Origin of the sequence: Pseudomonas sp. FEMGT703P, assembly GCF_002786345.1 — a bacterium.
GTDB lineage: Bacteria > Pseudomonadota > Gammaproteobacteria > Pseudomonadales > Pseudomonadaceae > Aquipseudomonas > Aquipseudomonas peli.
Genome location: NZ_PGCM01000010.1, coordinates 679650 through 737320, shown reverse-complemented (window position 1 = coordinate 737320; position 57671 = coordinate 679650). Strand labels below are relative to the sequence as shown.

Sequence of the window (57671 nt, the reverse complement as noted above, 5' to 3'; positions counted from 1 at the left end):
CAAGTAGGTCAGGTTGTATTTGGCCTGTAGTGAACGCAGTAATTCGACCACCTGGCGCTGCACGGTGCGGTCGAGGGCTGAGGTCGGCTCATCCAGCAGGATCAGCGCGGGTTTCAGCACCAGGGCGCGGGCGATGGCGATGCGTTGGCGCTGGCCACCGGAGAACTCGTGGGGATAGCGGTGACGGGTTTCAGGGTCCAGCCCCACTTCCACCAGTGCGTCGATAATGGCCTGTTCCTGTTCGGCTTCGCTGCCCATGCGGTGGATCTGCAGGCCTTCGCCAATAATCTGGCCAACTGACATACGCGGACTGAGGCTGCCGAAGGGGTCCTGAAACACCACCTGCATTTGCCGGCGCAGAGGGCGTACATCCTCTTGCGACAGGCTATCGATCGCCTGGCCCTGGAAGCGGATACCACCTTGACTGCCGAGCAGACGCAGAATCGCCAAACCCAGGGTGGATTTACCCGAGCCGCTTTCGCCGACGATACCCAAGGTATGACCCTGCGGCAGGCTGAAGTTGATGCCGTCCACGGCTTTGACATGGTCGACCGTGCGGCGCAGCAGGCCCTTCTTGATCGGGAACCAGACACGCAGGTTGTCGATTTCCAGCATGGTTTGGCCAGGCGGCTGATCGACTGGGCCGCCAGTTGGCTCGGCGCCTAGCAGCTCTCGGGTATAGGGGTGCTGTGGATCTTTAAATAGCGTTTCGCAGGCCGCTTGTTCGACGATATGTCCGCGCTGCATGACGCAGACGCGATGGGCTATGCGCCGCACCAGGTTGAGATCGTGGCTGATCAGCAGAATCGCCATGCCTAGGCGCGCCTGCAGGTCCTTGAGCAGCTCAAGGATCTTCAGTTGCACGGTGACGTCCAGCGCGGTGGTTGGCTCGTCGGCGATCAGCAGTTCCGGCTCGTTGGCCAGGGCCATGGCGATCACCACACGCTGTCGTTGGCCGCCTGATAGCTCGTGTGGATAGGCCTTGAGGCGCTTATGCGGTTCGGGAATGCCGACCAGTTCGAGCAGTTCCAGAGTGCGAGCCGTGGCGGCCTTGCCGCGCAGGCCTTTATGCAGGGTTAGCACTTCGTTGATCTGCTTTTCGATGCTGTGCAGCGGGTTCAGCGAGGTCATGGGCTCTTGAAAGACCATGGCGATGCGGTTGCCGCGGATGCCGCGCAGCTTGTTCTCGTTCAGTTTGAGCAGGTCTTGTCCGGCGTAGTGAATGCTGCCGCTGGGGTGCTGCGCCAGCGGGTAGGGCAGCAGACGCAGGATTGAGTGCGCGGTGACTGATTTTCCCGAGCCGCTTTCGCCCACCAAAGCCAGGGTTTCGCCGCGCTTGATGTCGAAGCTGACGCCTTCGAGCACGCGCTGTTTCAGGCTGCCGGTGACGAATTCGACCGCGAGGTCGCGGACTTCGATGAGGGTGTTGGAGTCGATCATGTCATTTCCTCGGATCGAAGGCATCGCGTGCCGCTTCGCCGATAAACACCAGCAGGCTGAGCATCAGAGCGAGCACGGCAAAGGCGCTGATACCGAGCCAGGGCGCCTGCAGGTTGGATTTGCCCTGGGCCACCAGCTCACCCAATGACGGCGCGCCCGGCGGCAGGCCGAAGCCGAGGAAATCCAGCGCAGTGAGGGTGCCGATCGCGCCGGTGAGGATGAACGGCATAAAGGTCATGGTGGAAATCATCGCGTTGGGCAGGATGTGACGGAACATGATTGAGCCGTTCTGCATGCCCAACGCACGGGCTGCGCGCACATATTCCAGGTTGCGCCCACGCAGGAACTCGGCGCGCACCACGTCCACCAGGCTCATCCAGGAGAACAGCAACATGATGCCCAGCAGCCACCAGAAGTTCGGCTGCACGAAGCTGGCGAGGATGATCAGCAGATAGAGCACTGGCAGCCCGGACCAGATTTCCAGAAAGCGTTGCCCGGCCAAGTCGACCCAGCCGCCATAGAAGCCCTGCAGGGCGCCGGCAAATACTCCGATTACCGAACTGGCCAAGGTCAGAATCAGGGCAAACAGCACGGAAATGCGGAAGCCATAAATCACCCGTGCCAGAACATCGCGGCCCTGGTCATCAGTGCCCAGCAGGTTTTCCGCTGACGGTGGCGCTGGGGCGGGCACTTGCAGGTCGTAATTGATGCTGGAGTAGCTGTAGCGGATCGGCGGCCAGATCATCCAGCCGTCCTTTTCCTTGATCAGCTCTTGGATGTAAGGGCTTTTGTAGTTGGCCTGCAGCGGGAATTCACCGCCGAAGGTGGTTTCCGGGTAGCGCTTGAATACCGGGAAATACAGTTCGCTGTCGTAGCTCACCACCAACGGCTTATCGTTGGCGATCAGCTCGGCGCCGAGGGTGACGAAGAACAGTGCGAGGAACACCCACAGCGACCACCAGCCGCGTTTGTGCGCCTTGAACAGCTGGAAGCGGCGTTGATTGATTGGGGACAGTTTCATCTCAACCCTCCCGGCTTTCGAAGTCGATACGCGGATCGACCAGGGTGTAGGTAATGTCGCCGATCAATTTCACCACCAGGCCCAGCAACGTGAAGATAAACAGGGTGCCGAACACCACCGGGTAATCGCGGTTGATTGCGGCCTCGAAACTCATCAGGCCGAGGCCATCGAGGGAGAAGATCACCTCGATCAGCAATGAGCCGGTAAAGAAGATGCCGATAAAGGCCGCCGGGAAGCCGGCGATGATGATCAGCATGGCGTTACGGAACACATGGCCATAGAGCACGCGGATGTTGCTCAGGCCCTTGGCGCGAGCGGTGACCACGTACTGTTTGTTGATCTCATCGAGAAAGCTGTTTTTGGTCAGCAGCGTCAGGGTGGCGAAGTTGCCGATCACCAGTGCGGTGACGGGCAGCGCCAGGTGCCAGAAATAGTCGAGCAGCTTGCCGGTAAAGCTCAGCTCGTCGAAATTGTTAGACGTCAGCCCGCGCAGCGGGAACCAGTCCCAGTAGCTGCCGCCAGCAAACAGCACGATCAGCAGAATGGCGAAGAGGAAGGCAGGGATGGCGTAACCGACGATGATCGCCGAGCTGGTCCAGACGTCGAAGGCGCTGCCGTGGCGAGTGGCCTTGGCAATGCCCAGCGGGATCGACACTAGGTACATGATCAGCGTGCTCCACAGCCCAAGGGAGATCGACACTGGCATCTTCTCGATGATCAGGTCGATGACCTCAGCATCGCGGAAGAAGCTCGAGCCGAAGTCCAGCTGCGCATAGCTTTTGAGCATCAGCCAGAAGCGTTCCGGGGCGGATTTATCGAAGCCGTACATGCGCTCAATTTCTGCCACCAGCTCGGGGTCCAGGCCCTGGGCGCCGCGGTAGTTGGAACCGGCCACCGAAACTTCGGCACCGCCGCCGGCAATCCGGCTGGTAGCGCCGTCAAAGCCTTCCAGCTTGGCGATCATCTGCTCGACCGGGCCACCGGGGGCGGCCTGGATGATGATGAAGTTGATCAACAGAATGCCGAACAGCGTGGGGATGATCAGCAGCAGCCGACGAAAGATATACGCCAGCATCTTATTGCTCCACGTCTACGGCGGGGTGAGCGGCAGCTTCGTCGGCTACGGCTTCAGGTGATTTCTCGCGGGCCCACCAGGTGTGCAGGCCTATGTCGTATTTCGGGCTTATTTCCGGGTGCTCAAAGCGGTTCCAGTAGGCCACGCGCCAGGTCTTGATATGCCAGTTGGGCACCACGTAATGGCCCCACAGCAGCACACGGTCGAGGGCACGGGTGTGGGTGATCAGGCTCTGGCGCGAGTCGGCGTTAATCAGACCCTCTACCAGACTGTCCACGGCCGGGTCTTTCAGGCCAATAAAGTTTCGGCTGCCGGGGTTGTCGGCGCTGCTGGAGTGCCAGTATTCGCGCTGTTCGTTGCCAGGGGAGTTGGACTGACCAAAGCCACCGACGATCAGATCAAAGTCACGTGAACGCAGGCGGTTGATGTACTGGGACACGTCAACGCGGCGGATAACCAGTTCGATGCCCAGGTCAGCCAGGTTACGTTTGAACGGCAGCAGGACGCGTTCGAATTCGGTTTGCGCCAGCAGGAACTCGAAGCTCACCGGTTTGCCTGTGCTGTCGAGCATCTGATCGCCATCCACGCGCCAGCCGGCTTCCTGCAGCAACTGATAAGCGCGGCGTTGTTGCTCACGAATGATGCCGCTGCCATCGGTGACAGGGGGGTGGTACTCGTCGGTAAATACCTGGGGCGGAATCTGCACGCGCAGCGGCTCAAGTAGCTTCAACTCATCTGCGGACGGTAGGCCGACTGAGGCCAGTTCGGAGTTGTCGAAGTAGCTGCGCGTGCGCGTGTAGGCGCCGTTGAACAGCTGGCGGTTGGCCCACTCGTAATCGAACAGCAGGCCCAGGGCTTCACGTACGCGGCGGTCCGTGAACAACGGGCGGCGGGTGTTGAAGATAAAGCCCTGCATGCCCGTGGGGTTGTGGTTGGCGATTTCTTCCTTGATCAGCTGGCCATTGGCAACTGCGGGGGTGTTATAGGCGGTAGCCCAGTTCTTTGCGCTGGTTTCCAGCCAATAGTCGAATTGCCCAGCCTTGAGTGCTTCAAGAGCGACGGTGTTGTCGCGGTAATAGTCGATTTCCAGTGTGTCGAAATTGTAGAACCCGCGATTGACCGGCAAGTCCTTGCCCCACCAGTCCTTGACCCGCTCATAGCGAATCGAGCGGCCGGCCTGCACGTCCGCCACCTTGTAAGGCCCACTGCCCAGCGGCACATCGAGGTTGCCTTTACTGAAGTCACGCTCGGCCCACCAGTGCTTTGGCAATACCGGCAATTGGCCGACGATCAGCGGCAGCTCACGGTTCCCAGCCTGTTTGAAGACAAAACGGACACGCTGGGGGCTTTCGACCTCGACCTTTTCGACATCGGCGTAGTAGCCGCGGTACATCGGTGCGCCTTTGCTCATCAGCGTATCGAAGCTGAACTTGACATCTTCGGCGGTCACCGGCTGACCGTCGTGGAAGCGTGCCTCGGGGCGCAGGTAGAAGCGTACCCAGGCGTTGTCCGGGGCTTTCTCGATCTTTTCTGCGAGCAGACCGTATTCGGTAAAGGGTTCATCCAGACCATGGCGTGTCAGGGTGTCGTAGATCATGCCGATATCGTCGGCCGGCACGCCCTTGTTAATGAAGGGGTTGAGGCTATCGAAGCCGCCAAAACCGGCCTGACGCAGGGTGCCGCCTTTGGGCGCATCCGGATTTACATAGTCGAAGTGCTTGAAGTTAGCCGGGTACTTGGGTGGCTCGTCGTACAAGGTTTGTGCGTGCTTGGGGCCGGCCAGGGCCAGGCTGGCGACACCAAGCAGGGCAATGCTGCTGATGTGGATAAACAGGGCGCGCAATGCATGGGTCATTCAGCGTTCTCCATGGATTTCAGCCACCAGGTACGCAGGCCTAGGGTGTAGGGCGGCGTGGTGACGAAGGCAAATCGGTTGCGGTAAGCCAGGCGGTGGTAATCGATATACCAGTTTGGAATGCTGTAGTGCTGCCACAACAGTACTCGGTCAAGGGCTCGAGTGGCGGCGATCTGCTCGTCGCGGCTCTGCGCCGACAGCAGTTTTTCGATCATGGCGTCGACCACCGGGTGGGTAACCCCCGCATAGTTTCTGCCGCCTTTGACCTTGGCCTGAGACGAGTGGAAATACAGCGACTGTTCAAGGCCAGGGCTGAGGGTTTGCGGCAGGGTCAGCAGAATCATGTCGAAGTCGTATTGGTCTAGGCGCTGCTTGTATTGGGCGCGGTCGACGGTGCGCAGGTTGGCTTGTATACCAATGCTGGCGAGATTTTCAGTAAAGGGCTGCAAAATGCGTTCAAGGTTCGGGTTGACCAGCAATATTTCAAAGCGCAGCGGCTGCCCCTCACTGTTGAGCAGGCGTTGGCCGGAAGGCTTCCAACCGGCTTCGGCCAATAGACCGAGGGCGCGGCGCAAGGTTTCCCGCGGTATGCCCCGGCCATCGGTCTGCGGCATGCTGAATGGTTCGCTGAACAGGCGCGCCTGCAACTGTTTGCGGTAGGGCGAGAGCAACAGCCACTCGGCGCCTTCTGGTTTGCCGCTGGCTGAGAACTCGCTGTTGGGGTAATAACTTTTGGCGCGGGTGTAGGAGCTGTTGAACAGTGCGCGGTTGGCCCACTCGAAGTCGAACATCAGGCCTAGGGCTTCGCGTACCTGGCGGTCAGCAAACACCTCGCGGCGGGTGTTCATAAACAGCGCTTGGGTCTGGGTCGGGATCTGGTGCGGAATCTCGGCGCGGATCACTTCGCCACGGCTTAATGCCGGGAAGCGATAGCCATTGGCCCAGTTCTTCGCCTGCTGTTCGATATAAATGTCGAATTCACCGGCCTTGAACGCCTCAAACGCCACATGGCTGTCGCGGTAGAACTCCACGTCGACTTGGTCAAAATTGTACTTGCCGCGGTTGACCGGCAATTTGGCGCCCCACCAGTCCTTAACTCGTTCAAAGCGCAGGCTGCGCCCAGGGCTGACTTGGGTAATTCGGTAAGGGCCGCTGCCCAGCGGCGGCTCATAAGTGGTGGCCTTGAAGTCGCGGCCTTTCCAGTAGTGCTGCGGCAGCACCGGTAATTCACCGAGGCGCAGGATCAGCAGGGAGTTGCCGGCACGCTTGAGAACAAAACGGATGCTGTGGCGATTGAGGATATCGACCCGTTTTACTTCCTGCAGGTTGGTGCGGTACTGCGGGTGACCGTCTTTGAGCAGCAGGCGGTAGGAGAAGGCCACATCATAGGCGGTAATCGGCTTGCCGTCGTGAAAGCGCGCCTCGGGACGCAGGTTGAACACCACCCAGCTGCGATCATCGCTGTACTCCACCGACTCGGAGATCAGGCCGTAGCTGGAAGCTGGCTCGTCACCGGAAGGGTCATAGGCGCCGGTGCCGACCATCAGTGGCGCGTTCAGCTCGTTGACCCCGTACTGCAGGAAATTGGCCGTGCTGATCGGGCTGCTGCCCTTGAAAGTGTAAGGGTTGAGCGTGTCGAACGTGCCGTTGGCCATCATCCGCAGCGTGCCACCTTTAGGGGCTTCCGGGTTGACCCAGGCGAAATGGGTGAAGCTGGCGGGATACTTCAGCTCGCCAAACTGGGCGTAACCGTGGCTTTTATACAGAGTGGCCCAGGCAGATGAACTGATGGCCATGCAGAGAAGTAACGAGAGGAGGGGACGTATCAAGTGAAATATCCGATCCGTGGCGTCTTGTGGGCTGCTGGTCAGGCACATTAACAGCTTGTATCGGCTGGAAAAAGGGTAGGTTCGACAGCCGTTGATGGCGGCACTTTGACTACACTCAAGTGATCCACTGCGAGGGCATCATTTTGCTAACAGCCTGCCATGGTTTGCAGTCATGGATCGATCGCTTCAACCAAGCCGAATTACCCGCCCTGGCTACGGTGGTGCAGGATCTGCATCGTTTGACCCTGGGTGACAAATCGTCCGTGCAGCAACTGGCAGACGTTCTGCTACGCGACGCGGCCTTGACCACCAAGGTGCTGCGTATCGGCAATAGTGTCTACTACAACCCCTCGCAGGAGCCTATTCGCACTATTTCCCGAGCAATCGTGCTGATTGGCTTCGACAACGTACGGCAGATCGGCCTGTCGGTCAGCCTGATCGACGGCCTGCTGGCACGCAGCTCCCGCGATCAGCTTGCTGAACTGTTGGCGCGCTCGTTTCACGCCGCCGTGCAAGCGCGCAATATCGCCGGCTACGTGCTGACTAAAAATGATGAGGAAGTGTTTATCGCCGCCTTGTTACATAACGTCGGTGAGCTGGCGTTCTGGGGCTGCGCCGGTGATGCGGCGGATGATCTGGCCAGTGCTCTGGCGCAACCTGGAATCGATGTGGACGAGCTGGTGATGCAACAACTGGGCACCAGTTTCCGTCAGCTCAGTTTGGCGCTGGTGAAAAGCTGGAACCTGGGTGACACCGTCAGCCTGGCGCATCAGTCCACCAGCCAGAATGACCCGGCCGTCAAAGCCGTGACCCTAGGGGCAAAGATCAGTCAGGCCGCGCTGGATGGCTGGGATACTCCAGTAATGGAGGCGCTGGTAGGGCAGTTGGCCAGTTTCATCGGGGTGACCCCTCAAGAAGCCATGCAGCAGGTGCTGGCCAGCGCTGAGGAAACCGTGAAGATGGCGGCGACCTTTGGCGCCAGTCAGCTATGCAAGCTGATCCCCAATACCGACCCGGAGCAGATTCGTCTGCAACAGGAGCAACGCAAGGCACGCCTGCTGCAGCCCAACTTGCTGGTTTTGCAGCAAGCGCTCCAGGACCTTGGCTTAATGGTTTCGCGCCGTGGTGATCTGGGTATGGTGCTCGATACCTTGTTCAAGGGGCTTCATCTGGGCGCGGGGCTTGAGCGCATCATGCTGGTGGTGCTGTCAGATGGGCAGAGTTGTTTCCGCTGCAAGCGTGTGATGGGCGAGGGAACGGCCGGTTGGGCCCATGATTTTATTTTGCCGGTTGAACAAACCGAACAGCCGCATATTTTCAGTTATGCCCTGCGCAACAAAGAGGCCCTCTGGATGGGGGTGCCGGCCAGTTACAACCTGAATGAGTTGGTCACTCAACCGATTCGCCAACGCCTAGGGCAGGGGATGTTCTTTATTGCCCCGTTGTTGGCCGGCACCCGCGAAATTGGCTTGCTGTATGCCGACAGTCGGGTATCGGGGCGGGCCTTGAAGCACGAGCAGTTTGTCGCCTTTCAGCGTTTTACCCAGTTGACCGGGCGTTGCCTGGAGGCGATGAGCAAGAAGGCGTAATCAGTTTAGGCTGTACAGGGTCAAGGTCTGCCCTGGCTTGAGCGCCCTGCCAGCTTTGGGATTCCAGCTCTGCAGGCTCTTCATCGGCACCTTGAAGCGCTTAGCGATCAGGTACAGCGAGTCACCCTGGCGCACCTTGTAGTAGGTTGCGCCCTGACGCCGTGGGGCGCTGCCACTGCTGCCGCTTGCACCACTGAGTTGGCTGCCGGCGTGTAGGGTGAGCACTTGACCGACACGCAGGCTGTTGCCGGAAAGCTTATTCCAGCGCTGCACATCCTTCACGGCGACCTGGTGGTTTTTGGCGATCTGCCAGAGGTTGTCACCGTTTTTCACCCGATAGGTACGGCTGGGGGCACTGTGGGCCACGCTGCGTTGGAATACCGGTTCGCGCGCGGGTACACCCGGTTGCGCGGGGATACTCAGCACCTGGCCAATGCGCAGGTTATTGCTTGAAAGCTTATTGATGTCTTTGAGGGTGTTCACCGTGAGCTGGTGCCGGTTGGCGATGGTGTGCAGGCTGTCACCGGAGCGTACGCGGTATTGCTGCCAGTCCACCTGCTCCTGAGGCTTCATCAAGGACAGGTTGGCGGTCAGCAACTCGGCTTTATCAGTGGGTATCAGCAGGTGCTTAGGGCCGTCGAGGGTAATGCCTTTTTTGAACGCGGGGTTGAGCAGGTACAGCTCGTCTTCATCCAGATCTGCCATGGCGGCGACACGTGCAAGGTCCATGCGCTGAGTGAAGGCAACCTTCTCGAAGTAGGGTTCATTGGCAATCGGCGCGAGGCTGACGCCATAGGCTTGCGGCGTCATCACCACTTGCGAGAGGGCCAGTAGCTTGGGCACGTAATTCTGGGTTTCCACTGGCAGCGAGAGGTTCCAGTAGTCGGTCGGCAGACCGAGCTTCTGGTTGCGCTCAATCGCTCGGCTCACTCGGCCTTCGCCAGCGTTATAGGCTGCCAGGGCTAACAGCCAGTCGCCGTTGAACATTTCTTTTAGGCGCGTCAGATAGCTGATTGCCGCATCGGTCGAGGCCATTACATCGCGGCGGCCGTCGTACCAGTTGGTTTGGCGCAGGTTGAAGTTGCGCCCGGTGGACGGGATGAACTGCCACAGCCCAACCGCATGAGCATGGGAGTAGGCCAGCGGGTTGTAGGAGCTTTCGATCATCGGCAGCAGTGCCAGCTCCATCGGCATATTGCGCTGCTCCAGGCGCTCAACGATGAAGTGGATATAGGGGCTGCTGCGCTCGCCGGCTTTCTCGATAAACGTAGGGTTACTGACGAACCACAGACGCTGTTGCTCGATACGCGGGTTGAGGGTGATGGTGTCCTGCAGTTGATAGCCGTTGCGCACCCGTTCCCAGATGTCTTTTGGCTCGTCGGGCGTCGGCGCGACGCCGCTGTTGAGCCACTCCGGCTCTTGCTCAAGGCCAACCGCACGGTCAGTGTCGCGGCCACTGTCAGGGCGGTATTGGTTACTGGTCTGACAGCCGGCCAGGGTTACGCACATGATCACCACAAGCGTCTGAGCGCTTTGTGCCAATGCCTTTAAAATCAAGGTCTTGCGTGGTGATAAGGGCATTGGCGGCGGTGTGCTTCCCGGCGAAAAGGTCGAGCGATTCTAGGAACCAGTCTGCTCCTGGTCAAGTTTTAACCAGCCTTTTGTGTGGTTGTCGAGGTTTAGAAATGGTCCTTCCAGGCGCGCAATGCCGCGAATACCTGAGCGGGGGTTCGATTTTCAGGCCCATCACGTTCAGTGATGCGGGCGCTGACCGACGGTTGTGCGCTACGCAGAAAAGGGTTGGTAGCGCGCTCTAGGCCAATCGATGAAGGAAGGCTCATGTGCCCAGCTTCGCGCCATTGGCTGACCTGGGCCAGGCGTTGATTGATGTCTGGATTAGCGGGCTCAACGGCCGCGGCAAAGCGCAGGTTGCCCAAGGTGTATTCGTGGGTGCAGAACACTTGCGTTTGTTCGGGGAGGGCAGCCAAGCGACTGAGCGAGTGATGCATTTGCTCGGGGCTGCCTTCAAACAAGCGACCACAGCCGCCAGCAAAAAGCGTGTCGCCACAGAACAGCCAGTGCTGTTCAGGCTGGATAAAAGCGATATGCCCGAGTGTGTGCCCCGGTACTTCGTATATGTCGAATCGTTGGCCCAGCACTTCAGCCTGGTCGCCGTCTCGCAGCGCCAGGTCGCGCCCTGGAATTTTTTCGTTGGCCGGCCCCATTACACGCGCACCGGTGGCCGCCTTCAGTCGTTCAATGCCGCCGACGTGATCGAAATGATGGTGGGTGATCAGAATATCGCTCAACTGCCAGCCTGGGTTGGCCGTCAGCCAGGCCTCGACCGGCGCGGCGTCACCCGGGTCAACAACCGCGCAGCGACGCTGCTTCAGGTCTTGCAGCAGCCATATATAGTTGTCGGAGAATGCGGGCAGGGCGTCGATTTTTATCATCAGTCGGTCGCTAAGCAGGGCACAAAGGTGCATCTTAGGGTGCAATGGCGATGCTGGCTATGCAGCACGATCTGCTGCGCGTCAGCCCTGCTGCGTTAAAAACAGGCTCGGAATGCTCATGTACAAAAGTACACTCCGCTTCCTCGCCTGTTCTTGCCTTGCAGGACTCTAGCTCGCGAGGTCGTGAGTAGACTCTAAGCTCGAGCTCGGTCGCGAATAATACGGGAGTAGCCCCTTATGTCCGATCACCCTTTTGCCCATGCAGACAGTGAATGGCTTGACCTTGTTGCCTCAGCGCGCGCTTGGCTGAGTGGCCCACTCGGGCAGTTGCTGCTGGAGCAGGAGCGGCAATTGCTGGAGGAAGAGCTGGCGCGCTTCTTTGGCGGTTACCTGGTGCATTACGGCCCAGCCGCCGAAACGCCGCCGGATGCTCAGCAGATTCAGCGCAGTGTGCGCCTGGGCGCGCCGTTCAAGGGCGTGGAAATTGTTTGTGAGGAGCAATCCTGGCCGCTCACCGAGCATGCGGCCGATGTGGTGGTGGTTCAGCACGGCCTGGATTTCAGCCTGTCACCCCACGGTTTGCTCCGTGAGGCGGCGCGCAGCGTACGCCCAGGCGGTCATCTGCTGATCGTGGGTATCAACCCGATGAGCACCTGGGGTATGCGTCATTTCATAACACGCGATGCCTTGCGTCAGGCGCGCTGTATCGCGCCCAGTCGGGTCAGTGACTGGTTGCACCTGCTGGGTTTCGCGCTGGAGAAACGCCGCTTCGGGTGCTATCGTCCGCCGCTTTCTTCGCCGGCCTGGCAGGCGCGGTTGGCGGGGCTGGAACGTTTAGGCGCGGCATGGCAGCCACCCGGTGGCGGTTTTTACGTGCTGGTGGCCCGTAAGCTGGTTGTGGGGCTACGGCCATTGCGCCAACCCAACCGGCAGCCGGTAGGTAAATTGCTGCCGATGCCCGTGGCCAAAGTCAGCCGCCGCGAAACACCTCAGAAATAGCACCGGCCGGACTAATTGAGCGAGAGATTGCAGATACATGAGTGAACAGGTCGAGATCTACACCGACGGCGCCTGCAAAGGTAATCCTGGCGTGGGTGGCTGGGGAGCGTTACTGATTTGCAAGGGTGTAGAGAAGGAGCTATGGGGCGGTGAACCCAACACCACCAATAACCGCATGGAACTGATGGCGGCGATTTGTGCCTTGATCGCGCTGACGCGTCCCTGTTCGGTGCGCCTGGTGACTGACTCGCAGTATGTGATGAAAGGCATCCAGGAGTGGATGCCGAACTGGAAGAAACGTGGCTGGAAGACCGCCGCCAAGGAGCCAGTGAAAAACGCCGACCTTTGGCAGGCGCTGGACGAACAGGTCAATCGGCATAACGTTACCTGGCAGTGGGTGCGCGGTCATACCGGCCATCCGGGTAACGAGAAGGCCGATCAACTGGCCAACCGCGGTGTGGATGAAGTGAGGGCAAAGAAGCATGCGTAGCGTCGTACTCGATACCGAAACCACCGGTATGCCGGTGGCCGATGGTCACCGGATCATCGAAATCGGCTGTGTTGAACTGATCGGCCGGCGTCTGACCGGTCGGCATTTCCATGTTTATCTGCAGCCTGATCGCGAAATCGACGAAGGCGCGATTGCGGTGCACGGCATCACCAACGACTTTGTCAAAGACAAGCCGCGCTTCAAGGAAGTCGCCGATGAGTTCTTCGAATTCATCAAGGGCGCGCAGCTGATCATTCACAACGCGGCGTTCGACGTTGGCTTTATCAACAACGAATTTGCCCTGATCAAGCAGGACGACCGCGCCGATATCAGCGAGCACTGCTCGATCCTCGACACCCTGATGATGGCCCGCGAGCGCCATCCAGGACAGCGCAACAACCTCGATGCCTTGTGCAAACGCTATGGCGTTGATAACTCTGGTCGTGATCTGCACGGCGCTTTGCTCGACGCCGAGATTCTGGCTGACGTCTACCTGACCATGACTGGTGGGCAGACCAATCTGTCCCTGGCTGGCGATGGCTCGGAAGGCGACAGCAATGGCCGTCAGCAGCCCAGTGCGATCCGCCGCCTACCTGCTGAGCGCGCGCGTACACGGGTGATCCTGGCCAGCGCTACAGAGCTCGCCGAGCACGCGGCGCGCCTTGCGATCATCGAAAAATCTGCAGGTGCGCCGCCGCTCTGGGTGCAAATGGAGCAGCCCAAGGCTGAGGTGTAGGAACGTCGCGAGTTATCCACTCGCGACCTTTTCGTACAGCGTCACGCAGAGGGGGTTCCGCCTGGCGGAGCCAGCCTCTACCCTGAGGCGATAGGCAGGCTCAGCCTGTCACACTCAGGGACGCCACAATGTATAAAGACCTCAAGTTCCCCGTCCTGATCGTGCACCGTGACATCAAGGCCGATACCGTGGCCGGTGACCGGGTGCGCGCCATCGCCCAAGAACTGGAGCAGGACGGCTTCAGCATTCTGTCTACCGCCAGCTCCGCCGAGGGGCGCATCGTCGCTTCCACACACCACGGCCTGGCCTGCATCCTGGTCGCGGCCGAAGGTGCGGGTGAAAACAAGAACCTGCTGCAGGACATGGTTGAGCTGATCCGCATCGCCCGCCGTCGTGCGCCACAGTTGCCGATTTTTGCCCTCGGTGAGCAGGTGACCATCGAGAATGCGCCGGCTGAGGCCATGGTGGATCTCAACCAGTTGCGCGGCATCCTCTATCTGTTCGAAGACACCGTGCCGTTCCTGGCCCGCCAGGTGGCCCGCGCGGCGCGCAATTATCTGGATTGCCTGTTGCCGCCATTCTTCAAGGCGCTGGTGCAGCACACGGCGCAATCCAACTATTCCTGGCACACGCCCGGCCATGGCGGCGGCGTGGCCTATCGCAAGAGCCCGGTGGGGCAGGCGTTTCACCAGTTCTTCGGGGAAAACACCCTGCGTTCTGATCTATCGGTATCGGTGCCTGAGTTGGGTTCGTTGCTCGATCACACCGGCCCGCTCGCCGAGGCTGAAGCCCGCGCGGCGCGTAACTTTGGCGCCGATCACACCTATTTCGTGATCAACGGCACCTCGACTGCCAACAAAATCGTCTGGCACAGCATGGTCGGCCGGGATGACCTAGTGCTGGTGGATCGCAACTGCCATAAGTCGATCCTGCATTCGATCATCATGACCGGTGCGATCCCGTTGTACCTGTGCCCAGAGCGCAACGAGCTGGGCATCATCGGGCCGATTCCACTGAGCGAATTCAGCCGTGAATCGATCCAGGCCAAGATCGATGCCAGCCCACTGGCACGCGGTCGTGTGCCGAGCAGCAGCGGGGCGATGGTCAAGCTGGTGGTGGTGACCAACTCGACCTACGACGGCCTTTGCTACAACGCAGAATTGATCAAGCAGACCCTGGGCAACAGCGTTGAAGTGCTGCATTTCGACGAGGCCTGGTATGCCTATGCAGCATTTCATGAGTTCTATGCCGGGCGTTACGGCATGGGCACCGCACGTACCGAAGCAGCGCCGCTGGTGTTTACCACGCACTCCACCCACAAATTGCTGGCCGCATTCAGCCAGGCTTCGATGATTCATGTGCAGGATGGCGGTGTGCGCCAACTGGATCGAGATCGCTTCAACGAAGCCTTTATGATGCACATCTCCACCTCGCCGCAGTACGGCATCATCGCCTCGCTGGATGTGGCTTCGGCGATGATGGAAGGTCCAGCAGGCCGCTCACTGATTCAAGAAACCTTCGATGAAGCGCTGAGCTTCCGTCGCGCCCTGGCCAACCTACGGCAGAACCTAAGTGCTGATGATTGGTGGTTTAGCATCTGGCAGCCGGCCAAAGCCGAAGGCACCGATGATGTGGTGACTCAGGATTGGCTGCTGCAACCGCAAGCCGACTGGCACGGTTTTGGTGAGGTGGCTGAAGACTATGTGCTGCTTGACCCGATCAAAGTCACGTTGGTCACGCCAGGGCTGACCGCCGACGGCAAGCTGGCCGAGCGGGGCATTCCGGCTGCCGTGGTCAGTAAGTTCCTCTGGGAACGTGGCTTGGTGGTGGAGAAGACCGGTCTGTATTCCTTCCTGGTGCTGTTCTCTATGGGCATTACCAAAGGCAAGTGGAGCACGCTGCTGACCGAGTTGCTGGAGTTCAAGCGCAGCTATGACGCCAACTTGCCGTTAAGCGATGTATTGCCGTCTATCGCCCAGGCTGGCAAGGCGTTTTATCAGGACATGGGGCTGCGTGACCTGTGTGATGCGCTGCATGCCTGCTACCGCGAAAACGCTACGGCCAAGGCACTCAAGCGTATGTACACGGTGCTGCCGGAAGTGGCGATCAAACCCGCTGATGCCTACAACCAACTGGTACGCGGCGAAGTCGAGGCGGTGCCGATTGAGCAGCTGGAGGGGCGGATCGCTGCGGTGATGCTGGTGCCCTATCCGCCAGGTATTCCGCTGATCATGCCAGGCGAGCGTTTTACTGCGCAGACGCGTTCGATCATCGATTACTTGGCCTTTGCCCGTACCTTTGACCGCAGCTTCCCTGGTTTCGATGCCGATGTGCACGGCCTGCAGCGTGAGAGTGGCGTCTACACCGTGGACTGCATCAAGGCCTGATCCTGCTCTGGCCTGTACCTTTGCCCGGCGGCACCAGCTATATGCGCTGGTTTGCCGCCAGTCTTTCTCAGTAGATCAAGCGCTTATCGCCGATAAGTAAAAATTGAGCTTAACTTTGATGACGTGGCCTGCGTCACAGTGGCCAGCATCGACATTTGTCGGTTGGTTGTTATAGTTGCTCGATTTTTACCCTAATAAGATTTACGCGCTCCGCGCCCTTGCTGAGGATGACTGCCGTGTCCGACTACAAAGCCTTTAATGTCGAGTTGGCAGATAAGGTCGCCCACGTGGTGATTAACCGCCCAGAAAAAGTCAACGCGATGAATGCGGACTTCTGGCGCGAGATTATCGAGATCTTCCGCTGGATTGATGACACCGATGAGGTGCGTGCGGTGGTGATCTCCGGCGCGGGCAAACATTTCTCCTCCGGCATTGACCTGATGATGCTCGCGTCGATTGGCAGCCAGCTGGGCTCGGATGTCGGTCGCAATGCCGAAAAGCTGCGGCGCAAGATTCTTGAACTGCAAGCCTCGTTCAACGCTGTAGACAATTGCCGTAAACCGGTGCTTGCAGCCATTCAAGGCTACTGCCTGGGCGGCGCGATTGATCTGATTTCGGCCTGCGACATGCGTTACTCGACGGTCGATGCGCAGTTCTCGATCAAGGAAATCGACATTGGCATGGCCGCCGACGTGGGTACCTTGCAGCGTCTGCCGCGCATCATTGGTGATGGCATGATGCGCGAGCTGGCCTTTACCGGCCGCACCATTGAGGGTGAGGAGGCGCGCAGCATTGGCCTGGTCAATCGTACCTATGCCGATGTCGATGCCTTGCTTGAGGGCGTGATGGGTATTGCCCGTGAGATCGCTAGCAAGTCGCCGGTCGCCATTCGTGGCACCAAGGAAATGATTCGCTACATGCGCGATCACCGCGTCGATGATGGCCTGGAATACATCGCCACCTGGAACGCCGCCATGCTGCAATCGGCCGATCTGCGGGTGGCCATGGCCGCTCATATGAGCAAGCAGAAACCGGAGTTTGCCGACTGATGTTGCCCTTCCACCTGTCTTTTTTCCTAACGCGGGAGGCGCAATAGCTCATGGTTTCTGGAGCCACGTCGCTTAATCTGGTGCGCGATGAGTTGTTTGCCACCATGGAAGAGGCCGAGTCGAGCCTCGAACACTTTATCGCCGACCGTCACAACGGCAGTCTGTTGCAACAGGCCGTGGAAAACCTGCATCAGGTGCGCGGTACGCTTAATCTGATTGAACTAGCCGGTGCCGAGTTACTGGCCCAGGAAGTGCTGGATCAGGCCACTGATATTCCCGCCGGTGCCGGCGAAGAGCGCGATGCGCAGCTTTCCGCCCTGAGCAACGCATTGCATGTGCTGCGCCGTTATCTGGAAAACGTTGAAGCCCACCGTCAAGAAATGCCGGAGCTGTTGCTGCCGGCGATCAATGATCTCCGTCAGGCCGGCGGTCAGGCCGCCTTGCCAGAAAGCTTCTTCTTTAGCGTGCGCCTCGACCATGCCCGCCCGCGCACCTCGCCGCCCTCGGTTGATGGCGCTGCCCCTGAGAGCGAAGCGCGTCGTTTACGGCACATGTATCAAGTGGGGCTGCTGGGCTTTATCCGTGAGCAGAACCCACAAGCCAGTCTCAAATTGATGGGGCGTGCACTGAGTCGTCTCGATAGCTTGTTTGCCAACGAGCCGCGCGGTCGCCTGTGCTGGGTTGGTGCAGCGGCTGTTGAGGCGCAGGTGGACGGTCAGCTGCTGGCGCGCAAGTCGCGTAAACAGCTGTTTTCGCGAATTGACCGCGAGCTCAAGCAACTTTTCGTAAATGGTCAATACGAAGCGCCTCGTGGGTTACTCAAAGAATTGCTCTACTTGGTGGCCCTGGCCGACAGTCGTGGGCCGCAAGCGACCGCCCTAAGTGAAGTGTTCGGTTTGACGCCCTTACCCTTTACCGATCACCTACTGGAAGAGGAATACCAGCGCCTGGCAGGTCCCGGACAGGCCGTAATGCGCTCGCTGAGCTCGGCGATCCGTGAGGAACTCAACAGCGTCAAGGATATGCTTGACCTGATCGAGCGCGGCACCCTGCAAAGTGACAGTCTCAATAGCTTGCATGCCCTGCTTGGTAAGTTGAGTAAGACCTTGGGTATGGTTGGCCTCAGTTCGGCTGGCAACTCCCTAAACGCTCAACTGCAGACTGTCGCCAGCTGGAGCGAGGAGAGTGCGCCGCAAGCGCACGAGCTGCATAAACTGGCCGATGCGGTGCTGTACGTCGAAGGCATGGTTGCCAGTCTGGATCGCGGCGAGCGCCGTGAAGTAAGACCCACGCAGGCTCAGCCTGGTGAAGAAGCTGACTCCTTTGCCCTGCACCAGCTCAATGAGGCCCGTATTGTGGTGGTCGACGAGGCCCAAGCCGGGCTGGCTCTGGCCAAGCGGGCAATTACCGCCTACCTCGAATCGGGCGGCGAGCGCATGCATCTGTCGAATGTTCCGTTCAGTTTGCAAGCCGTTCGTGGTGGGCTGTGGTTCCTTGGTCAGGAACGCGCCGCTCAGTTGGTCGGTGCCTGCGCCGATTACATTCAGCAGCATATGTTCGATGCGCCGCATATGCCGTCCGAGCAGATGTTGGAAACCCTTGCCGATGCCCTTAGCAGCCTTGAGTACTACCTCGAAGCCGGGGCGGTGATGCGTCCGGAAACCCAGCCCAGCGTGCTTGATCTCGCGGCAGAAAGCGTGCGTGCCCTGGGCATGCCGCTGGAGGTGTGAGCATGATCCGCTGGCAACCTAAACTGCTTGACAGCCAGCAGCCTGGTGGCTGGGCGGTTGTGCATTGCAAACAGCATTTTCTAGCAGACAGCAACGGTGTGCTGTTTCCCCGTGAGTGGTTGAAAAAGCAGGATTTACCGATCATCGCTGAGCATGGCTTAGGCCACTTTGATGGCGATGCTGTTTATCTGCTGGAGTTGAGTCAGCCATTCGAGATGCCGGGCTGCGCCTGGCAGAGCCTGCGCCAATTTATGCTGCAAGGCGATGCCGATACCTTCAAGTTGCTCAGCTACGCCACCCAGATTGGCACTTGGGCCAGCCAGCATCGTTTCTGTGGCAGCTGTGGTGGATCGATGCAACATATGCCGGGCGAACGCGCGATGCACTGCGTAAGCTGTGAGCTGCATCATTACCCGCGGCTTTCACCCAGCATGATTGTGCTGGTTACTCGCGGCGATGAGGTTCTGCTGGCGCGCTCGCCGCGCTTTGTGTCCGGGGTTTACAGCACTCTGGCAGGCTTCGTGGAGGCGGGGGAGTCGGTCGAGCATTGCGTAGCCCGTGAAGTACGCGAAGAGGTCGGGGTCGAGATCAAGAACCTGCAGTACCTGGGTAGCCAGGGTTGGCCGTTTCCGCATTCGCTGATGCTGGGCTTCCATGCTGAATACGCCAGTGGCGATATCGTCATGCAGGTCGATGAAATCGAGGATGCGCAGTGGTTCAGTGTGCATGACCTGCCGCCACTGCCGGCTTCGCGTTCGATTGCCCGTTATCTGATCGACGTCTATGTGGCGCGCCGTCTAGGTCAGCCCGAACCAGTGCTGCCAGGCTAAGCGCACGGTCAACGCCAAGACCACCAGGATAAATACCGGGCGGATAAACTTCGATCCGCCCTTGATCGCGGTGCGTGCCCCGAGAAACGCACCGACCATCAACGCCAACCCCATGCAGATACCCAGCAGCCAGGCCACTTGTCCGCTGATGATAAACACGGTCAGTGCGCAGATATTGCTGACGAAGTTCATGCTGCGCGCCACGCCGCTGGCCTTGACCAGGTCGAGCGGATAGAGCAGCAGGCTACTGACCGTCCAGAAAGCGCCCGTACCAGGGCCTGCAACCCCATCATAGAAACCCAGGCTGAGGCTTTGTGGCCACTGCCGGCCTTTGGCAATCGGCGCTTCGGCAAGCAGCGGCGCATCCGGAGTTTTGCCAAACAGCAGGTACAAGCCGCAGCCAAATACCACGGCGGGTAGCAGTTGGTTCAACCACTCCGACGGCAGCCATTGCGCCATCGCGGCTCCGAGAAGCGCGCCGACGGCCGTGCCAATCAACGCGTTGCGCCATTGGCCGGGGTCAAACAATTTGCGCCGGTAGAAGGTGTAGCTGGCAGCAGCCGAGCCAAAGGTCGAACTGAGTTTGTTGGTGCCCAGAGCAAGGTGCGGCGGTAGGCCGGCCGTCAGCAGCGCCGGGATGGTCAGCAGACCGCCACCGCCGGCAATTGCATCGATAAAGCCAGCAATAAACGCGACCATGGCGAGAATTGCCAGTGTGCTTAGATCAACGCTGAGTTCAAACGGGAAAGCCATTTAAAAACACGTCCTGTGTCTAATTGTGGTGTTCTCTGGCTGTTCTATAGCCAGGTAGCTGCGCATAATGCCGGCAATCTCACGCATAAGGAATGCACGGCAATGCAATACGGCGGACTGGCATGGGCAACGGCATTGCTAGGGTTATTGGCGGCGTTTGTTGCGGCGCGCATCCTGTTCAATCGTCACTGGTTTCTCGGTTGGTTGCGTGGCACCTGCGGCCTGGCATTTCTCGCCTTGGCGGCGCTGGTTGGTCTGTTGGCCAACGATTTGCGCAGCTACGCAGCAATTCCTGAAGGTAAGCCGCTGGCCACGTTGAGCTTCAAGGCTGACGGCCCGCTGTATCGCGTCAGTGTGCTGGAGGGCGGTCGTGAGCGCACACTGACCATGGAGGGCGACCTCTGGCAGCTTGATGCGCGATTTCTGCAGTGGAAGGGGCTGGCCGAGTTGATTGGTTTGCAGCCAGGTTATCGCCTGGAAAAGCTCTCAGGGCGTTTTCTTTCCATCGAACAGCAGAGCCTGGCGCAGCATACCCGTGTCGAGCTGGCGCACAGCCCGTATGGTATCGATCTTTGGCGCTGGCTGCGGTTGGGTCAGCATGATCTGTTTATCTTCGATCCACAGGCGCGCCGGGTAACGTACCTGCCGCTGGCCGATGAGGCGGTGTACAGCATCAACCTTACACCTGCTGGCTTGCTCGCCGAGCCAATGAATCCGGCGGCCAAGCAGGCGCTGAAGGACTGGCAGTAAATTCCAGGCAGTAAAAAAGGGACCCGAGGGTCCCTTTTTTATTGGAGTGGCTATCTCAGGAGAGGAAGCCACCATCCACATTCAATGCAACGCCAGTGGTGTAGCTGGAGGCATCGCTGGCCAGGTACAGTACGGTGCCAGCCATTTCACTCGGATCAGCCACACGCTTGAGCGGGATGCGCTGCAAGGCGACTTTGAGGATGGCATCGTTCTTGGTCAGCGCTGAGGCGAACTTGGTGTCAGTCAGGCCTGGCAGCAGGGCGTTGCAACGAATGCCGAACTGCGCGCATTCCTTAGCGAAGACCTTGGTCATGCTGATGACGGCAGCTTTGGTGACCGAGTAAATACCTTGGAATTCACCCGGCGAGACGCCATTGATCGAGGCCACGTTGATGATGCTGCCACCACCGTTGGCCTTCATCAGTTTGCCGCCCTCGATGGACATGAAGTAGTAACCGCGAATGTTCACATCAACGGTCTTCTGGAACGCGCCCAAATCGGTATCGAGCACGTTGCAGAACTGCGGGTTGGTGGCGGCGTTGTTGACCAGTACGTCGAGACGGCCGAATTGCTCTTTGATCTGCGCGAAGACGTTGCTGATCTGCTCCATCTCGCCAATGTGGCAGGCAATTGCCGTTGCCTTACCGCCGTCTGCGATGATGGCATCCGCGACTTTTTGGCAGTCGTCGATCTTGCGGCTCGAAACGATGACGTGAGCGCCTTGTTGGGCCAGCAGTTTGGCAATGGCCTCGCCGATGCCACGGCTGGCGCCGGAGACGAAAGCGATCTTGCCGTCGAGGTCGAACAGATGGGTCTTGGACATGGGCTTTTCCTTTCTTATGAGAGGCCTGTTCGGCCGTTTACAGCTGCGATTTATTGATGACCTGCAGGCTCATCTGCTCCAGCAGCTTGTTCATGTGAATGAACTGCGCGAAGCGTTTGTCCTGAGTCTGGCCATGGAAGTAGCGGTAGTAGATCTGCTGCACGATGCCGGCCAGGCGGAACAAGCCGTAGGTGTAGTAGAAGTCGATGCTCTTGATCTCGATGCCTGAGCGTTCAGCGTAGTAGTCGGCGAACTGCTGGCGAGTCAGCATGCCAGGGGCGTTGCTCGGCTGGCGGCGCATCATCTGGATCGGCGCCGAGTCGCCGGCTTCGATCCAGTAGGCGAGGGTATTGCCCAGATCCATCAGCGGATCGCCGATGGTGGTCAGCTCCCAGTCCAGTACGCCGATAATTTGACTTGGGTTCTGCGGGCTGAGGATGACGTTATCGAAGCGGTAGTCGTTGTGCACGATACCGGGCTTGTGGTGGTCGGCTGGCATCTTGTCCTTGAGCCAGGCTTTGACTGGCTCCCACAACGGTGCGTCGGGGGTCAGCGCCTTGTCGTAGCGATCACTCCAGCCGCCGATCTGCCGCTGCACATAGCCCTCAGGCTTACCCAGGTCACCCAGGCCGCAGGCTTGATAGTCGACGTTGTGCAGTTCGACCATCTTGTCGATAAAGCTCTTGCACAGCTCGCGGGTCTGCTCGGCGCTGAAGTTCAGCTCCGCTGGCATCTCCGAGCGCAGGATGATGCCGTTGACCCGTTCCATGACATAGAACTCGGCACCGATCACCGACTCGTCGGTGCAGTGCACGTAGGCTTTCGGGCAGTAAGGAAAACCGGCGTTAAGCTGATTGAGGATGCGGTACTCGCGGCCCATGTCGTGAGCCGATTTGGCTTTGTGGCCGAAGGGCGGACGACGCAGTACAAATTCCTGGTTGGGGTATTCGAGCAGATAGGTCAGGTTCGAGGCGCCGCCAGGAAACTGGCTGATGCGCGGCTCGCCTGCCAAGCCAGGGATATGCGCCTTGAGGTACTGGTCGATGACCGCAGCGTCGAGTTCTTCGCCTTCGCGGATTCGGGTGGACTGGTCAGTAAGCGCCATGTTTATCCCTTCTGCTTATGATGGGTGCCTAAGATAATTAGCTAATCTAATGCTGCAGCTTGCTGCTCACAAGGAATACCCGCCGTTATAGGTGGGCGTGTTGCTACCCAATCAAGCTGCCTGATTGGTCATTCAAGCTTAGTTTTTAGCCATAAAACAATGGTCGGGAGCCAGTGTTAACGTCGCGTAGCGACGGCCCGTAGGGTGGCCGCCATGGATGGCGGCCATAAAAAAACCGGAGTCAATGACTCCGGTTTTTGGTGCCGCGCAGTAGCTTTACCGCTTAAACCGGGAACAGCTCGCCCAGCTTCATGGCCAGCATCATGTCGCCTTCGGCGCGCAGTTTGCCGGACATGAACGCTTGCATACCGTCGGTTTCGCCGCTGGTGATGCCTTTCAGGGTCTCGGTGTCCATGATCAGGGTCACGTTGGCGTTGGCGTTGTCGCCTTTCTCAACGGCGCAGGTGCCGTCCTTGACGATCAGCGCGTAGTTCTCGCCATCTTCGATGTTGAATTGAAACACCAGGTCCAGGCCTGCAGCGGCACCGGCGTTGAATTTGGACTGCATGGTATTGACGATGTCTGCAACGCTCATGGTTTCTTCCTTTTTCTCAGGTTTTTCTAGCGCCCGTGATGGGTGCAGTGGGCCGAAGCTCAGCGATACGTGATGAGCTCCGGCGCCTTCAACAGCTGTAAATGCACATGGCTGTTGAAGGAAGCCAGGCTCACTTGGCTGCCACGAAACTTAAGGCAGCTTAGTGAGGTGTTAACAATTTGCCAGTTCAGTTCAAACGCCTGTGCAGGCGCGATACCGGTAATCAGATGCAATAGGGCGGTGATGGTGCCGCCCGAGGTGAATACGGCAATGTTTTGTTTGCTGTCAGCCTGTTCCAATAGACGGTTGAGGCCGCCCTGAACCTGCTCGACGAAGCCTTGCCAGCTTTGCAGTTCCGGCATGTCGTGCTCACCGGAAATCCAGCGGCCAATCAGCTTGGCGAACAGGCGCTGAAATTCAGCTCGGTTCTGCGCGCCATTGCGCAGAATGTGCAGGGCTTCGGGTTCTTCGCCAAGCATGTCCGGCAGCAGGCTGCGGATTACGGCGTCGGCATCAAACTCATTGAAAGCTGAGTCAATCTCCAGCGATGGAATGGCAATGCCGGCTTGCTCCAATTGCTGTAAGGCACTGTTAGCCGTGTGCTGCTGGCGGCGCAGATCACCGCTTACACTGCGGTCAATGCGTATACCCAGTTGAGCAAGGTGCTCGCCCAGCACTTCGGCCTGGCGAATTCCAATGGGCGATAGCACATCGTAATCGTCTGCACCGAAGGAGGCTTGGCCATGTCGAATCAGGTAGATGCTGCCCACGTCCGCTCGATTCCGCTGCGGTGAAAGTTTCGCGAGGGTATGAGGAAGCTCAAGAGCTGTCAACGTAAAAACATACGCTTGTTTGAATTGCATGAATGCGCTGAATGTCTAGACCTTGCTTGCTGGCCGTGAACCCATGGCCTCGGTATGCTTGGGCGCTAATGTGCGCAGTCAGTGAGTGCGCGCAGCCATGGGGAAAAGGGGGAATACGTGGAGTTTTTTGCAGAGTACATCGGCTTTCTGGCCAAGACAGTGACCCTGGTTATTGCCATCGTGGTGGTGCTGGTGACGATTGCCGCTCTGCGTAGCAAAGGCCGTCAGGGCACGGGTCAGTTGCAGGTGAACAAGCTCAATGATTTCTTCAAGCAGCTGCATCAGCGCATGGAACATGCGGTGCTCGATAAAGAGCAACTGAAAGCCGCGAGTAAAGCTGAAGCCAAGGCTGCGAAGCAGGAAAAGAAGGCCGGTGTTCACAAACCGCGCGTTTATGTGCTGGATTTTGATGGCGACATTAAAGCCTCGGCCACCGACAGCCTGCGGCACGAAATCACTGCTTTACTGACTATGGCAACGCCGCAGGATGAAGTGGTGCTGCGCTTGGAAAGTGGTGGTGGCATGGTGCACAGCTATGGGCTGGCCTCTTCACAGTTGGCGCGCATTCGTCAGGCGGGCGTGCCACTGACCGTCTGCATCGACAAAGTCGCGGCCAGCGGCGGATATATGATGGCCTGCATAGGCGAGAAGATCATTTCCGCGCCGTTCGCCATCCTCGGTTCGATTGGCGTGGTGGCTCAGCTGCCCAACGTGCACCGTTTGCTTAAGAAGCATGACATCGATTTTGAAGTGCTTACCGCCGGTGAGTACAAGCGCACCCTGACCGTGTTCGGCGAGAACACCGAGAAGGGCCGGGAGAAGTTCCAGGAAGACCTGGAAACCACCCATGAGTTGTTCAAGGGCTTTGTTGCCCGCTACCGGCCGCAGCTGGACATCGACCAGATTGCCACGGGTGAAGTCTGGCTGGGCCTGGCGGCGTTGGAGAAGCAACTGGTCGATGAGCTGAAGACCAGTGACGAATACCTGGCAGAGCGCGCCAAGAGCGCCGAGCTGTTTCATTTGCACTATGCCGAGAAGAAAACCCTGCAGGAGCGCGTTGGACTGGCGGGCAGCGTTGCGCTGGATCGTTTCGTTCTGAACTGGTTGAGTCGTTTGAATCAGCAACGCTTCTGGTAATCGGTCCGTCATACAGAGGAAGAACATGAGCAAGTTCAGTGCATTGCAAGCCCGTGAAAGCGCCGCGGGCGGTTTCGAACAGGTGATTGTGCAGCGTGATATCGATGACTTGCCCGCCGGCGAGCTGTTGATTCGGGTCAAGTATTCCTCGCTTAACTACAAGGATGCGTTGTCCGCGAGTGGCAACCGTGGCGTGACCAAAAGCTTTCCACACACACCGGGTATAGACGCCGCGGGCGTGGTGGAGGCTTCCAGTGTGGCTGAGTTCAGCGCCGGCGATGAGGTGATCGTCACCGGCTATGACCTGGGCATGAACACCTCGGGCGGGTTGGCTCAGTACATTCGCATTCCCGCCAGCTGGGCGCTGAAACGACCTAAAGGGTTATCGCTGCGCGAGGCTATGGTGCTTGGCACCGCTGGGCTGACGGCTGCGCTGTGTGTCGACAAACTGGAGCAAAGCGGGCTGACGCCGGATGCCGGCAGCGTACTGGTGACGGGTGCCACAGGTGGTGTTGGCAGTGTCGCGGTGGCTTTGTTAACTACCCTGGGTTACCGCGTGGCGGCATCGACTGGCAAGGCGGAGCAGGCGGATTACCTCAAGGCGCTGGGCGCGCAGCAAATTGTGTTGCGTGCCGAGCTGCAGGACGGCACCGATAAGCCGATGCTCAAAGAGCAGTGGGCTGGTGCGGTGGATTGCGTCGGCGGGGATATTCTGTTCAACGTGGTTAAGTCGCTGCGCTACGGTGCCAGCGTTGCCTGCTGCGGTCTGACGGCTGGGGTCGGTTTCAAGGGCAGTGTGCTGCCCTTTATTCTCCGTGGGGTGAATCTGCTCGGGGTTGATTCGGTTGAGCTGCCGTTGGTGGTTAAGGCGTCGATGTGGGACAAGCTGTCGCTGCAGTGGAAGGTCAAGCTCGATGCACTGGTCACCGAAGTGACGCTTGAGCAACTGCCGGATGCAATTGCGCAGATCCTCGCGGGCAAGCAGGTCGGTCGGGTGCTGGTCAATCTGGGTTGAATCGCAATAAACAAAAAAGGCCACCCCAAGGGGTGGCCTTTTGAATTGCCGGCAGAATCAGGCGCGGCGACGGAACAGCGGTAGCGGCTGGTCCGTGGAGGCCTGATAGACCTCGCTGAACTCCTCGAAGGCTTTCAAGGCATCCAGCGGATCTTTGTCCTCGCGCAGGGCGAAGGCATCGAAGCCTACGCGTAGATAAGAGAACAACTGATCGCGCAGCACATCGCCAATGGCGCGCACTTCGCCTTTGTAGCCGTAGCGGTTACGCAGCAGGTAGGCGGTGGAGGTGTGGCGTCCATCAGTAAAGGCCGGGAAGTTCAGCGCGATGACCTGGAAGTTATCCAGCTGATCGGCGATTTCCTCTATTTCCTCACCGGCATCCAGCCACACGCCCAAGCCGCCATCGCGGGCCTTGAGCGCGGTGCTGTGCTCGACCCACAGGCCCAGCGGCACGATCAGGTCGTCGCAGTTGGGTATGCCGTCCAGCGTGGCGTCCTTGGGCAACAGGTGCCAGCTTTCATCGATCAGCTGGCCGTTCTTAATGATTCGCTGCATATACGCGCTCCTTGAACGGGTCGACGCCAATACGGCGGAAGGTGTCGAGGAAACTCTCTTCTTCGGTGCGGCGCTCGACATAGACCTTGACGATCTTGTCGATCACGTCAGCCATGTCCGCTTCGGCGAAGGAGGGGCCGAGGATCTGCGCCAGGCTGGCGTCACGGCCAGCGCTGCCGCCGAGGGACACCTGATAGAACTCCTGACCTTTCTTGTCCACGCCTAGGATGCCGATATGGCCCACGTGGTGGTGACCGCATGCGTTCATGCAACCAGAGATATTCAGGTCGATATTGCCGATGTCGAACAGGTAATCCAGGTCGTCAAAACGGCGCTGAATGGCTTCGGCAATCGGGATCGACTTGGCGTTGGCCAGCGAGCAGAAGTCGCCGCCCGGGCAGCAGATGATGTCAGTCAGCAGGCCGACGTTCGGCGTGGCGAAACCGTTTTCACGCAGCTCGCCCCACAGGGTGAATAGCTGCGCCTGCTCAACATCCGCGAGGATGATGTTCTGGTTGTGGCTGTTGCGTACTTCGCCAAAGCTGTAGCGGTCGGCCAGGTCAGCAATCGCATCAAACTGCTTGTCGGTGACATCGCCCGGCGCCACGCCGGTTGGCTTGAGCGACAGAGTCACGGCGACATAGCCTGGCTTCTTGTGCGCGAAAGTGTTGCGCTGACGCCAGCGGGCAAAGCCTGGGTGTTCGGCATCCAGGGCAGCCAGAGCGGCATCCTGATCGTCGAGGGCTTTGTAGCTTGGATCGATAAAGTGCGCGGCAACGCGGGCCACTTCGGCTTCGGTCAGGGTGGTCGGGCCATCTTTCAGATGGACCCACTCAGCATTCACGCGCTCGGCGAACACTTCAGGGGTCAACGCCTTGACCAGAATCTTAATGCGCGCCTTGTACTTGTTATCACGACGGCCGTAGCGGTTGTACACACGCAGGATGGCGTCGAGGTAACTGATCAGGTGCTGCCACGGCAGGAATTCGTTGATAAAGCTGCCGACGATCGGGGTACGGCCCAGGCCGCCACCAACGGACACACGGAAGCCCAGCTCACCGGCTTCGTTCCGTACCGCTTCCAGGCCGATGTCGTGCACTTCAATCGCGGCACGGTCGCTGACTGCGCCGTTTACGGCAATCTTGAACTTGCGCGGCAGGTGGGTGAACTCAGGGTGGAAGGTCGACCACTGACGAATGATCTCGCACCACGGACGTGGGTCGATGATTTCATCCTTGGCCACACCAGCGAACTGGTCGGTGGTGGTGTTACGGATGCAGTTGCCGCTGGTCTGGATCGCGTGCATCTGCACGGTGGCCAGCTCGGCAAGAATGTCAGGCACATCTTCAAGGTCTGGCCAGTTGAACTGGACGTTCTGACGGGTGCTGATGTGCGCGTAACCCTTATCGTAGTCACGGGCAATCTTGGCCATCATGCGCACTTGGGCGGACGACATCAGACCGTACGGCACGGCAACGCGCAGCATGGGCGCAAAGCGCTGGATGTACAGGCCATTCTGCAGGCGCAGCGGGCGGAATTCTTCACCGCTCAGTTCACCGGCAAGGTAACGGCGGGTTTGATCGCGATACTGCTTGACGCGGTCTTCGACGATTTTTTGGTCGTACTGGTCGTATACGTACATGGAGTGTCCTGTTATCAGGCTTTTTACAGCTATCAGCGCGCACGGCCGCGCACTCCCTGCGGAGCCGGAGGAAGATACCAGCTCAGGGTTATGCGCAAAAGTGATGTTTGAGTATATGGAAAGAACTTAAAGGGATAAGACGGCCGTTGAACATAGCCCTACGGCTTGAGTAAGCGGGCATGCTGGTCTTAACTGCAGAAGACGATTCACCCATAAACACAACAAGAGGGGTAGTCCATGAGTGAACACAGTGAGCCGGATAATGCTGACAGCGTGGTCGATGCCAAGGCTATTTTCGCCTTGATTGTGATTTTCGTCGTCACCGCGGTGTTCTGGGTCAGCCAGCAATAAGATTTAGCGCAGCTAAAGCATAAAGCGGGCATTCCTTGACGGATGCCCGCTTTTTTATTGCCCTCACGGCAGGGCTGCGTCTCAGTGGCAGGTGAGACTGTCGGCCTGGCGATAGAGCATAAGCAGTTTGCGCGTAATGGACTGCTGAATATCGTCGCGCTCGAAGGTCGATAGCCGCGTCAGGCGACTAACCTGCAGGCGGTGCAGGTGGATATAGGGCATCTGCTGGTCGAACTCACGCAGATCGCCCTTCATCATGATTGGCAGGAAGATATCGCCTGCCTTCTTCTGGTTGCTGATGATTTGCGCCAACGCTGGTTTGAACGGCATGGTTTTCGGTGCTGGGCCGCCTTCCTTGATCATCGTAGTCAGCAGCAAGCCAGGCTTGCGCAGGACCACGCCGGGCAGCACGCACAGCCCGGTTTTACGGACAGCATGCGCCTCGATGCCATGCAGGGTGTCGTGGAAGGCATAGGGATTGGGCAGCACCACCATCTTGCGGCCCATATCGCTGGGGAAGTGTAGGTCGTAGTTGGTGTACAACTGCCGCGTTGACTCCGAATACACGCACAGGCGGTTCTCGAACAGCTTGATAAAGCGTTCCGCCAGTTCGCGCCGGGCGATGCTGTCCAAGTCCCAAATCAGGTCTTGGTTTTGCGGTTTGCTCAGGTCGACTTCCTGGTGTTCCATGTTGCTCATTGCGTTCTCATACCCTGAACTGTCCAAGCAGACGATTGAGCTGCTCAGCCAACTGACCTAAGTGTTGCCCGGCATCGCTGGATTGCTGCGCCGCCAGGGCGTTGTTATGGGCCAGGCTGGCTGCCTGGGTGACGTTCTGATTGATGTCTTCGACCACGTGCGATTGTTGCAGTGTCGCGCTGGCGATGGAAGCGTTCAAACCGCTGAGGTTGCGCAGCCCGCTGGCGATTAACGTCAGGCTGGTTCCGGCCTGACGGGCTTGCTCGATGGTCAGCTGAGAGGCTTGACTGCTGTCGTTGATCACCTTGACGGCTGCTTCGGAGTTGCCTTGCAGGCGCTCGATCATGACCTGGATTTCCGCTGTGGATTTTTGCGTGCGTTGCGCCAGCAGGCGCACTTCATCGGCCACTACGGCAAACCCACGGCCTTGCTCACCGGCACGGGCGGCTTCGATGGCCGCGTTGAGCGCGAGCAGGTTGGTTTGTTCGGCAATCGAGCGGATAACTTCTAATACGCTGCCTATCTGCGTGCTTTCCTGAGCCAGGGCCTGAATCACCGTTACCGCTTGGTCGATGGTGGCGGACAGCGCATTGATCTGGCGCAGGCTGGCTTCAATGTTCTGCTGACCTTGCAGCGCTTGCTCTTCGGCCGTGTGCACCTCTGTAGCGGCGTGTTCGGCATTTTTTGCCACATCCTGCACGCCATAAGTCACTTCATTGATCGCTGTGGCAACCAGTTCCATTTGCTGCGACTGCTGCTCGCTGTGCTGTTGCGATTGGCCCGCAACATCACCGAGGTTGCGGGCAGCAGCATCGAGTTGGCCGGCAGAGTCGAGGGAGTGTTTGATCACCTGGCGTAACTTTTCCGTAAACGCATTGAAGTGACGGGACAAAGCGGACAATTCGTCGTTGCCCTGGGTATCGAGGGTTCGTGTCAGGTCGCCATCACCGCTGGCAATATTGGCCATGGCATCGACCGCGTGCTGCAGCGGCTGGGTGATGCTGCGCACGATCAGCACAATGAGCAGGGCCACCAAGGCGGCAATCACCAGGCCAATCAGCAGGGTTTTCAAGGCCTGGGTGTGAAACTCGGCCTGCACATCATCGACATAAACCCCTGAACCGATGATCCAGCCCCAGGGCTGGAACAGTTGCACATACGACACCTTGGGCACAGGGTCACTGGCACCAGGTTTGGGCCAACGGTAATTGACCTGGCCAGCGCCCTGACTTTTGCTGATAGCGACCATTTCATTGAACAGTGCCTTGCCGTCTGGGTCTTTGAAACCTGAGAGGTTTTGCCCTTCCAGTTTGGGGTTGGTCGGGTGCATGACCATCACTGGGGTCTGATCATTAATCCAGAAATACTCCTGGCCGTCGTAGCGCAGGTTACGAATGATCTCTGCAGCCTGTTTCTGCGCCGCTTCGCGGGTGATTCCGCCCGCCGCTTCCAGTGCATGGTAATGCTGCAGAATGCCCGCGGCGCTTTGCACCACATGCTGGGTTTTTTCAGATTTGGCGGCATATAGGTCGGCCTCGATCTGCTTGAGTAACAGGGCGCCCTGAATAATCAGCATGACAATGGCAACCACCAGAATCAGCCAAAGACGACGGTTAATAGGCAAGCTGCGCAGGTTATTCATGGTGGGCTCCCTGGTTGTTTAGGCGCGGGGTCGCCTCTTATAGATGATGAGTCTTGCTTCGCTACTTTAGACCTTAGGCTAATTGGTGGATTAGTGACGGCTCGGTTGGCGATTGCTTTCATCAGGTCGAGACCAGTACAGCGTGCTGTAGCCTCAATACTCAGGTTCTCTGCTAGGATTCGCGCGGTGCGGGTTAAGTGTGTGATTTGATTATTTATTCTGCCGGCCGGAACCTTTTAATAGCCGGTTGGTAGGAAGCCCACGCGAGTTCGTCATCATAATGTTGCTGTTCGTGCCGGTGCGCACGTATTGAGGAGTGAGGATGGATCTTTGGGTGGCTGTTCAGGCACTGATTTTGGGTATCGTGGAAGGCATTACGGAGTTCTTGCCCATTTCCAGTACCGGACACCAGATCATCGTCGCGGACCTGATTGGTTTTGGCGGTGAGCGGGCGATGGCCTTCAACATCATCATCCAGCTGGGGGCGATTCTCGCTGTGGTCTGGGAGTATCGGCGCAAGATCCTCGACATTATCATCGGTCTGCCCAAAGAGCCGCAGGCTCAACGGTTTACCGCCAATTTGCTGATCGCCTTTCTGCCGGCCGTGGCGCTAGGTGTGCTGTTCGCCGATCTTATTCATCATTACCTGTTCAACCCGATCACAGTGGCGCTGGCGCTGGTGGTGGGTGGGGTGATCATGCTCTGGGCCGAGCGGCGCACGCACTTAGTGCACGCCGAGAGCGTCGACGACATGACGTGGAAGGACGCGCTTAAGATTGGTTTTGCCCAGTGCCTGGCGATGATTCCGGGTACTTCACGCTCCGGCGCGACGATTATCGGCGGCTTGTTGTTCGGCTTGTCGCGTAAGGCGGCCACCGAGTTTTCCTTCTTCCTTGCCATGCCGACCATGGTCGGTGCTGCGGTGTACTCCGGCTACAAGTACCGCGACTTGTTCCAGGCCAGTGATCTGCCGGTGTTTGCCATTGGTTTTGTCACCTCGTTTATTTTCGCCATGATTGCGGTGCGGGCACTGCTCAGCTTTATTGGTAAGCACAGTTATGCAGCGTTCGCCTGGTACCGCATCGGTTTTGGCTTGTTGATTCTGGCGACCTGGCAGTTACAGTGGATTGACTGGAGCACCGCGCAGGGCTGATTGCTGCCGTTGTATTCGTCGGATGAATAAAGGCGCAGCCCAGGGTGCGCCTTTGTCATAGTGGGACTTCACACAGGAGGTGCCATGCACAATACGGCCGATCATTTCCAACTCGATCTCAACGGTATATCCCTCAGTCTTTACTGCGCAGGGCCGGAACAGGGCAAGCCTGTGTGGTTATTGCACGGTTTTCCGGAGTGCTGGTATTCCTGGCGTCAGCAGGTTGATCCGTTGGTCGCGGCCGGCTATCGGGTGTTCATGCCTGAGATGCGGGGGTATGGCCGCAGCGAGGCGCCGGCGGACGTGGCGGCCTATGACGTACTGACGCTGTGCGCGGACATACGTGCGGCCATGGATCACTTTGGCCACACTCAGGTGGCAATAGTCGGCCATGACTGGGGCGCAATGGTCGCCTGGTATCTGGCACTGCTTGAGCCCGTGCGGATCAAAGCCCTGATCACCCTATCGGTACCTTTTGCCGGGCGGCCTCGTCGTCCAGCCACCGAGATCATGCGTGAGGCCAGTGCCGGGCGATTCAATTACATCCTCTACTTTCAGGAACCTGGCCGCGCCGAACACGAGTTGGACGCTGACATCGACCGCACCCTGCGCCTGCTGATGTATTTCGAGGAGCGAAACCTGTTACTGCAGGACAAGCCTGCCGATGGGCGTTTGTTCGAGGACGACATGCAGGTGGGTGCGTTGCCCGACTGGTGCACGGAGGACGACTTTGCGGTGTATCGCCACACCTTTGCTCAGCACGGTTTACGGGGAGCGTTGAATTGGTACCGCAACTTCGAACGCAACTGGCACGTGACCGAGCCATTACAAGGGCAGACGATCAAACCGCCGACGCTGTTCTTGATCGGTGACCATGACCCGGTAGGTAAACTGGAAGCCTACACCCTGAAGAAAATGCCGGAATGGGTGGATGACTTGCAGCAGTTCGTCTTAAAGGACTGTGGGCACTGGATCCAGAACGAGCAGGCTGAGCAGGTCAATCAGTATCTGCTTGAGTTTTTGGATCGCCATTTCCCAGGCTGCTAGAGTGCGCGCGGCGTATACCTGTTGAGAGTGATGGGAATGGAACAACGCGGCGTGTTGCGCAGCTGGAATGACGACAAAGGCTTTGGTTTTATCCAGCCGGAGCAGGGCGGGACTGAGCTTTTTGCGCATATCTCGGCCATGCGCGGAGACCGTCGACCCGTGACCGGGGATCAGGTGATGTACGTGCCGGGTAAGGACCCTCAAGGGCGTGCCCGCGCCGAGCATATCCGCGTTGCTGGCGAACTTGCGTTGGACCGTCCGGCGATTCGCCGTAAGCCTCGCGCTGTTAAGCCCAGGGTTGCACCATCAGCGAAAGCCAGGGTGCGTCAGGTTTCGTCGGGGCGCAGCCATGAGCCGATTCAGAGCCTCGGACTGAAGTTAGTGCTGCTGATGACGCTGTGTGTGTTGCCTCTAATGGGCGCTTGGCAGCTGTTCCTAACGTCTGGTTTTGTGTGGGTGCTGGTTGCTTACCCGCTCGCCAGCCTGATCAGTTTTGTGCAGTACTGGCAGGACAAGTCCAGTGCCCAGCGAGGCCGTTGGCGCACGCCGGAAAAAGCATTGCATTTGGTCGAATCGCTGGGTGGCTGGCCCGGCGCGTTGATCGCGCAGCAGTGCTTTCGGCACAAAACGCGCAAGCTCTCCTTCCAGCTGGTGGTTTGGCTGATTGTTGCAGCCCATCAACTGGTATGGATTGACTGGCTGGTGTTGGATGGCCAACTGTTCGGTGAACTCTTGCGCCGTTACAGCTGATGCAGCGGCGCTAAATCGGTTGGTCCCAGCGGCTGAAGGCGTCGCTGATATGCTCAATCCATGCCCGAACGGCTGGTAGCATGCCGCGCCTGTGGGTGTACACCGCTTGCAGGTGGGCAGCAGGCAGTGCCCAGTCCGGTAACAGGCGGATTAGTCGTCCATCGGCCAGTTCATCCAAGCACAGGGGGGCGGGCAACATGGTAAATCCGAGGCCGCTCATCGCTGCATGTTTGCGGACGTTGAAGTCCTCAATGGCCAGGCGCGCGTCCAGCACCACTTCCTGCACGCGCCCATTGTCATGCTGCAAACGCAGGTGAATTTTGCGGTCCGCTTCCAGTGCGCCAAGGGCCGGCAGTTTCGCCAGATCGTCAGGTGTGCTGACCCGCGCGTGCTCCAGCAGGGCCGGTGCGGCAACCATAAAGGCCTGCGCGGGCCGCAAGCGCCGGGTGATCAGCGTAGGGTCTTCATCCTCGGCGCTACGTACGCGCAAGGCGACGTCTACGCCTTCGTTGAGCAGATCAATACGCCGGTTGGTCTGAATCAGCTCCAACTGCACCTTGGGATAGGCCGCGAGAAAGCTCACCACCAACTCCGAAAGCAAAGCAATGCCGCCTGGCGCGCTGACACGTAGGCGGCCGCGCGGCTCGCTGGTTAGGCTGGCCACAGTTTCCTCGGCCTGTTCGGCCTCCTGCAGCATGGCTTGGCAATGGCGCAAGTAGCGCTCACCAATGTCGGTCAATGCCAGTTTGCGCGTGGTGCGTTGCAGTAGGCGCGCGCCGAGGCGATTTTCCAGCTCGGCAATGCGTCGTGACAGGCGGGATTTGGGAATGCCAAGGGTGCGCCCGGCGGCGGCAAAGCCGCCGGCTTCTACCACTTTGGCGAAATAAAACAGGTCATTGAGATCATGCATGGTTTTATCGTCCTATTAGTGGGACGAACTATCGCATTTACACGGACTAATCGACCATTGCTTTCATCGATAGTATCTCCAACATCTTGATCGCCGTGGGGCGATCTCACTTTGGAGATTGTCATGAAACTACTGCACCTCGATTCCAGCATCCTCGGCGACTCGTCTGCTTCCCGCCAACTCAGCCGCGCCGTGGTCGACGCCTGGCTGGCCGCTGAACCTGAAGCTCAGGTGAGCTATCGCGATTTGGCCAGCGATGCGCTGAGCCATCTGTCCGCCGCCAGTCTGGTCGCCGGCGGTACACCTGCGGAGCTGCGCGATGCGGCGCAAAAGCATGAAGTCGAGCTTGCGGAAGGCACCCTCAACGAGTTTCTCGCGGCCGATGCCATCGTGATTGGCGCGCCGATGTACAACTTCACCGTGCCGACCCAGCTCAAGGCCTGGATCGACCGCGTGGCTGTCGCCGGTAAAACCTTTGCTTACGACGAGAATGGCCCCAAGGGCCTGGCAGGTGGCAAGAAGGTGGTGATCGTGTCCACCGCAGGCGGTATTCATGCGGGCCAACCAAGCGGTCAGGCGCACGAAGAGTATTTGCTGCTGGTGCTGCGCTTCCTCGGCATTACCGATATTGAAATTGTGCGCGCCGAAGGGCTGGCTTACGGTGATGAGCCGCGCGCGAATGCCTTTGCGGCAGCGCACGCCGAGATCGGTGGTTTGTTCGCCGCAGCGTAATAACCGCACCCAACAAAAAGCCCGCTCAGTGAGCGGGCTTTTTTATGCCGGCGACAAACCGGTTAGACGATCACGCCCTGGCTGCGCAGGTAGTCATCGTAGGTACCGCTGAAGTCCGTGATGCCGTTGGCTGACAACTCGATGATGCGCGTAGCCAGGGAGCCCACGAACTCGCGGTCGTGGCTAACGAAGATCAGTGTGCCTGGGTAGTTTTCCAGCGCCAGGTTCAGCGCTTCGATGGATTCCATATCCAAGTGGTTGGTCGGTTCGTCCATCACCAGCACGTTAGGCTTTTGCAGAATCAGCTTGCCGAACAGCATGCGGCCTTGCTCACCACCTGAGATGACTTTTACCGACTTGAGGATCTCGTCGTTGCTGAACAGCATACGACCCAGTGTGCCGCGGATCATCTGCTCGCCGGTGGTCCACTGGCCCATCCAATCGAACAGGCTGACGTCGTCTTCGAAGTCGTGGGCGTGGTCCTGGGCGTAGTAGCCGATTTCCGCGCTGTCGGTCCATTTCACCGCACCGGCATCCGGCGCCAGTTCGCCAACCAGGGTGCGCAGCAGGGTGGTTTTACCAATACCGTTCGGGCCGATGATGGCTACGCGCTCGCCCGCTTCAACCTGGAAGCTGAAGTTCTTGAACAGCTCCTTGCCGTCGAAACCCTTGGCCATTTTCTCGATCATGACGGCCTGGCGGTGCAGCTTCTTGTTCTGTTCGAAGCGAATGAACGGGCTGACACGGCTGGACGGTTTGACCTCGGCCAACTGGATCTTGTCGATCTGCTTGGCACGCGAGGAGGCCTGCTTGGATTTCGAGGCGTTGGCCGAGAAGCGGCTGACGAAGCTTTGCAGCTCGTTGATCTGCGCCTTTTTCTTGGCGTTTTCGGACAGCAACTGCTCGCGCGACTGGGTCGCTGCAGTCATGTACTCATCGTAGTTGCCTGGGAACAGGCGCAGCTCGCCGTAATCCAGGTCAGCCATGTGCGTGCACACGCTGTTCAGGAAGTGGCGGTCGTGCGAGATGATGATCATGGTGCTGTTACGCTGGGTCAGGATGTTTTCCAGCCAGCGGATGGTGTTGATGTCCAGGTGGTTAGTCGGTTCGTCCAGCAGCAGCACTTCTGGATCGGAGAACAGCGCCTGGGCCAGCAACACGCGCAGTTTCCAGCCGGGCGCTACTTCGCTCATCGGGCCAAAATGCTGCTCCAACGGAATACCCAGGCCCAGCAGCAACTCACCGGCGCGGGATTCTGCGGTGTAACCGTCCATCTCGGCGAACTCACCTTCGAGTTCACCGACCTTCATGCCGTCTTCTTCGCTCATTTCCGCCAAGGAATAGATACGGTCGCGTTCGGCTTTGACTTTCCACAGCTCTTCGTGACCCATGATCACAGTGTCGATTACCGTGAATTCTTCATAGGCGAACTGGTCCTGACGCAACTTACCCAGGCGCACGTTCGGCTCCAGCATCACCTGGCCACCGCTCGGCTCTAAATCGTCGCCGAGAATTTTCATAAAGGTCGACTTGCCGCAGCCGTTGGCCCCGATCAGACCGTAACGATTGCCGCCGCCAAACTTGACGGAAACGTTCTCGAACAAGGGCTTAGCCCCGAATTGCATGGTGATGTTAGCGGTGGAAATCAAAGGTCTTACCTATCAATGACTTATGGCTGGCTGAATGGTGTTGATACCAATTTGATACCAATATTCAGCTTTTCCAGTTCGCTCCAGTCGGAGCTTGAGTTGATCCAGCGGGCATACGTCGACAACAACATTTGGACGCTATGGCCCAATTGCTGAGAGATGAAAGCGGGGTTCATGCCGGACATTAAGCATATTGTCGCATAGGTGTGACGGCAGTTATATGGCGGCCGGTAGCGGATACCCAAGGCTTTAAGGGTAGGGCGCCACTGGTGATGCACGTTGGAGGTTTCCTTGATGTACTCCTGGCCTTTTGACGGCGGAAACACATAAGGCGTGGTTTTGACTCGACCAACACCGTGCTGCCGGCGTTCCGCATAGTTTAGGGCGAACCATAATGCCCGCAGCGCACGTTCATTGAGCAGAACGTACCGAGCACTTTTGGTCTTTGTCCGTTCTTCTACCACGCCTAATGCAACTGTGCGACAGACGTGCACCTGTTTCCGATTCCAATCCACCGATTCCCATCGCAGAGCTAGCGCTTCTGATAACCGCAGGCCTGAGAAAAATAAAAACTCGAACAAGGCTGCATAGATCAGGCTTGGCCAGTGCGAGGTTGAGTAGAGTTTTTCGATTATCCGATTAGCGTCGTCTAGGGTCAGCGGATCTGGATCCTTGCGTGATCTGCGTGGCACTTCCAATGTTTCTGCAGGGTTCCGCTCTATCAGGCCGTCACCAACAGCAGCTTTCAGGATCGTCGATAGCTTTACGAGTGCGTTCCTTTTTACGCCGGGGGACGTCCATTTCGTATCAGCAATGATGCGGCGTAGCAGTGTGGTGGTGATCAGATCGATGCGGATTAACGCCAAGCGGGGCATCCAATACTGGTTCAGCGTGCTTTTGTAGTTCAACCTGGTTCCTTCAGTGATGTCACGACTGTCCAACCAAAGTTGAGCAAACTCACCAAAACAGGAAAGCCCACCTGCGGGCACCATCGAATTTGGGAAAAGTTCGATGTATTTGGCGTCATCCAGCAAGTCCATCTTGGAGAGGAGCACTACTTGATCTCTAAGTATGGACGCAGTTGCGATCCCTTTCGGCGTGACTGGGTAGGGGAGCGTTTCGCTGCACCGGCGTCCATTCCGGGTGAACCTAATGCGTAGGGAGTTTCGGAAGACTTCCACCCCGGTGGGCATATCCATTGACTTTCGAGCCATTCTTCGTATCTCCGCAGGCTATAAATAATGTTTCGACCAATTTTGAGCCAGACACCCTCCGGGATCTGTTTGCGAGCGCGCTTTGCTTGCAGCGCGCGCTTGGTTGTGCCAAGTAACTCAGCCATTTTCTCTTCCGATATCTTGTCGAGATCGATTGAGTGAGCGTCGGTTGTCATAGCCGCACCTGACTCGACATCAGGAGTTGTCTAAACCATGCTTTTCTAGGCCCAGAAGGTTTTGATTTTTTTCCCCCACCCATGAACACCTCTTCGTTCATCAACGTTTGGTGCGTACATGGTAGGGGGCAATTTTCTGAAAATTCGGGCTATCTGTGCCCTAAACAGGGTCTGAACTCCCGGGTCAAGATTTGTGGTGATTCATCACGATCTGCTGGAGTGATTGCCATAAAGTTACTTTTGAGTTTCCGGCTGGCCTTAAACCAGGCAGTTCGAGGCACCCGTATGCATAGGTTGCGTGGGCGTTTGTCAGTGGCGTGACGGAAGTTTCGAAGCTCTTTCGCTTTTATCTGAGCATGAGATCTTCGATCTGCAAGTTAGTGTGGTAGGGGCGTCGTGAGAATTTGTGCTGGTAAGAAACTCAGCGACAGCGTGCGTGGTAAACGTGTTGAAAGGTTCGTGCCGAGGTGGCTGCTTGTACTACCCTAGGCGGCATTCAAGTTGCTGGTGACGCATTGCGCTTGCGGGGATGAGCGGCGAAATTTCGAGACCGATTTCGGCCCAGGCCGTGTAAACCGAAGCGAGCCGGTAATCAATTTACGGCGGGATTTATCGGTGTCTAGGAGGGCGTCGAAGGCCGGCAATCGCTACGGTGTGGTGGCAATAAAGTTCACTTTTGTGAACATCTATTGATGTGCAGCTTCACACTAGGAGTTCACAAAAGTGAACTCTACGAGCACTTTTGATACTCAGAAACGCACCAATTTCATATACCCAACCCTCGATCTGAGCTCGGTTGAAGGCTGCCTGCTGGTCGATTTTTGGGCCGGGCTGCCAGGTATTGCGAATCATCAAAAAACATCGAAGTATGTGAGTTGATGTTTTTATTAATTCCACTATAACCCTTATGAGTAAAGGGCTCCAGCATGACCTGATGTTTTTTGGGTGTTATTGCATTTCATCTCCCACACATCAACATCCCTGCCAAATCGGTGAGTACTGGCCCAATATAAAAACATCGCAATCAGGGTTTCGATGTTTACGTCATTTCTGCTCAAGCCTCAGTGAATAGGGGCTTGCAGCATGGTCTGATGTTTTTCTCGCGTTAATGCATTACATATTTCATACGCAGTGACCCTACCGATAGGTTCGTAATCGGTCGGTTCGGTCATGAAATTCAGTAAAGGATGCGGTTTTTACAACTAAAGAAAGGCTTTTCAGCCATTTAATGGCTAAATCACTGGGTCTGTGAGGGTTGTATTTGACCTGATCTGCGTTGGTCGGGGCTATGCCCGCGAACCTAGTATTTGCGGGCACCGGAGCCTGATATTTTGCAATAGCACCGCTGTTGCATAGGTGCATTAAGAAGGAATGTCACGGTGGACACATTTGAGCGGTTCGGGCGGGCACATCTGGCAATGTTCGATAGTGCGTGGCTTTAGGCCGACAGAAGCATGGGATTGGGAAGGAGGCGGCCTGGTGTAGCTGGCACGACAAGTTTGTCGCTTATGGGAGGCAGTAGGTGACAGGCTGCCGAGCTATGGTCTGCTGTGATGGATATCCACTCTGGGCTTCCACTTGTTTAAGCCTGGAGTGCAAGTGGCGGAGAGGTAACCACCTCCATAGTGGCAATTGATGTTTGCCATAAGCGTCGATATACGATCCCATCGAAATCGTGTGTATCGAACGGCAAAGACTGCGCGCAAGTCATGGTATGGCGCGGAGTGGAACGGAGATTGTCGAGCACGGGGGGGGGATGCCGCAAAAGCTCACCGCCAGGGCAGTGTTGTCATATGGATAACAAGGCCGGGAGTGTTCACTATCATTGAGGCCTAGTGCTTGCTGAGCGCCTCAAAAATGACTCACATGATGGCTCCAACCGACTTGGTACCCGAACGCGAACTGGAACCGCAGACAAAAGTGTTTCACGAGGCCGTATCCCGAGGATCAAAGAGATTGGCTGATCAGCTCAAATTGCAGATACTGACAATAAGCCAGTATGGACTCAGAAGGGCGGTCAGATCTGATGGCACGGAAGCGAAGAAACAAATCTGAAATTTCCGGGATGGCTATCCTGGGAGTCCTGTTCTTGGGAGCGATTGCCTCTATCCCCAAAGAAGCCTGGATTGCTCTTGTTGGAGTCGGGGTTATCGGCTTCGGTGTATGGCTGATCGTAAAGGCCAACAGCAACTCGTCCAGAACCCCTCCCTCTGTGACGCATCAACAGCACCGCCCTTCACCTTCGAGAAATTGGCCTAGAGCTGTAGAGGCTGATCCGAATCGTGGTTTAGTGTTCTCTCTGGACGAGGTCGAAGTCCAAGATCAGGCCTATACAGGCAACACTCGGGAACTGGCACCTGCTGCGGAGGAGAAAGTCAGGAGGCGAGAGGACTCAGAATTTTTCACGGTCACCCTCGAGGTCTCGACGCCATCTTCATATCGCCTGCCGAGTGCGCCGGCGACACTGATGGATGAAAATGTCCGATGGATTCCGGCCGGTGAATTCGTTGAGGTAGCCGGAGAAAAGATTCCTGGCGGCATGATCTATGTGGGTACAGGGCGAGTTGATCGTTATGCTGCACCCGAGCCATCTTTGATCAACCCCAAACTCAAGGTTGCGCGTGGTGTTATCGACATCGCCGAGAGGCTGACTGGCTACTGGGCCAGTTACGACTCGATTTCACCCGAGGCGCGTCGCGCTTACTTGCAATGGCTGTCCAGTGGGCGGAAAGCACCTCATGCCAATATCGGCTACGTATTCCTGTTCTTCTACGGCCTTGAGCGGCGTGTATTCGTAGATGCGAAGAGCGATCCTAATGTCGCTTCCGAAATCGCTGGCATCGTGTCGGAAGTCGAGCGCCTTCTCGCCATCTATGGGGGGAGCGGCTCATTTAGCAACTACGCCGGTCGGTTTCTCGCGTTTCTACGAATGTGTGAGACCCCGCCGAGACGTTATTTGGCACCGCCGCCGGACAACCAGGCCTACGGTTATGAAATGCCCATGGAGTTGCGTATTGGCCTGGGACAACTAGCTGCCGACAAGCAACGTGTGCCCGCCGAATGGGCCTTGTCCTGGGCGCTGGCGGATCAGAATATTGGCAAGCGAACGCCAGTGAGCCGTTGCCAGGACGCCTTCGCAGCGTTGTTCAAGATCAAGTATGAGCAGCTTCATGGCGATGGCATGGTTCTGCCCCAGAACAAGACCAGGTTGAAGTTGCAGTACAACACCGCGTCGGCTGCCTTGCCGGTTCAAGCGCTTGAGGGGGTGGGTGATATCCCAGACGTAACAGCGACTTCAGTACCTCGCAAAAAGCTGCAGCAAATAGTCGATGAATGCACGGCGGAGCTGGAGCCCTACAGCCGATATCTCGGTCGTAATCCCGATACCCCCGAAGCCTTGGAAGGCTTGCTGCAGCTTCCCATCATGCTGTGGCCGGCGGCGTCGCGTGCTGAGTTGGATGCGCTGAAACAGCGCATAGGCGATGGCATGGTGGTTATGAGTTTCGGCGAATTGGCGGGGCGACTGAAAAGTGCCGGAGCCCTTTCGCGGGACAAGGTGATCGCACTGGCGCGGGCGTTGGAGTCATTGCATATCGGCATTGAGCCGGATGTATTAGCCGGCAGCAAAACACCTAAGGCGGAAGATACCGTAGCGCTATTTGCCACCCAGATCGAAGACGGGGATCTAAGAGCATCTCCCGCTTACAATGCCGCCTCGGTCACCTTGGATCTAGCCTGTGCCGTTGCGGCGGCGGATGGCGACACCTCTCCAGAAGAGATCATGCTGCTGTCCCGTCACGTCGATTCCTGGAGCCACTTGAGTGGAGCGCATCGCAAGCGCCTGAAGGCCCACCTCCGTCTAAAACTCAACCAGCCGCCGACCTTGCCAAGTCTGAAGAAAAAGCTGGAACCGCTGACCAGCTCGGCGAAGCGAACTGTGGCGGCGTTCCTTGCCCACCTAGCTCAAGCGGATGGGGAGGTGAGCCCTGAGGAAGTGAAGTTGCTTGAGCGCGTCTACAAGGTTCTTCAACTGGACTCTCAGCTCCTATACGGCGACCTCCATGTGGCAGCTAGCGGCGCGTCGACGAGCACTGTACCCACGGTCGCGTCGATATCACCATCCTCCGCATCATCAGCGTCGAAGGCTGGCTTCACGTTGGATCATGAGCGGATTGCCCAGCTACAACGTGAAACCGAACAGGTGTCGGCGTTGCTGGCCCAAGTTTTCGTAGATGAACAAATCGTCGAGCCTGAGGAGCCCGATAACAGTGGCGCTTCGGATGACACCAGTAGCATCTGTGGGCTAGATGCTGATCACTCGGCCTTCCTTCGCTTGCTTGTCTCTCGGATGGAATGGTCACGGGAGGAGTTGGAGGCGGTGGCCAGCGATATGGATCTCATGCTCGATGGCGCGCTTGAGCACATTAACGACATGGCCTTCGAGCATTTCGATATGCCTATTACCGAAGGTGAAGATCCCCTCGAGATCAATCCTGACATCATGGGAAAATTACCGTTATGAGCAGCATCAGAGCTAAAGATCGCGATGCGGTTATTCAGTCCCTTCGTGCGGGAGTCGTTCCGCGGGCAGGTCAACACCTGATCCAGGTGGGTAGGGTTGGTGAGCTGGAAGCGCTCATTCGTGATGTCGAACGCTTGACCGAGAGCGGTTCAGCGTTTCGAGTCGTAATTGGTGAGTACGGCGCGGGAAAAACCTTTTTCCTGAATCTTGTGCGCTCCATTGCGATGGAGCGCAAGCTCGTGACCATGCATGCGGATCTGAATCCCGATCGTCGGCTCCATGCCTCTGGTGGCCAGGCTCGCTCGCTCTATGCTGAGCTGGCGAAAAACATGTCAACGCGTACCAAGCCCGATGGCGGAGCCTTGCAGGGTATTGTCGAAAGGTTCATATCCCAAGCCAAGAGCGAGGCCAAGGTGTCCGGTAAGGACAGCGAGGCTGTGATGCGCGAGCAATTGGGCCAATTGACCGAGATGGTCAACGGCTATGATTTCGCTGATGTGATCGCGGCCTATTGCAAGGGCTTCGAGGAGGGCAACGAACAGCTCAAGGCCGATGCCATCCGCTGGCTGAGAGGTGAGTTCACCACAAGAACCGATGCGCGCGCTGCCTTGGGTGTACGCACAATCATCGACGATGCTTCCGTTTATGATCAGCTCAAGCTCCTGGCTCGGTTTGTCCGCTTGGCGGGTTTTGAGGGGTTGATGGTTTGCCTGGATGAGCTGGTCAATCTCTACAAGCTAGCCAATACCCAGGCGCGTAACGCCAACTACGAACAGATCCTGCGCATCCTCAACGACTCTTTGCAGGGTTCTGCCGAAGGCCTTGGCTTTGTGCTCGGAGGCACCCCCGAATTCCTGATGGATACCCGCCGCGGCTTGTACAGCTATCCGGCTTTGCAGTCGCGTCTGGCGGAAAACAGTTTCGCCAAGTCTGGGTTGGTGGATCTGTCAGGGCCAGTCATCCGCCTAGCGAGCCTGACACCCGAGGACTTCTATGTGCTTCTTCAGAAGCTGCGTCATGTCTACGCCTCGGGCGACAGCGCACGCTACCTCCTACCTGACGAGGCGCTGCCTTTGTTCATGGCGCATTGCAACCAACGGTTGGGGGATGCCTATTTCCGTACACCCCGCACCACGATCACGGCATTCATCAACTTGCTGGCCGTGCTGGAACAGAACCCGGGCGCGGACTGGAGACATTTGTTGGGTGCTGTGGAACTGAGCCCGGATAGAGGTGGTGAAGCCGATACTCAAGTAGATGCCGACGATGAGCTCGCAACCTTCCAGCTCTGAGTCGGAGGGCTTCAGCCTTCTTGACTCCCGGATTCAGCGCTGGATCTGGATGGAAGGCTGGACCTCTCTCCGGGATGCCCAAGAGCGGGCCATCCCCGCGCTGCTCAATGCTGATCAGGACGTCATAGTCGCCGCAGCGACGGCGGCGGGGAAAACCGAGGCCGCGTTCCTGCCCATTCTGACGAACCTGCTGAAGCAGCAGGAACCACCAGGGGCAGTGCTTTACATCAGCCCGCTCAAGGCACTGATCAATGACCAGTGGGAGCGATTGAGCAAGCTATGCGACGAACTCGAGATTCCCGTCGTTGCCTGGCACGGCGATATCTCGTCGAGCCGCAAGCACCGCTTTCTAAAATCCCCTGAAGGCGTGCTGTTGATCACCCCGGAGTCTCTTGAAGCGCTGTTCGTGAACCGGGGGACGAGTCTGCCCGGGATTTTCGCGAACTTGCGCTACCTCGTGATCGATGAGCTGCATGCCTTTATAGGCAGTGAGCGAGGCAAGCAACTGCAGTCCTTGTTGCATCGGGTCGAACAGGTGATCGGACGTCCTCTCCCGCGAGTAGGTTTGTCAGCGACACTGGGCGACATGATGCTGGCTGCTACCTTCTTGCGCCCAGCTTCCCCGAGCAAGGTGACGGTGATCGAATCGAAAGGTTCGGGGCAAATTCTGAAAGTCCAGATCAGAGGCTTTCAGGAGCCAGAGAAAGACACACTCCAACAGCCCGAAGATAAGGAGAGCCTAGAAGACAACTCAGCCTCCGATCACGCAATTTCCGAGCACCTCTTCCAGGTGCTGCGTGGAAGCAACAACTTGGTGTTCCCTAACAGCAGGACTCAGGTCGAATGGTTTGCCGATCAGCTACGGCGTCGCTGCGAGCAAGACGGTGTACCTAATGAGTTCTGGCCCCATCATGGCAGCCTGTCGAAAGATATTAGGGAGGATACCGAGCGGACCCTTAAAGCGGGGGACCGGCCGGCGACTGCGATCTGTACCACTACGCTGGAGCTGGGCATCGACATTGGCAGCATCAAAACGGTTGTACAGATAGGGCCGCCACCTTCAGTTGCCAGTTTGCGCCAGCGTCTTGGCCGTTCTGGGCGTCGCCCAGGAGAGGCAGCCATTCTCCGCGGATACTGCAAGGAGCGTCGACTGACGGATGGCTCTCCAATATCGGATCGCTTGCGCCAAGGATTGGTACAAAGCATCGCGATGATCCGGCTACTGATGAGGGGATGGTTTGAGCCGCCAAGAGCAAAGGGGCTGCATTTGTCGACCTTGGTGCAACAATGCCTCTCGATGATTGCGCAGCAAGGTGGTGCCACTGCGGCTGAGTTGTGGGGAACGTTAGTACGCAATGGCCCTTTCTTGGCCGTTGAGCAGGGCAGCTTTCTGAACCTCCTGCGTGCTTTGGGTGAGCGAGATCTGATCATTCAGGAACCGGCCGGGCTTTTGCTGCCTGGTGAGTTGGGCGAGCGGCTGATCAACCACTATGACTTCTACAGTGCATTCACAAGCAATGAAGAATTCCGAGTTGTTTGCGATGGAAGACCCCTTGGGGCCCTGCCTGTCTCGCGACCACTGTGTGCTGAACAACGCATCATCTTTGCCGGGCGTCGTTGGCAGGTGATTAACGTTGATACGGAGGGCAAGGTGATTGTCGTCAGGCCCTCTCCAGGAGGAGCCCCTCCGGCTTTTGATGGTCTGGCTGCTCGAGTTCACGACAATGTTCGGCAAGAGATGAAAACCGTACTGCAGGAAGAGGAGGCTTATCCCTACCTCGATCCAGTGGCACAGAATCTACTGACGGAGGCGCGGCAAAGCTTTGCTGATCTTAGGTTGGGCCATCAGAGCTTTATTGAGAGCGGAGGAGGAACCTGTCTTTTCACCTGGCAGGGCGATTGGACCAACGACGCCTTGGCCGTTCTTCTCGAGTACGTCGGCTTGCCTACTGAGAACTCAGGGCTGGTCATTGAGGTGCAGGGTGGAGGAGCGTTGCTTGAAAGCAAGCTTCGAGAGATTGCGGCTTTGAAGGAGCTTAAGGCGAGCACTGTTCTTCACAACGTTCAGAATATGATCAGGGAGAAATGGGACTGGGCGCTGCCTCCTGAGCTTCTTATGGAGTCGTTCGCCACGATGTATCTCGACCTGGAGAAAGCACAGCAAACCGCAGCTCATCTGATTGGACTTGAGGCCCCGGCTTCTCTTTCGTGATGCCATGTATTGCTAGATTGAAGACGGCGTCCTACCGAGATCGGCCGCTTGTGGCCGAATGTAGCCGTTTCTCGACCGCAACTGACGGCTAGCGGCGATAGTCGAATGCGCCATGAGATTCTGGGGTGATTTGGTGGTATTCGGCATCCAAGAGAGTCTTTCTATCTGGTTTCTGTTGGCCGTAGGCTGGGTAGATCAGCATTTTTCAGAGAGGGGCGTATGCTGGAGACATTATCAATCCACTGAGCTGGACCATGGGGGCAGTATGGAACCTATTGGTTATTTTATTTTGGGTACAGTATTGGCCATTGCTTTGATCGGAACCGTAGGTTTTTTGTTCACTAAGCTGCTTGAGCGGAAACTAAATAGCCAAAAGCCTTGAGCCACAACACTGCAGGCCTTTGAGGTGCCATAGGTACCTATAAACAGATTTCCTCACCGGCACTTGGGCAGTGAGGAATGCGGCTCATTTTAGCCTCGCTTCGTTCGATATAGGATAGTGTTGCACTGGTTGCATGAGTGGATTCGGCGTTGGTCATTGCGCGCCTCAAGTCCGTATTGCCAGATGCGGGATGACCTGCAGTTCCAGCATTGAATACGTCCGAATTTGGTCTGCTTGGCGTACTCATCAATAGTGGGTAATTGCAGCCAGTCTTGATGTTTGCGTTTCCTAAGGTCGTCTCTAAGCCAATCGGCTACCAAGGCGCAAACTACTATGAATATGATGAATGCTGAAATTACATACATAGGGTTTACTCTATTGTTTTTGGTGTTTTATAAAATTCAAATTTATCGCTTTGTATTTAATCTTCCTCTTCCTCTTCAGCCCACCTTTGGTGAATACGCCGGCTAGCTGCTACTTGTGCAGGTAACAGCGGTAAGAAGCCGTTATTCGTCGGGATGTGAGGGGCTGTCAGCCATGCAAGGAAAAGATATTTTCCCGGGTTTATCAGGAATTGTGAGAGCGTAATGCCGAGCCTTTGCTGTATGTGAGCATCGATGTAAACCGATGACCAAGCATTCAGGTGAACCTGTTGGTCAGAGGTGAAAGTGATCTGTTCTTCGAGTGACATGGGAATGGCTCCGTTTGGGTTACGGTTCCAGTTTCCCCATTATTTTGAATATGCAAGCAGCCTGGGAATACACTCGCAGGCTTGGCCATTTCGATGCAAACTTGCCAATTTGCAGTGCCACAGACCGTCGTGACAGTTAGCGTTTACGGCTCAACGAAAAGTAGCTTTTGTCCCTGGTTTAGGATTGACCTAGCGGAAACCCCTTGCAGGCCAGGGTTATAGATGTAGAACCAGGATGGCAACGCCTTGGACATCTCAGTAATCAATCGGATGTCTTCTGCATTTGCAGGTGTTCCCCAGGCATCTAGGAAAATAGGGCCATAAGCCTTACCGTTTTCCGGGATAAATGAAGGGACGGGCGCCAGGCTTGGGGAATGGTCAGCAATCAGATCGAATAGTTGGGCATAGGTCTGTACCAAACCACCTTCACCGAATGGTTGGCCGAGCACATGCCTAACCTTGGTCGAAAGTAACTTTTCCCGGCCATGCTCATCCTTGCCGTAAACATCCGCGCGCGCCTCTATATAGGCCTGTGAAGCAACAGCCACAGCTTTCCTAGGAGTGGATGCCAGGCTTTCAGGCACCCATGCGGCGATTTGTATTCGCGCGGCAGGGCTCCCCGGAGTTAATCCACTCAACAGCAGCATTGTTGGATCTCCGGATGCAATCAGCTGTGCAGCGCCGCTTACTGAGTGATCAAGATTGCGACCGCTAGGCCCAGTCACTTCAAAGGTTTCTTCATGCTCGGTGCGTGACATGTCATAGGCAGGAATGCTCATCGCATCCGCTATTTGCAATGCCACTGATGGTGTATCGGTTCGAGGGAGCAGGCCGCAACCACTCAGGACGGTTATGAAAACGGCAGTTAGGATAGTTCGGGACATGGCGTACCTAGGCTGACCAAATATTAATGAAGGTAGAGAGAAGTGACTTTCAAGCGCGCATCATTGGCCACAGAACGGTGCTGGTGAGCAGGCACCCACATGTCCATGTCGCTAGCGGTAGCCTCAGCAACTTCATGGATTCGTGGAGCGGGATTAGTAGTCGTCTGTGCTTATAGCCTTTGAAGAGAAACACAGCCCAGGCCAGCGGAGCCGATTGAAAAGACAGGAGCAAGGCGAGTCGCCAGAAGGCTAATTCAATCAATTGAGGTGCTGACGTGGATGGGGGATATTCCAAGTAGCCCAGACGAATTGTCATTGCGGATACCACGATCACAATCGACTGGCTGCTATAGAGCAGATGTCTCCAAAGCGCTGCGCGAACTTCTTCTGATGTTCTGTACATGATTGATGGCCTCAAGAAATAGGGCCTTCAGGTGAGCATGACTTCTCGGATATGCAACCCGCTCAAGAGTGCTGGTTTTGGTGCCATGACCAGATGTTTTCAGAGTTCGTACTGAATTTTAAATGAGGGTGAGTCGCTCGCGCGGTTTTGGCGGCGATCATACAGTCGGGTGGTACTGATGCTCGCGTGTCCAAGCCAGTGCTGGACTTGAGCAATATCAGCGTTGTTTTCTAACGCATTGGTAGCCGCAGTCACGCGCAGGCCGTGTACGCCTAATCCAGCCACATCGATTCCGGCCTGCAGCGCGTAGTGGCATACAAGCTTATAGATGCCATCAGCGCTCAGGCTCCTGCCAGCTTTGCTACCCCGAAGGCTGGTGAACATAAAGTTGTTTTTGTCTCTCTCGACGCAAGCACCTCCCAGGTACTGATTGATGCTGTTCTCTGCATCGCCATGAAGAGGGATGTAACGCAATCGACCACCTTTGCCGTGGATTCGTAGATGCAGCAAACCATCCCGCTTCTGCAGGTCGCACACGCGTAGAGAAGCAACTTCTTGGCGCCGCAGGCCGTGATAAAGCAGTACCGCCAAGATGGCCCTGTCTCGTAAGCCTTTTGCTGACTGCAGGTTGGGGGCGTCGAGAAGTAACTTTGCTTGGGCGCGGCTCAAAGCAGGAGTCTTGCCCTCGTAGTATTCAGTACGTGGACGTTTAATCCCGTGGACAGGGTTGCGTGTGTAGCGCGGATCTCGTTCGATCAGGTAGTCGAATAAGCATGCCAAAGCTGCAAGTTTTCGCCTGCGTGTAGCTGCGCTTAAACATTCCTCTTCTAGTGCGGCGCGCCACATCAGTACATGCCCGCGAGATATTTCAAGTAGGTCCTCGACTGAGCGCGCTCCGACTAAAACAAAGAAGTCTTGGATATCGGAACGATAGGCGCGCCGTGTCTGCTGGTTGTCGAGGTTAGCGAGCCATTCTGAAACCAAACAAACGGAGGAGGGCGCTTCAATCATCTTCTTATGATTGTTGGCCCAAAGTCGCTTTTCTGACTGCATAACCGGTCATGCCCTTTTCGCTAAAGTGACTTTTCCGCGGGTCAAATCGATAACGGCAACAGCTCTTGATAACGTGTTTTTTCGAGAGTTTTGCGCTGACGCGCTGTAAGCAGGCGCGGGGTGCCATCAACTCTCATCACAGGTGACCACAGTGTTTGAACTATGCAAGAGAGGGGGCGGCGGCGTTGCGACCAAGTTGCGAGTTCAGACGAATGAGCAGGGAAGGTCGCGTGGAGTAAGGTCAATGAAAATGTCGGTATTGCTCAGAAATATCTCAGGGACTTTTTCGGGAAAGCGTTGAAAATCGTTAGATTGCGTGGGCACCGAATGCAGCGAGCGCCCTAGTTGGTGCTCGATTAATCAGTCGTTTAAAACGCGTTAGCCTCTAACTGTCGAGTGCTCGAATCACTCCGTCCCGACCATATAATTCAAGCATTAGAACCCGGTTAATGACGGCCAGGCTTTTTTGTGTCAGGAACTTTTGTGGGAATTATCATGTTAGAACTTCTTCCTCGGTCATCCCCAAGTCCGAAAGGCAGGGACTGTTTCAATTGTCAGTTTTCGATGCTCTTGGGTGCGCGCGCAAAAAATTTTCTTAGAATTGTCCTGTGTTTAATACTTAAGTAGAAAGTAAAATATTTAACTATGGAAGCGGACTGGTGTTCCGTCTCTGTCAAAAGCTATGTAGTTAGATAGATCACCACCATTTTCTACAGTGGTTTGCATGATTTGTAGTGGTTGTGTTGCGTCATCAGAGCTGGGCATTATTCCATTGCGTCCAGAGAGGCAGGCCACCAGTACAATGTGCCACGCTTGTTTCATATTTCCAGCTTCTGATACTAAATCAACAAAAGTTCCAAGTTCTTCCAGGGTTTTATCAACGCACATTACTGGTTGTAATTGACCTCCTTGCCCAGAATGAAAGCGAACTGCTTCTTCGGTCTCATGATCTTCAGGTAAAGATGCTCTTAAGAAAACAAAGAGTAATCGCTGTGGCTCTGATTGGCTTTTTGCGGCTAATAATAGAGATTCATAGTCTGTGATGTTGATTTTATGTTCTCCTTCAATTATCTAAAGTGTAGTGTCTGATCTGCTCGATATTTACCGATTTGATCGGTTGGGGTGTTTATGGTCAAGTCCTGATTTGCGGTAGAGTCAGATGCAGATAGTATTGTTATTGCGCGTCAGTATTCCCATGTGTTGCCTAGAGTAACTGTAATCAGTGTTGCGTTGAGCTAAAAATAGCTGCTGTGCAAATAAAGCCAATATCCTGCCCGCTTCCTTCGTCTTTTCCTATATCCCCAAAGGGGTAGTTAAAGTCGGTTCAGAACAATGTTCGTGGTAGCCATACGGCCATTGTTAAGCAAAATATCGTTAACGCAGCACAGAACCAGACAAAACGACGCTCGCGTTGCTGTTTATCGCGTTGGTTATGGGCTGGCAAAAGCATGCCGCATTTTTGGCAGTCAGTGGCTTTTTCTGGGTTTTCACGCTGGCAATAAAGGCAGTTAGGCATGGGTGGACCTCACTCGAACTGTTCCAGCCGAAAACGATTGAGGATGTTGATCTGGCGACCGTTCTGACTGATGACTTGCTCGTCAGTCAGGCGACGAATCACCCGCGAAAAGGTTTCAGGTTGGATTGATAGATGGCCGGCTATCAACTGTTTAGCCATCGGTAGATTGAAACTGCTGATGTTCTCATTGCATTGGTTAAGCTGGTTTAGCAGGTAGCGCACAACGCGATGGGTGGAGTTTTTCAGGGACAAGGTTTCGATTTCATTCAGGCGCTGCTGCATTCGCCCGGAGAGCCGACTAATCAGTGCGAAAGCTAATCGGCTATTGCTTTGCAGCAAGTGCAGATAAACGCTGCTGGGCAGGCGATAAAGCTGCGTAGGCTCAAGTGCTTCGGCGCAGGCACTGTAATTTGCTGAGTCCGTCAGTAGCATGGCTTCGGCCACGGTCTGGCGCGCGCTGAGGACGTCAAAGACTTTTTCTTGGCCATCGGCGGCTAAACGGAAAACCTTCACCGAGCCGCTGATGACGAAATAAAACGAAGTAGCCGGATCGCCTTGGCGAAATAGAGGCGAGCCTTTATCAATATTGAGCAGGTGGCTACTGCTCATGAGCTCTTCCATTTGTTCTTCGTTCAAGGGCTCGAAGAGGTGATGGCTGCGAAGTATCTGTTGATGTACGCGGTGCAACGCCATGACGGGTATCCTGATCCGAGGGTATGGTCGAGTCAGGAAAACGCTGCTCGATCCGGGTGTGGCTTTGTATGGGTTAAATGACCAGTTCCATTGCAAGGCTTGTGGCGCCAGCGAGGGTTGAGGCCACTAGCAAGAACCAGATCATCGGCTGTAGTGCTCGGCCCAGCGCGCTATTGCCCGCTTGCTTGTTTGCGTCGCTCATACAGTCGGCCTAGGCGTGGGGTTGAGGGCGTTAATAAACAGCACGTTGTTCTCCAGATGGATGTGCTGCATTAGGTCGCGAACAAATTCGTCGAGCCCTCGATACAAGGCACGCCAGGTGTTGCAGGCATCTTCCGGTGGAGTGATCTGCCGCGTGAGTTCGAGCAATCTCTGTAATGCTTCGCTGTGATGCTCATGCTCCATACGCATTACCGAAATGGGCGCTGCAGTCTTTGGCCCGAGACCGTCGAGCAAGGCAGGGAACAGTATTTGCTCCTCCTTGAGCATGTGGCTTTCGAGTTCCTGCAGCAGGTAACGAAGCAAGTCGGTGAGGCCGGCAGGGCAGTCATTGCGGTCGCCGTGTACCTGCTCCACGCGTTGCGCCAGGCGGATCAGCTCCGGCAATTGCTCGCGATGGCGCGCGTGATAGCGCGTAAGAATGTGGCCGATCAACTCTGCTTCCGGCGCCACGCGCCAGTCCACTTCGTCGCTGTTGAGCGATTCCAGCGCCTGTAGTTCGGCCAAAATGGCGTCGACGTCGATGCCACGTTGCGCGACCGCCTCGCTCAAACTCAGATGGCCGGCGCAACAGAAGTCGAGTTTATGTACATGAAAAATGCGCGTGGCACCGGGTATCTCGCCGGCGATGTTGCCGAGCGATTGCTGCAGTAGGGTGTGATTCATGGCAGCTTCCTTGATTGCTAAAAGGGTTTGCTGTCATCCGTTGCAGTTCGTGTGCCAAATATAAGTTATTGAAAAACAAGTAAATATTTTTATGAATGGTTTTATATACCCTTGCTTGATAGGGTTGTAAAAACCATTTGGGTAGATATGACCATGCTGTACGAGACACTGCTTGCTGACTTGCTCGTTGATTTGCCGAATGCCGTACGCCTGCAGCGTCTAGTGAGTACCTTACGTGAGCGCTTTCACTGCGGCGCAGTGGGCCTGCTGCGACTGGATGGCGACAGTCTGCGCCCGGTGGCGGCTGAAGGGTTGGTGCATGAGGCCCTTGGGCGGCGCTTTGTAATTGCCCAGCACCCGCGCCTGGCGGCGATCATGGCGAGTCGCGAGCCGACCTGGTTCGAGCCTGACAGTCGCCTGCCGGACCCTTATGACGGCTTACTCGACAATCACGTAGGTGAACCTCTGCCGGTTCATGACTGCATGGGCATGAGCCTGTATGTCGAGGGGCAGTTGTGGGGGGCGCTAACCTTGGACGCGCTGCACCCTGGCACCTTTGACAGCGAGACTCGGCGAGACCTGGCGCGCTACAGTCTGTTGATCGAAGCGGCAGTGCGGGTTACCCGTTTGGAGCAAGAGTCCCGCAGCTTGCGCCTGTCACGCAGTGAGGTGCACACCCCGCAGCAACTGATCGGCGAAGGCGAAATCATCGGTCAGAGCGCGGCCATCCGGAATTTATTGGCCGAGCTTGAAGTCGTGGCCGTTTCTGAACTGCCAGTCTTGCTACTGGGTGAAACTGGGGTAGGCAAAGAGCTGTTCGCGCGGCGTTTGCATGCACTGTCCAAGCGCTGCAATAAGCCGTTGATTCAAGTTAACTGCGCCGCCCTGCCTGAGTCGTTGGCCGAAAGTGAGCTATTTGGCCACGTCAAAGGCGCCTTCTCCGGGGCCGCCGCTGATCGCCCTGGACGCTTCGATGCGGCGAATGGCGGCACCCTACTGCTGGATGAGGTAGGTGAACTGCCACTTAGCGTGCAGGCCAAACTGCTGCGAGTGTTGCAGAACGGTGAGATCCAGCGGCTGGGAGCAGATAAGCCGCTGCATGTAGATGTGCGCATCATCGCGGCGACCAATCGAAACCTACCAGACAGTATCCGCGATGGACACTTTCGCGCCGACTTGTACCACCGGCTTTCGGTTTACCCTGTGCTGATTCCACCACTGCGTGATCGTGAGCAGGACGTGTTGATGCTCGCCGGTCATTTTCTCGAACTCAACCGCGCCCGCCTTGGACTACGAAGCATGCGCTTATCACCTGCTGCGGAGCGTGCCATGCTCACCTATGGGTGGCCGGGCAATGTGCGCGAACTTGAACATGTGATCAGTCGAGCGGCGGTCAAGCTGCTCAGTCGCGGTGCCAGTCGCATGGAAATCCTTACGCTGGAGCCAGACCTGCTTGATCTGGATAGCACGGCTGAACAGTCAGTAAGCTTTGTCCCAATGCCGCCGCAGGGGGCGCAGGATGTTCGCGTACAGGCGCTGCGTGAAAGTGTCGAGAACTGCCAGAGGCAGAGTATTCAGCAGGCGCTGGACACCTTTGCGGGCAACTGGGCCAGTGCTGCGAGGGCACTAGAACTAGACCCAAGTAACTTGCACAAGCTGGCGCGGCGCCTGGGTTTGAAATAGCTCATGCGCTTGCGCTTGACTCAGGTCAAGTACCCGTTGCGGGGTTCGCCGTGACACTGCAGGCTGTTTAAGCGCCGGGAGCGCGTTATGCCTGCAGATATCCAGTCGAGCCGCCAGTTGATCAAGCGCTACGGGCATGCCGCGGCTACCTGTAGCGACTACCCACCGATCGGCCCGCTCCAGCAGGGTGTTGCAGCGATTGATCTGCTCCGTGCATTGCGCAGTGGCCAGCGGCCGTTGCATTTGGCTGTTAGCTTGCTGCCCATGCAGAGCGCGTTTAATGAGCGCTATCTTGCTTGCCTAGGACGGGAAGTCGAACTGCTCGGGTGCCACATTGGCGCTAAGCAATCGGTTCAACGGCTCCATTTAAGCCGTGGCGCCGTGAGTGCCGAGCAGCTGCAGCGCTTGCTTACATTGGTGCGCAAGCGTTTTGCTGTTCACTCCTCGGCATTCGGCGATGACAGCGTCGAGATAGATCCGGCGCAGACCGATTGGGCCCGCATGGGCTTGCTCCGCGAGCTGGGTTTCAATCATGTCAGTATTGGTGTGGCAGACGCCTGTTCGCCGGCCGCAGGGGTGGTTGTGGATTTTCGTGACTCGCGCAAAACTCGCTGGCTGATCGAGGCGGCGCGCACCCTGCAGTTCACCTCAGTGAATATTGATCTCGGCTACGGTCGAGCCTGGCAGAGTCTAAACAGCTTTAGGAACAAACTGGCGGCAATTATCGAACTGCAGCCTGGGCGGATCTTGCTTTTTGATTACGCTTATCCGCCTCAGCGCTATCGGTCCAGCCAGCGCCGCAGTGCGCGCGATTTCGCCGCAGCACCCGACAAACAAGCCATGTATCAACACGCGCTCGAGAAACTCGACGCGGCCGGTTATTGCTATATCGGCTTGGGGCAATTCGCATTAAAGGATGACCCATTGGTTGGGGCCCGCGAGAGCGGGGGCTTGCAGCTCAATTGGCTGGGCTATAGCTGCGAAGCCAGTGCCGACCTGCTTGGTATTGGGGTGGGTGGCATCAGTCATATTGGCACGCTGCAGTTGCAGAATCGGCGTGATTTGGCCAGTTATCAGATGCAGCTGGCGAACGATCAGTTGGCCACTTTTCATGGCCGCCATAGCTCTGCGCAAGAGCAATTGCAGAGTGCGCTGAGTGAGGCTCTGCTGTGTGATTTGCAGGTCGATTTGCAAGCCTTGGAGGCGAGCTTTGGCGAGCTATCGCGCGACTATATGAGCGCATGTCGACCGGCGTTGGAGCAGATGGCGGCAGATGGCTTGCTGCAACTGACGCCCCAGGCTCTGAGTATTCTGCCGGCTGGGCGTCTGTTGGTTGGTGCGGTGTGCAAGGTGCTGGAGCAAGGCCGAACTGAGCCCGCCGCGACGCAGCGGCGGTTTGGCACACTCTCGGCGATGCCTTGAGCGGCGCGACCCGCTGCATGCCTGAGCTTTTATAAGAAGGCATAACAGTTCGGTCTGAGCCTGTATTGCTGATACGTCTGCTAGACCCTCTGGATCGGCGCCCTGAGATTGCTGCTTGATAAGTCGAAACTGCTCACCTGGTCCCAGCTCTCTGAAACCATATTCGGCTTGCTGCCAACGCAGTGCCGCGGACTGGCAGTCGTCGCTGCGGTTATGTTCTGTGCTTACTATTAAGTGATGGTAAAAATCACCACTCGGGGGTCTTTACTACCATGCTCTATTTGGTAATTTATACCGTTATTAGTTTTATAGTATTGATTTTTAAGGATAATTTATTGGCATGATTTGTGATGGTACTGAGTGAGACTCATAACCTAAGCAAGGAAAATGTCATGCGTAAAATCATCACTTTGTGCGCCGTTGCAGCTCTGTTGAACAGCCCACTGGGACAAGCCGACCAGATAATCTCGGCGCAAAGCGATACGCGGGTCGGCGGCGGTTTTAGCGGCTTAACGGGCTTCATGCTCGGCGGTGCGGCGGGTGGCCCGGTGGGCGCGTTGATTGGGGGTGGCCTCGGTTACCTGGCTGGAAGCCAGGCCCAAGAAACGATGGGAATGGAACAAACGCTTTATGTGCTTAGGGATGAAAATGGCAACACTCGCAGCATTCGTTCTTCTGATGCGCGCTTTGTCGAAGGACAGCAGGTGACTCTGCAGGGCTCGCATATCACAGCATCAGCGCCATAGTTGGCAGGCTGCCTGAGTGCCGTTAGTGGATAAACAGGAGAGTGTTCTGTGTGGTATGCGCTGTTTCATACGTTACATCTGCTAGCGGCCATCGCGTTTGTCGGCGTGGTGTTTTTTCAGTTAGTGATTTTGGCCCGTGTCAAACATCAACTCGATTACGCAGTCCTGCCGTCGCTGGAGTATGCGCTGAGTGTGCGTACGCGGGAGGTGCTGCATTGGGTGGTGCTGCTGTTGTATGGCGCC

The 57671-nt window shown here is 57.0% G+C and carries 46 protein-coding genes and 1 pseudogene (2 of these 47 cut by a window edge); 22 read left to right on the top strand and 25 right to left on the bottom strand.

All coding sequences use genetic code 11. From position 1 onward, the window contains the following. The 5 genes in view from CUR33_RS16955 to CUR33_RS16935 are tightly spaced (at most 1 nt apart) and all read right to left on the bottom strand, a layout consistent with a single transcriptional unit that may run on beyond the window. Positions 1 to 1440, bottom strand: the 5' portion of a protein-coding gene (locus tag CUR33_RS16955) for an ABC transporter ATP-binding protein (RefSeq protein ID WP_289240360.1). The gene continues 168 nt to the left of window position 1, outside the view; the window shows 1440 of its 1608 coding nt (coding positions 1-1440); its start codon is at positions 1438 to 1440; the stop codon falls past the left edge of the window. 1 nt (position 1441) lies between these two features. After that, a complete protein-coding gene (locus CUR33_RS16950) occupies positions 1442 to 2461 on the bottom strand; it encodes an ABC transporter permease (protein WP_289240359.1) in 1020 nt (339 codons plus the stop codon). 1 nt (position 2462) lies between these two features. Further along, positions 2463 to 3536 (bottom strand): microcin C ABC transporter permease YejB, encoded by a 1074-nt coding sequence (locus CUR33_RS16945; protein WP_289240358.1) that lies wholly within the window; start codon positions 3534 to 3536, stop codon positions 2463 to 2465. Between the two features lies 1 nt (position 3537). Further along, positions 3538 to 5391: an extracellular solute-binding protein gene (locus CUR33_RS16940; RefSeq protein WP_289240357.1), complete on the bottom strand. Its 1854-nt coding sequence runs from the start codon at positions 5389 to 5391 to the stop codon at positions 3538 to 3540. Then, the gene (locus CUR33_RS16935) at positions 5388 to 7217 is read right to left on the bottom strand and encodes an extracellular solute-binding protein (RefSeq protein ID WP_289240383.1); all 1830 of its coding nucleotides are present in this window, start codon (positions 7215 to 7217) and stop codon (positions 5388 to 5390) included. The genes CUR33_RS16940 and CUR33_RS16935 overlap by 4 nt, the downstream gene beginning before the upstream one ends. Positions 7218 to 7384: 167 nt before the next feature. Between CUR33_RS16935 and CUR33_RS16930 the strand changes: the two genes are divergently transcribed. Further along, complete coding sequence (locus tag CUR33_RS16930; protein WP_289240356.1) at positions 7385 to 8809, top strand: HDOD domain-containing protein; 1425 nt, start codon at positions 7385 to 7387, stop codon at positions 8807 to 8809. Here CUR33_RS16930 and CUR33_RS16925 read toward each other — a convergent pair whose 3' ends face one another. Continuing rightward, positions 8810 to 10390 (bottom strand): lytic transglycosylase domain-containing protein, encoded by a 1581-nt coding sequence (locus CUR33_RS16925; RefSeq protein ID WP_289240355.1) that lies wholly within the window; start codon positions 10388 to 10390, stop codon positions 8810 to 8812. A gap of 98 nt (positions 10391 to 10488) precedes the next feature. Then, complete coding sequence (gloB, locus tag CUR33_RS16920) at positions 10489 to 11262, bottom strand: hydroxyacylglutathione hydrolase (protein WP_289240354.1); 774 nt, start codon at positions 11260 to 11262, stop codon at positions 10489 to 10491. 237 nt (positions 11263 to 11499) lie between these two features. Here gloB and CUR33_RS16915 point away from each other — a divergent pair, with 237 nt between their 5' ends. The 7 genes from CUR33_RS16915 to nudC all read left to right on the top strand — a co-directional run bounded on the left by CUR33_RS16915 (position 11500) and on the right by nudC (position 19483). Further along, a complete protein-coding gene (locus CUR33_RS16915; RefSeq protein ID WP_289240353.1) occupies positions 11500 to 12261 on the top strand; it encodes a class I SAM-dependent methyltransferase in 762 nt (253 codons plus the stop codon). Positions 12262 to 12298: 37 nt separating this feature from the next. Then, the gene (rnhA, locus tag CUR33_RS16910; RefSeq protein WP_090255849.1) at positions 12299 to 12751 is read left to right on the top strand and encodes a ribonuclease HI; all 453 of its coding nucleotides are present in this window, start codon (positions 12299 to 12301) and stop codon (positions 12749 to 12751) included. Further along, the gene (gene dnaQ, locus CUR33_RS16905; protein WP_289240352.1) at positions 12744 to 13487 is read left to right on the top strand and encodes a DNA polymerase III subunit epsilon; all 744 of its coding nucleotides are present in this window, start codon (positions 12744 to 12746) and stop codon (positions 13485 to 13487) included. Before rnhA ends, dnaQ begins: the two co-directional genes overlap by 8 nt. A gap of 128 nt (positions 13488 to 13615) precedes the next feature. Further along, positions 13616 to 15874 carry an Orn/Lys/Arg family decarboxylase gene (locus CUR33_RS16900; RefSeq protein ID WP_289240351.1) on the top strand — a complete coding sequence of 753 codons (2259 nt, stop codon included), beginning with the start codon at positions 13616 to 13618 and terminating at the stop codon, positions 15872 to 15874. 236 nt (positions 15875 to 16110) lie between these two features. Beyond that, a complete protein-coding gene (locus CUR33_RS16895; protein WP_160086816.1) occupies positions 16111 to 16923 on the top strand; it encodes a crotonase/enoyl-CoA hydratase family protein in 813 nt (270 codons plus the stop codon). Between the two features lie 50 nt (positions 16924 to 16973). After that, on the top strand, positions 16974 to 18653 hold the full coding sequence (locus tag CUR33_RS16890) for a ferrous iron transporter B (protein WP_289240350.1): 1680 nt from the start codon (positions 16974 to 16976) through the stop codon (positions 18651 to 18653). A 2-nt stretch (positions 18654 to 18655) separates the two neighbouring features. Next, a complete protein-coding gene (nudC, locus tag CUR33_RS16885) occupies positions 18656 to 19483 on the top strand; it encodes an NAD(+) diphosphatase (RefSeq protein WP_289240349.1) in 828 nt (275 codons plus the stop codon). Here the strand turns inward: nudC and CUR33_RS16880 are convergent. Beyond that, positions 19451 to 20236, bottom strand: a complete 786-nt coding sequence (locus tag CUR33_RS16880; RefSeq protein ID WP_289240348.1) for a TSUP family transporter — start codon at positions 20234 to 20236, stop codon at positions 19451 to 19453. The genes nudC and CUR33_RS16880 overlap by 33 nt on opposite strands. Before the next feature lie 102 nt (positions 20237 to 20338). Here CUR33_RS16880 and CUR33_RS16875 point away from each other — a divergent pair, with 102 nt between their 5' ends. After that, positions 20339 to 20986 carry a hypothetical protein gene (locus tag CUR33_RS16875; RefSeq protein ID WP_170049555.1) on the top strand — a complete coding sequence of 216 codons (648 nt, stop codon included), beginning with the start codon at positions 20339 to 20341 and terminating at the stop codon, positions 20984 to 20986. Positions 20987 to 21041: 55 nt separating this feature from the next. On the opposite strand, the gene CUR33_RS16870 is transcribed toward CUR33_RS16875, so the two are convergent. The 4 genes from CUR33_RS16870 to CUR33_RS16855 all read right to left on the bottom strand — a co-directional run bounded on the left by CUR33_RS16870 (position 21042) and on the right by CUR33_RS16855 (position 24279). Further along, a complete protein-coding gene (locus tag CUR33_RS16870) occupies positions 21042 to 21809 on the bottom strand; it encodes an SDR family oxidoreductase (RefSeq protein WP_090255842.1) in 768 nt (255 codons plus the stop codon). A 37-nt stretch (positions 21810 to 21846) separates the two neighbouring features. Then, positions 21847 to 22914, bottom strand: a complete 1068-nt coding sequence (locus CUR33_RS16865; protein WP_160086808.1) for a phosphotransferase family protein — start codon at positions 22912 to 22914, stop codon at positions 21847 to 21849. Positions 22915 to 23197: 283 nt separating this feature from the next. After that, a complete protein-coding gene (locus tag CUR33_RS16860) occupies positions 23198 to 23509 on the bottom strand; it encodes an SCP2 sterol-binding domain-containing protein (protein WP_090255840.1) in 312 nt (103 codons plus the stop codon). Between the two features lie 59 nt (positions 23510 to 23568). Then, positions 23569 to 24279: a histidine phosphatase family protein gene (locus tag CUR33_RS16855; RefSeq protein WP_289240382.1), complete on the bottom strand. Its 711-nt coding sequence runs from the start codon at positions 24277 to 24279 to the stop codon at positions 23569 to 23571. Between the two features lie 210 nt (positions 24280 to 24489). On the opposite strand from CUR33_RS16855, the gene sohB reads away from it, so the two are divergent. Together sohB and CUR33_RS16845 are read left to right on the top strand one after the other, a co-directional pair. Continuing rightward, a complete protein-coding gene (gene sohB / locus CUR33_RS16850) occupies positions 24490 to 25509 on the top strand; it encodes a protease SohB (RefSeq protein WP_160086804.1) in 1020 nt (339 codons plus the stop codon). 25 nt (positions 25510 to 25534) lie between these two features. Next, a complete protein-coding gene (locus CUR33_RS16845) occupies positions 25535 to 26524 on the top strand; it encodes a YhdH/YhfP family quinone oxidoreductase (protein WP_289240347.1) in 990 nt (329 codons plus the stop codon). A gap of 57 nt (positions 26525 to 26581) precedes the next feature. Here the strand turns inward: CUR33_RS16845 and CUR33_RS16840 are convergent, their stop codons facing one another. The 5 genes and pseudogenes from CUR33_RS16840 to CUR33_RS20830 all read right to left on the bottom strand — a co-directional run. Continuing rightward, positions 26582 to 27079, bottom strand: coding sequence for a DUF934 domain-containing protein (locus CUR33_RS16840; protein ID WP_090255837.1), 498 nt, complete (start codon positions 27077 to 27079; stop codon positions 26582 to 26584). Next, positions 27063 to 28721, bottom strand: coding sequence for a nitrite/sulfite reductase (locus CUR33_RS16835; protein ID WP_289240346.1), 1659 nt, complete (start codon positions 28719 to 28721; stop codon positions 27063 to 27065). The genes CUR33_RS16840 and CUR33_RS16835 overlap by 17 nt, the downstream gene beginning before the upstream one ends. Before the next feature lie 432 nt (positions 28722 to 29153). Continuing rightward, positions 29154 to 29771: a hypothetical protein gene (locus tag CUR33_RS16830; RefSeq protein WP_090255835.1), complete on the bottom strand. Its 618-nt coding sequence runs from the start codon at positions 29769 to 29771 to the stop codon at positions 29154 to 29156. A 7-nt stretch (positions 29772 to 29778) separates the two neighbouring features. Then, positions 29779 to 30513 (bottom strand): methyl-accepting chemotaxis protein, encoded by a 735-nt coding sequence (locus tag CUR33_RS20835; RefSeq protein ID WP_448703178.1) that lies wholly within the window; start codon positions 30511 to 30513, stop codon positions 29779 to 29781. A 120-nt stretch (positions 30514 to 30633) separates the two neighbouring features. Continuing rightward, positions 30634 to 31347, bottom strand: a pseudogene (locus CUR33_RS20830) (cache domain-containing protein); the annotation flags it as partial. A gap of 388 nt (positions 31348 to 31735) precedes the next feature. Between CUR33_RS20830 and CUR33_RS16820 the strand changes: the two are divergent. The 3 genes from CUR33_RS16820 to CUR33_RS16810 all read left to right on the top strand — a co-directional run bounded on the left by CUR33_RS16820 (position 31736) and on the right by CUR33_RS16810 (position 34363). Beyond that, a complete protein-coding gene (locus tag CUR33_RS16820; protein WP_289240344.1) occupies positions 31736 to 32566 on the top strand; it encodes an undecaprenyl-diphosphate phosphatase in 831 nt (276 codons plus the stop codon). Between the two features lie 84 nt (positions 32567 to 32650). Then, positions 32651 to 33613, top strand: coding sequence for an alpha/beta fold hydrolase (locus CUR33_RS16815; RefSeq protein WP_289240343.1), 963 nt, complete (start codon positions 32651 to 32653; stop codon positions 33611 to 33613). A gap of 36 nt (positions 33614 to 33649) precedes the next feature. Beyond that, the gene (locus CUR33_RS16810; RefSeq protein ID WP_448703174.1) at positions 33650 to 34363 is read left to right on the top strand and encodes a DUF1294 domain-containing protein; all 714 of its coding nucleotides are present in this window, start codon (positions 33650 to 33652) and stop codon (positions 34361 to 34363) included. 10 nt (positions 34364 to 34373) lie between these two features. Here CUR33_RS16810 and CUR33_RS16805 read toward each other — a convergent pair whose 3' ends face one another. Next, complete coding sequence (locus tag CUR33_RS16805; protein ID WP_090255830.1) at positions 34374 to 35273, bottom strand: LysR substrate-binding domain-containing protein; 900 nt, start codon at positions 35271 to 35273, stop codon at positions 34374 to 34376. Between the two features lie 123 nt (positions 35274 to 35396). Between CUR33_RS16805 and CUR33_RS16800 the strand changes: the two genes are divergently transcribed. After that, complete coding sequence (locus CUR33_RS16800) at positions 35397 to 36005, top strand: FMN-dependent NADH-azoreductase (protein ID WP_289240342.1); 609 nt, start codon at positions 35397 to 35399, stop codon at positions 36003 to 36005. A gap of 62 nt (positions 36006 to 36067) precedes the next feature. Here the strand turns inward: CUR33_RS16800 and CUR33_RS16795 are convergent, their stop codons facing one another. Next, positions 36068 to 37654: an ABC-F family ATPase gene (locus CUR33_RS16795; RefSeq protein ID WP_090255828.1), complete on the bottom strand. Its 1587-nt coding sequence runs from the start codon at positions 37652 to 37654 to the stop codon at positions 36068 to 36070. Positions 37655 to 37674: 20 nt separating this feature from the next. Then, a complete protein-coding gene (locus CUR33_RS16790; protein ID WP_289240341.1) occupies positions 37675 to 38868 on the bottom strand; it encodes a site-specific integrase in 1194 nt (397 codons plus the stop codon). Positions 38869 to 41070: 2202 nt separating this feature from the next. Between CUR33_RS16790 and CUR33_RS16785 the strand changes: the two genes are divergently transcribed. The 3 genes from CUR33_RS16785 to CUR33_RS16775 are packed head-to-tail and all read left to right on the top strand — an operon-like array spanning position 41071 to position 47070. Continuing rightward, the gene (locus tag CUR33_RS16785) at positions 41071 to 43566 is read left to right on the top strand and encodes a tellurite resistance TerB family protein (protein WP_289240340.1); all 2496 of its coding nucleotides are present in this window, start codon (positions 41071 to 41073) and stop codon (positions 43564 to 43566) included. Further along, the gene (locus tag CUR33_RS16780) at positions 43563 to 44858 is read left to right on the top strand and encodes an ATP-binding protein (RefSeq protein ID WP_289240339.1); all 1296 of its coding nucleotides are present in this window, start codon (positions 43563 to 43565) and stop codon (positions 44856 to 44858) included. The genes CUR33_RS16785 and CUR33_RS16780 overlap by 4 nt, the downstream gene beginning before the upstream one ends. After that, the gene (locus CUR33_RS16775) at positions 44833 to 47070 is read left to right on the top strand and encodes a DEAD/DEAH box helicase (protein WP_289240338.1); all 2238 of its coding nucleotides are present in this window, start codon (positions 44833 to 44835) and stop codon (positions 47068 to 47070) included. The genes CUR33_RS16780 and CUR33_RS16775 overlap by 26 nt, the downstream gene beginning before the upstream one ends. A gap of 803 nt (positions 47071 to 47873) precedes the next feature. Here the strand turns inward: CUR33_RS16775 and CUR33_RS16770 are convergent. The 5 genes from CUR33_RS16770 to ytfE form a co-directional block, all read right to left on the bottom strand. Beyond that, positions 47874 to 48143 carry a hypothetical protein gene (locus tag CUR33_RS16770; protein ID WP_289240337.1) on the bottom strand — a complete coding sequence of 90 codons (270 nt, stop codon included), beginning with the start codon at positions 48141 to 48143 and terminating at the stop codon, positions 47874 to 47876. A gap of 143 nt (positions 48144 to 48286) precedes the next feature. Further along, entirely contained in the window at positions 48287 to 48922 is a 636-nt protein-coding gene (locus CUR33_RS16765) for a hypothetical protein (protein ID WP_289240336.1), read from the bottom strand. A 607-nt stretch (positions 48923 to 49529) separates the two neighbouring features. Then, on the bottom strand, positions 49530 to 50483 hold the full coding sequence (locus tag CUR33_RS16760; protein WP_289240335.1) for a tyrosine-type recombinase/integrase: 954 nt from the start codon (positions 50481 to 50483) through the stop codon (positions 49530 to 49532). Positions 50484 to 52008: 1525 nt separating this feature from the next. Further along, positions 52009 to 52692, bottom strand: coding sequence for a Crp/Fnr family transcriptional regulator (locus CUR33_RS16750; protein WP_090254001.1), 684 nt, complete (start codon positions 52690 to 52692; stop codon positions 52009 to 52011). 198 nt (positions 52693 to 52890) lie between these two features. Further along, positions 52891 to 53577, bottom strand: coding sequence for an iron-sulfur cluster repair protein YtfE (gene ytfE / locus CUR33_RS16745; RefSeq protein WP_090253999.1), 687 nt, complete (start codon positions 53575 to 53577; stop codon positions 52891 to 52893). 153 nt (positions 53578 to 53730) lie between these two features. Between ytfE and norR the strand changes: the two genes are divergently transcribed. The 4 genes from norR to CUR33_RS16725 all read left to right on the top strand — a co-directional run. Beyond that, positions 53731 to 55260 (top strand): nitric oxide reductase transcriptional regulator NorR, encoded by a 1530-nt coding sequence (gene norR / locus CUR33_RS16740; protein WP_090254141.1) that lies wholly within the window; start codon positions 53731 to 53733, stop codon positions 55258 to 55260. Between the two features lie 87 nt (positions 55261 to 55347). Continuing rightward, positions 55348 to 56682: a coproporphyrinogen III oxidase gene (locus CUR33_RS16735; protein WP_289240334.1), complete on the top strand. Its 1335-nt coding sequence runs from the start codon at positions 55348 to 55350 to the stop codon at positions 56680 to 56682. 392 nt (positions 56683 to 57074) lie between these two features. Next, the gene (locus CUR33_RS16730) at positions 57075 to 57428 is read left to right on the top strand and encodes a hypothetical protein (RefSeq protein WP_090253995.1); all 354 of its coding nucleotides are present in this window, start codon (positions 57075 to 57077) and stop codon (positions 57426 to 57428) included. Between the two features lie 48 nt (positions 57429 to 57476). Next, positions 57477 to 57671, top strand: partial view of a CopD family copper resistance protein gene (locus tag CUR33_RS16725; protein WP_090253993.1) — the 5' end (the start) only. 246 nt of this gene lie beyond the right edge of the window; only the first 195 of its 441 coding nucleotides appear in the window; it begins with the start codon at positions 57477 to 57479; its stop codon lies off the right edge, out of view.

Excerpts from the sequence above, each read along its gene's own strand:
- dnaQ (WP_289240352.1), top strand. The coding sequence starts at position 12,744 with ATGCGTAGCGTCGTACTCGATACCGAAACCACCGGTATGCCGGTGGCC.
- CUR33_RS16950 (WP_289240359.1), bottom strand. The coding sequence starts at position 2,461 with ATGAAACTGTCCCCAATCAATCAACGCCGCTTCCAGCTGTTCAAGGCG.
- CUR33_RS16865 (WP_160086808.1), bottom strand. The coding sequence starts at position 22,914 with ATGGCGCTTACTGACCAGTCCACCCGAATCCGCGAAGGCGAAGAACTC.
- CUR33_RS16900 (WP_289240351.1), top strand. The coding sequence starts at position 13,616 with ATGTATAAAGACCTCAAGTTCCCCGTCCTGATCGTGCACCGTGACATC.
- CUR33_RS16735 (WP_289240334.1), top strand. The coding sequence starts at position 55,348 with ATGCCTGCAGATATCCAGTCGAGCCGCCAGTTGATCAAGCGCTACGGG.
- CUR33_RS16790 (WP_289240341.1), bottom strand. The coding sequence starts at position 38,868 with ATGGCTCGAAAGTCAATGGATATGCCCACCGGGGTGGAAGTCTTCCGA.
- CUR33_RS16785 (WP_289240340.1), top strand. The coding sequence starts at position 41,071 with ATGGCACGGAAGCGAAGAAACAAATCTGAAATTTCCGGGATGGCTATC.
- CUR33_RS16845 (WP_289240347.1), top strand. The coding sequence starts at position 25,535 with ATGAGCAAGTTCAGTGCATTGCAAGCCCGTGAAAGCGCCGCGGGCGGT.
- CUR33_RS16875 (WP_170049555.1), top strand. The coding sequence starts at position 20,339 with ATGCAATACGGCGGACTGGCATGGGCAACGGCATTGCTAGGGTTATTG.
- CUR33_RS16805 (WP_090255830.1), bottom strand. The coding sequence starts at position 35,273 with ATGCATGATCTCAATGACCTGTTTTATTTCGCCAAAGTGGTAGAAGCC.
- CUR33_RS16870 (WP_090255842.1), bottom strand. The coding sequence starts at position 21,809 with ATGTCCAAGACCCATCTGTTCGACCTCGACGGCAAGATCGCTTTCGTC.
- CUR33_RS16830 (WP_090255835.1), bottom strand. The coding sequence starts at position 29,771 with ATGAGCAACATGGAACACCAGGAAGTCGACCTGAGCAAACCGCAAAAC.
- CUR33_RS16880 (WP_289240348.1), bottom strand. The coding sequence starts at position 20,236 with ATGGCTTTCCCGTTTGAACTCAGCGTTGATCTAAGCACACTGGCAATT.
- CUR33_RS16765 (WP_289240336.1), bottom strand. The coding sequence starts at position 48,922 with ATGAGCATTCCTGCCTATGACATGTCACGCACCGAGCATGAAGAAACC.
- nudC (WP_289240349.1), top strand. The coding sequence starts at position 18,656 with ATGATCCGCTGGCAACCTAAACTGCTTGACAGCCAGCAGCCTGGTGGC.
- rnhA (WP_090255849.1), top strand. The coding sequence starts at position 12,299 with ATGAGTGAACAGGTCGAGATCTACACCGACGGCGCCTGCAAAGGTAAT.
- CUR33_RS16760 (WP_289240335.1), bottom strand. The coding sequence starts at position 50,483 with ATGCAGTCAGAAAAGCGACTTTGGGCCAACAATCATAAGAAGATGATT.
- gloB (WP_289240354.1), bottom strand. The coding sequence starts at position 11,262 with ATGATAAAAATCGACGCCCTGCCCGCATTCTCCGACAACTATATATGG.
- CUR33_RS16925 (WP_289240355.1), bottom strand. The coding sequence starts at position 10,390 with ATGCCCTTATCACCACGCAAGACCTTGATTTTAAAGGCATTGGCACAA.
- CUR33_RS16820 (WP_289240344.1), top strand. The coding sequence starts at position 31,736 with ATGGATCTTTGGGTGGCTGTTCAGGCACTGATTTTGGGTATCGTGGAA.
- norR (WP_090254141.1), top strand. The coding sequence starts at position 53,731 with ATGCTGTACGAGACACTGCTTGCTGACTTGCTCGTTGATTTGCCGAAT.
- CUR33_RS16945 (WP_289240358.1), bottom strand. The coding sequence starts at position 3,536 with ATGCTGGCGTATATCTTTCGTCGGCTGCTGCTGATCATCCCCACGCTG.
- CUR33_RS16890 (WP_289240350.1), top strand. The coding sequence starts at position 16,974 with ATGGTTTCTGGAGCCACGTCGCTTAATCTGGTGCGCGATGAGTTGTTT.
- CUR33_RS16780 (WP_289240339.1), top strand. The coding sequence starts at position 43,563 with ATGAGCAGCATCAGAGCTAAAGATCGCGATGCGGTTATTCAGTCCCTT.
- CUR33_RS16810 (WP_448703174.1), top strand. The coding sequence starts at position 33,650 with ATGGAACAACGCGGCGTGTTGCGCAGCTGGAATGACGACAAAGGCTTT.
- CUR33_RS16730 (WP_090253995.1), top strand. The coding sequence starts at position 57,075 with ATGCGTAAAATCATCACTTTGTGCGCCGTTGCAGCTCTGTTGAACAGC.
- CUR33_RS16775 (WP_289240338.1), top strand. The coding sequence starts at position 44,833 with ATGAGCTCGCAACCTTCCAGCTCTGAGTCGGAGGGCTTCAGCCTTCTT.
- ytfE (WP_090253999.1), bottom strand. The coding sequence starts at position 53,577 with ATGAATCACACCCTACTGCAGCAATCGCTCGGCAACATCGCCGGCGAG.
- CUR33_RS16860 (WP_090255840.1), bottom strand. The coding sequence starts at position 23,509 with ATGAGCGTTGCAGACATCGTCAATACCATGCAGTCCAAATTCAACGCC.
- CUR33_RS16840 (WP_090255837.1), bottom strand. The coding sequence starts at position 27,079 with ATGCAGCGAATCATTAAGAACGGCCAGCTGATCGATGAAAGCTGGCAC.
- CUR33_RS16940 (WP_289240357.1), bottom strand. The coding sequence starts at position 5,391 with ATGACCCATGCATTGCGCGCCCTGTTTATCCACATCAGCAGCATTGCC.
- CUR33_RS16770 (WP_289240337.1), bottom strand. The coding sequence starts at position 48,143 with ATGTCACTCGAAGAACAGATCACTTTCACCTCTGACCAACAGGTTCAC.
- CUR33_RS16750 (WP_090254001.1), bottom strand. The coding sequence starts at position 52,692 with ATGGCGTTGCACCGCGTACATCAACAGATACTTCGCAGCCATCACCTC.
- CUR33_RS16835 (WP_289240346.1), bottom strand. The coding sequence starts at position 28,721 with ATGTACGTATACGACCAGTACGACCAAAAAATCGTCGAAGACCGCGTC.
- CUR33_RS20835 (WP_448703178.1), bottom strand. The coding sequence starts at position 30,513 with ATGGAACTGGTTGCCACAGCGATCAATGAAGTGACTTATGGCGTGCAG.
- CUR33_RS16815 (WP_289240343.1), top strand. The coding sequence starts at position 32,651 with ATGCACAATACGGCCGATCATTTCCAACTCGATCTCAACGGTATATCC.
- CUR33_RS16800 (WP_289240342.1), top strand. The coding sequence starts at position 35,397 with ATGAAACTACTGCACCTCGATTCCAGCATCCTCGGCGACTCGTCTGCT.
- CUR33_RS16915 (WP_289240353.1), top strand. The coding sequence starts at position 11,500 with ATGTCCGATCACCCTTTTGCCCATGCAGACAGTGAATGGCTTGACCTT.